Here is a 53,104-nt window from a genome sequence, read left to right as displayed (position 1 = left end):
CCGCTCGCCCTGCCTGGCGACCAGCAGGACCCGGCCTCCGGCACGCAGCGGCGGCAACACCTTGTCACGCCAGAAGGCCTCCGCCTCGGCCGGCGGGAAGGGCAGGACGAAGCCGACGCTCGCGCCGTCATGCACGCAGGCATGCAGCAGCACGGCGAGCGCGGGCAGATGGCGGGCCGCCTCGTCGGCGGAAAGTGAGACGATCCTCACCGGCTCATGGGTCATGATCCCTCGCAGATGTTCCCTACAGGATGAACAGAAGATAGCGCGCGGCGACCGTCTCCGGCGTCGCGAAGACGCTCGGGCCACGCAGCTGGTAGCGCAGGCAATCGCCCGGCGCGAGAATGTGCTCCCGCCCGTCGACCGTCACGGCGAGACCGCCCTCGACAAGGACGAGATGATGCTCGAGGCCGCTGCGCGGCGGCGCGTCATAGGCGATCCGCGTGCCGGGGCCGAGTCGGCATTCCAGCACCTCCCCGCCCAGCGCCCGCGCCGGCGGCGAGACGAGCCGGCGGTGAAAATCGTGCCGCGGATCCACCCAGACCGCCTGAGCGCCGCGCTGCACGAGCGGCGAGAAATCCTCCTCGACCAGATACATCAGCCGTGAGACGGTGATGTCGTAGGCCGCGCAGAGCCGGCCCAAGACGCTGGCCGTCGGGCTGACCTCCGCGTTCTCCAGGCGCGACAGGGTGGCGCGGCTGACCTTGCTGCGCGCGGCAAGCGCGTCGAGCGACCAGCCCCGCTCGCCACGCAGGGCGCGCAGCCGCCGGGCGATGCGGTCGTCGAAGGCGGCGTCGTCGGAGGGAGCATCTTCCATAAACGGGAAATTATTCCGAATATGGATGACCCGCAAGCCCCTGTTCCTGGCCCGCGTCGCATCGCGATCGCGCCTCCGCAGGCCGCGACGAACGGTCCGGCCTGCAGGACATGCAGCGGGACATGCCGGGGAAAGCCGCGCGCCGCCGCGCGAAACCGGGGCGGAAGCGCGGGCGCGGACAAGCGCCGGGGCGCCCGGCCGACCGTCGAAACGGCCCCGCGACGCGCGCCCGGTATCTTGTGTCGCACCCCCTTTCATGTCATAAATGCCGCGCGCTCGGGTGATTGCAGACCCGGAGACTGGACGCGTTTTGAAGGACGACCCCTTTCCCCGACCTTGTTAAACTCTCGACGACCGTGAACCTGCGCACGTTGCACAGACGCGACTTCTCAAAGGGAATAGGAGTTTCCCATGGCCCAGACCGGCACCGTTAAATTCTTCAATGAAACCAAAGGCTTCGGCTTTATCACGCCGGATGATGGCGCGAAGGACGTGTTCGTCCACATCTCCGCGCTCGAAGCTTCGGGGATCCGCACTCTCGCCGACGGCCAGAAGGTCAACTTCGAAACCGAGCCGGACCGCATGGGCAAGGGCCCGAAGGCAGTTAATCTGTCGCTGGCCTGATCCGACAAGCGGATACAGAGTTCTGTTATGAGCGCGGCGGGTTTCCGCCGCGCTTTTTCTTTGCCTGCGGCAATGGAGAGGCGCGATCACCTTGGCGCCCGCTGCGATTCACAAAAGTTTCGCTTGCCCGTACCAGAAAAATCGGGGAAGCTCCCGTCCGTTCGGGCATTTGCCGGCCCGGAGACTGGAATGGCATGCCCTGATGAGGGACTTTTGGCCCTCCGGGAAGTTGTGCTGATGCTTATGGAGAAAACATGCCTGCCGGGGACTTCCCCCGCACCCCATGTCCGAGCAAGCGAGGCACGAAGCTGACTGTTTCTTCTCCCCCAGTAAACGACCGATGACGCCATGGGCGAAACCCAGCAAGAGGTTGGCCTCCAGAGACCAGCATGAAGGGAGAAAGGACTCCTTCCGATGTCGCAGAGTGGTACCGTTAAGTTCTTCAACAACTCCAAGGGGTTCGGGTTCATCACCCCGGATGCCGGCGGAGCCGATGTGTTCGTTCATATCTCCGCCGTCCAGGCATCGGGCCTGCCCGGCCTCGAAGACGGACAGAAGGTGAGCTTCGAGACCGAGCCGGACAAGCGCGGCAAGGGACCGAAAGCCGTCAACCTGACGATTTCGCAATAGCCTGCCCGCCGGGCGCCCGGTGAACGGCACGCCCCGGCGGAAGGCGAGAAGAGTACAGCGAGGGGAACCGGCCCTGCTTCTGGGGCCGGAGCCTGAACTTTAGCGCCCAGAGGGTGCCAAGCGGCCACGGCCGCCGCGTATACCGCGCAACTGCCGACGCCCTCCCGCGCATGCCGGAGCGCCGTGTGGCAGACGGGGTGCTCCCCCCAGGGAACGGGCGCGCAAGCGTCGCGACACCGCCCGGACAGACAGCCAGATATCGAGGAACGCGCTGACGAGCCTGCCGCCGCTTCGCCCTATCCACCGGGACGCCGGGTCGCGAGGGGTTGCGGGGAACCGCCTGCCCTGCCCGCGCGTTGAAGGATGTCGCCCGGAAGCGGGAACGAATTCCAGGACAACGACATGCGATGAAACAGGGACTTGAAGCGTGTCCAGCGCATCCGGAAGATTGCGACACGCCCTGGAAGCGCCCGACGACCGGCCTGCCGATGGAGCGGGTTGACGTTCGATATCGGCGCGACTCCATCCGTGAACGCCATATGGGCCCGTGAACGCCATATGGGCGCCTCGTTCAGCTGGCATTCAGGCAGGAAGGCCTATTTGCTGCAGGAAGCTGCTGCCCTTGCCCCCCCGACCGGCAGCGCATGACCAAGAGGTAGAGTGATGAAGAGCATCCTGAAGACGAGCATACTCTCGATGGCCGTGGCCGCGATGACGCTCGGCGCGATCTCGACCGCCGACGCCGGCCACCGGCACCGGCACCACAGAGGCAACAGCGACGCCGTCGCCGCCGGCGTGATCGGCCTGGCGGCTGGCGCGATCGTCGGCGGACTGCTGTCGGAATCGCGCAGTGGCGGCCGCGTCTACATCGATCCGCCGTACCGTGCCTACCCGGACCACTACCGGGTCCAGCGCGACTACTATGAAGAACCCCGCTACTACAGGCCCCGCGTGCGGCCGACCTATTATCGCGACGCGATGGAGCCGTGGTCGCGCGAATGGTACCGCTACTGCTCGAACCGCTACCGCAGCTTCGACGCCCGCAGCGGCACCTTCATGGGCTATGACGGCCGCCGGCACTTCTGCCAGCCGAACTGAGCCGCTACCGGCTTCAGCGCCTGAATCCCATCCGGAGGCCGGGTCTCGCGACCCGGCCTTTTTCCGTCCGCGACCACCGCGCGCCGCCGCCGGCTTGACTAATCGATAACCCGTCGGCTATGGAAAATCGATAACCAACCAGCTATCAATCACCATGTCCGAAGCGCATCATCTCCTGTTCAAGACGCTCGCCGACCCGACGCGACGGGGACTGTTCGAGCGCCTGTGCCGCGACGGCGACCAGACGGTGGCCGCCCTGACGGCCATGGCCGGCGTCTCGCAGCCCGCCGTGTCGAAACATTTGGGCGTGCTCAAGCGGGCGGGCCTCGTGCGCGACCGGCAGGACGGGCGCCAGACCCACTACAGCGCCGAACTCTCCGCCCTCGCCCCGCTGGCCGACTGGACCGCGCGGATGCAGGGCTTCTGGGAGGCGCGGTTCGACGACCTCGAAGACGTTCTGAGAAGGATGGATCAATGAACGACACCTCTACCGACACGCTTTCCGTCATCGTCGAGCGGGAAATGCCCCATCCGCCGGAGAAGGTCTGGCGCGCGCTGACGCAGCCGCATCTGATCGAGGCCTGGCTGATGAAGAACACGTTCAAGCCGGCGGTGAACCACCGCTTCAATCTCGACGCGGACTGGGGAACGGTCGACTGCGAAGTGCGGACGTCCGAGCCGACGCGGATGCTGTCCTACAGCTGGGACACCAAGGATCTCAGGAGCACGGTCACCTGGACGCTGACGCCGACCGCCGGCGGAACGCTCCTGCGCATGGAGCAGGAAGGCTTCCGCGCCCACCAGCAGCCCTATTATCAGGGTGCGCAGGCCGCATGGCCGCGCTTCCTCGCCGGGCTTGAGAACGTCCTCGCCGGACTGGACTGAAGACGGCAGGCGCTGCGCGCCGATCACCGACATCGACACCACGGAAGGAGAATCCCTTGAACTGGAGCAAATGGGTGCGGCAGGTCCACCGCTGGCTTTCCATCATCTTCACATTGATCGTCGCCTTCATCTTCCTGCTCCTGGGCATGGGAAGGGAACCGGCCGAATGGGTGTATTTCCTGCCCCTCGCGCCGCTCGCCCTGCTGCTCTTCACGGGGCTCTACATGTTCGCCCTGCCCTATGCCGAAGGCTGGCGACGCGAGCGGACCACCGGATAGGAGGCCGGGATGGCCGGGAAGAACGACACCGGAACCCCCGGGAAGCCGGTGCTGCTGTCGGGCGGCAATCCGCAGATCGCCAAGGGCTATGGCGACGCGCCGGTCGAGGCCTATCTCGCCGCCATGCCGGGCTGGAAGCAGGTTGTGGGCCGCCGCCTCGACGCGCTCATCGAGGAGGCGGTGCCCGGCGTGTTCAAGGCGATCAAGTGGAACACGCCCTTCTATGGTCTCGAGGGCGAAGGCTGGTTCCTCGGCTTTCACTGCTTCGACCGCTATGTGAAGGTCACCTTCTTCCGCGGAACGTCGCTCGATCCCGTCCCGCCCGTCGCCTCGAAAACGCCCGAGACCCGCTATTTTCATGTCCATGAAGGTGAAGAGATCGACGAGGCGCTTTTCACCGGCTGGGTGAAGCAGGCAAGCCGGCTACCCGGTGAACGCCTGTAGGGCGTTTTGAGGTCGGGGGGTTCACCCGACGCCCGCATAAACGCGGAGAAACAAGGAGTTGGAACGGGTCAGCGTTTCTGTGAAACGATGAACGGGTCCAGGGCAGCGGCGGCACGAAGGAGACGACAAAGCGATGAACGAAGCACAAGACGGCGCGAACGGAACAGCGCCCTCCCCGACGGAGCTGATCGACGCCCGGATCACCGAGCTGGGCGACTGGCGGGGCGCGCTGCTCGCCAAGCTGCGGGCGCTGATCAGGGAGGCCGATCCCGAGGTGACGGAGGAGTGGAAATGGCGCGGCGTGCCGGTCTGGTCGCATGCCGGCATCATCTGCACCGGCGAGACCTACAAGAAGGCGGTGAAGATGACGTTCGCCAAGGGCGCGGCGCTGGACGATCCGACCGGCCTGTTCAACGCCAGCCTCGAGGGCAATGTCCGGCGCGCGATCGACTTCCACGAGGACGACGCGGTGGACGAGGCCGCGCTGAAGGCGCTCATCCGCGCCGCGGTGCGGCTGAACCTGGCGCAGAAGGCCGGGAAGAAGCGGAGATAGCGGGAAGAGTGGCGAGGATTGCGCGGTAGCGCCCGCCCCTCATCCCCCTGCGTGCTGCGCACCCTTCTCCCCGCAAGCGGGGAGAAGGAGGATGGCCGCAACGTGGACGCCCCCTCTCCCCGTTCACGGGGGTCCGAAGGACGGGACGAGACCCGTGGCTCGACCCCGGTCAGGTAAGGGTGAGGGGCGAGCGTTGACCGCCCCTCGATCCCTAAACAAGAAACGGATTGCCGCGTCGTTCCTCGCCGAAACGGCCGCCGGGGCCGTGGCCGCAGAGGAAGCCGACTTCGTCGCCAAGCGGCAGCAGTTTTTCCTTGATCGAACGGATCAGCGTGTCGTGATCGCCGCCGGGCAGGTCCGTGCGCCCGATGGAGCCGCTGAACAGCACGTCGCCCACATGGGCGAAGCGGGCGTCCCGATTGAAGAAGACCACATGGCCCGGCGCATGACCGGGGCAGTGCAAGACCTCGAAACGGTGATCGCCGAAGGACAGGATCTCGCCCTCGGTCAGGAAACGGTCGGGCACCGCATTGCGCACCGCCCCCTCGAGGCCGAACATGCGCGCCTGGCTCTCGAGATTGCCGAGCAGGTCGCGATCCGCCTCGTGCGGGCCGATCAGGTCGACGCCGAGCACCTCCTTCAGGTCCATCGCGCCGCCGGCGTGGTCGATATGCCCGTGGGTGAGCCAGATCGCCTCGATGGCGATGCCGTTGTCCTCGATGGCCGAGAGAATGCGCTCCACCTCGCCGCCCGGATCGACGACGACGCCGCGCTTGTCCGTCTCGTCGAACAGGATGGCGCAATTCTGCTGGAACGGCGTGACCGGAATGATCCCGGCGCGCAACGCGCCCATAAGCAACTCCCTGACTGGAACCTGAAACCCCGGTCGCCGGCGCTACGGAACAGCCGCACCGCATGACCGCACAACAAGAAGCGGGCGGTTTTGCGCCGCCCGCTTCTTCAACTCTCTACAAAGCGTCTCAGCCTTTTTTACCCATGGCTCCCATGACGGCACCCACAAGCCCCGTCAAAACGGCGCCACCGGCACCGCCGCCAATGACGTCGCCAAGTATGCCGCTCATCGCACCGGCATCACCACCCATGCCGGAAAGAAGAGCACCACCGCCGACACCGCCGACGGCGCCCGCCACGATCTTGGCAACCTGCCCCATAGCGGCATTTTTCAGGACGGCGCCGATAGCCTGGCCACCGACAACACCGCTGATCACCTGAATGACAATCGGGAGAAGCGCTTCCATGTCTGGTCCCTCGTTTGACGCCGGCCTTCGGGGGCCGGCGCGCACATGAAAGCGCGAATTGACGCAAAGTCAAATACGAGGCTGTGAAAAGTCCGGCGCTGCGTGAAGCCGGCGAAACACTATTGCGCCGCGGCGCGCAGCCCCGGACGGACCTCGTTTGCATAGTCGTTCATCAGCAAACGCGTGATTTCTCCCACTTCGAAGCGGTATGGGCCGATTTCCGAAACCGGCGTGACCTCGGCCGCGGTGCCGCAGAGGAAGCACTGTTCGAAGCCGGTCAGTTCGTCCGGCATGATCGCCCGTTCGACCACTTCGATGCCGCGCCGACGCGCCAGATCGATCACCGTGCGCCGGGTGATTCCATCCAGGAAGCAGTCCGGCGTCGGCGTGTGGATGACGCCGTCCTTGACGAAAAAGATGTTCGCACCGGTCGCCTCGGCCACCTGGCCGCGCCAGTCGAGCATCATCGCATCGGCATAGCCCTTCGCCTCCGCCGCGTGCTTCGACAGGGTGCAGATCATGTAGAGACCGGCTGCCTTCGACTTCGACGGTGCGGTGCGCGGGTCGGGCCGGCAATATTCGGCGATGTCGAGACGGATGCCCTTCAGCCGCTGCTCCGGATCGAAATAGCTCGGCCACTGCCAGATGGCGATGGCGAGGTTGATGCGGTTGTTCTGCGCCGAAACGCCCATCATCTCGCTGCCGCGCCAGGCGATCGGCCGCACATAGGCATCGACGAAGCCCTGCTTGGCGAGCAGTGCGGTGCAGGCCTCGTTGATCTCCTCGACCGACCACGGGATGCGGAAACCGAGGATGCGCGCCGATTCATGCAGGCGCTCCGTGTGCTCGTTGAGCTTGAAGATCTCACCGTCATAGGCGCGCTCGCCCTCGAATACGGCGCTCGCATAGTGCAGGCCGTGGGTCAGGACGTGAATCTTGGCGTCCGCCCATTTGACGAATTCGCCGTTGAGCCAGATAAAGCCTTCGAGCTGATCGAAAGGAACCGCTGCCATGTAACCTCTCCTGCCGGCGCCTGCCGTCCAGGCCCGGACAAAACCGAAACGCCGCCCGCCGCGGACAACGCCTTCAACGGATTCAGCCTCTGCGCAACGGGACGATCTTGAAGGATGTTCCCAAAAACGGCTTCAAGGAAACCTTTTTGTTCGCGTCAGGCCGAAAACATTGTCAAAAATTATCAATGCGCCGAAATTATGTCAATAAGGCTGACATAATTTCTTCGCCATGTGAGACCAAAGCGATTACAAGCGCCCCATGAGCCATCAAGACGCCCCGCCCATCAAAGCCCCGCTGACGCTGAAAGACGGCGTCGACTTCGCGATCATAGAGCATCTGTTCTTCGCCTATCGCGACTTCACCTCGGACCCCGACGCCATCCTGGCGCAGTATGGCTTCGGCCGCGCGCATCACCGGGTGCTGCATTTCGTCAACCGTCGCCCGGGCCTGACGGTCGCCGAGCTGCTCGACGTGCTGCGGATCACCAAGCAGAGCCTGGCGCGCGTCCTGAAGCAGCTGATCGACGACCAGTACATCGTGCAGGTGCAGGGGCCGCGCGACCGACGCCAGCGCGAGCTCTACCCGACCCAGAAGGGGCGCGACCTGGCGCTGGCGCTCGCCCTGCCACAGTCCCGCCGCATCCGTGCGGCACTTGAGGAAGCGCAGCTCGACGACAGCGCCGTCGTGGAACGGTTCCTGCGCGCCATGGTCGATCCGGAGCTGCGCGCCCAGATGGACAAACTGCCGAATGGACGCTCGCGATAACTAGGCACTATGATGAGGGGAGCATGGCAGCCGTGGAGACCGTGACCATGAGCGACACCGGCAATGAGGCCAAGGAAGCCGCGATCCTCAGCGACGACGCCCCGCATCTGCTCGTCGTCGACGACGACACGCGCATCCGCGGCCTGCTGAACCGCTTCCTGCGCGAGAACGGCTTTCGCGTGACCATCGCCGGCAATGCCGCCGAGGCGCGGCGCAAGCTCAACGGCCTCGACTTCGACCTGGCGATTCTCGACGTGATGATGCCCGGCGAGGACGGCGTCTCCCTGACGCGCGCCCTGCGCGCCGACAAGGACATGCCGATCCTGATGCTGACGGCGCTATCGGAGACGGAGAGCCGCGTCGTCGGCCTGGAAGCCGGCGCCGACGACTACCTGCCGAAGCCCTTCGACCCGCGCGAGCTGGTGCTGCGCATCAACAACATCCTGCGCCGCAGCGGCCCGCAGACCACGCTGAAGGTGGAGCAGGTGGTGTTCGGCCCCTATACGTTCCAGATCGCGCGGCGCGAGCTAAAACATTCCGGCAAGCTGGTGAAGCTGACCGACCGCGAGCGCGAGATCATGGTGATCTTCGCCGAGCGCGCCGGCGAGACCGTGCCGCGCCACGAGCTGGTGGGCGAGGATTCCGAGGTCGGCGAGCGCACCATCGACGTGCAGATCAACCGCCTGCGCCGCAAGATCGAGCGCGACCCATCGAACCCCGTCTACCTGCAGACCGTGCGCGGCATCGGCTACCGGCTGAGCGTCGAATAGACCCCGGCACGCCCCGTCAGATCAACAGCTTGTGGGCTGACTTGTCGAAACAGATGGGGACCATCTGTTTCGGTCAGACCACGAGCGCCCGGTAATTGGCGATGTCCGGGCGGATGCCGAGCCGAGTGATCATCTCGTGGCGGTCGAAGCCGGTCTGCGCATGCATTGCCAGCACCGCCTCGGAGGCCTGCACCACATCCGCCTCGCTTTCCCATTCGACCATCGTCACGAAGTTGAAGCTGCCGGGTCCGGACACCTGTTCGAGGATCACGTCCCTGAGGAAACCCGGCTGCGTCCTCAGCGTCGCATGGGTGGCGACGACCCGACCGAGGAACTCGTCGCGCGCGGCTGCGGGGACGACGAACTTGTCGACGCGGTAATGGGGCGAAGAAGGGTTCTGGCTTGCGGCTGAAGGCATCTGTATGGCTCCGGAGGTTGCGCATGCGCGGGGGTGCATGACGGTTTGGAGCGGCACCATCGAACTTCAAGCATGGTTGAAGTCAAGGGTGAAAAACGGTCTTTGGAATGTCGACGGAGCATCGGGATAACCGAAAACCGGAGTCCACTTTTCGGTTCGATGCTCTAGGATCGCAGCGACAGGCTGCCACGGAAATCAGGCGCCGCAACACGGGCGAGATGGCGAATTTGCAAGTGACCTCGCAGGACAGGCAGACGTCGGCGATGCGCATCCGGCGGACGGCGGCCGCCATGCGCCGGCCATGGCGGCGCTTCTGGCGCGTCGTTTCGCGCTACATGCCGAAGCGGCTCTACGCGCGCTCGCTGATCATCGTCATCGCGCCGATGCTGCTCCTGCAGTCGGTGATCGCCTTCGTCTTCATGGAGCGCCACTGGCAGACGGTGACCCAGCGCCTCAGCCAGGCCGTGACGCGCGACATCGCCGCGATCATCGACATGATCGAGACCTATCCGGACGACAACGACTACGCGCAGGTGGTGCGCATCGCCCAGGAGCGGCTGGCGCTGAAGATCGACCTCCTGCCGCCCGACCCCCTGCCCGCGCCGGGGCCAAAACCGTTCTTCTCGATCCTCGACCAGACGCTGAGCGAGGAGATCACCAAGCAGATCAACCGGCCCTTCTGGCTCGACACGGTCGGCAATTCCAACATCGTGGAGATCCGCGTCCAGATGGACGGCCGGGTGCTGCGCGTCTTCGCCCGGCGCAGCCAGGCCTATGCCTCCAACACCCATATCTTCCTGTTGTGGATGGTCGGCACCTCGCTGGTGCTGATCGCCATCTCGGTCGCCTTCCTGCGCAACCAGATCCGGCCGATCCTGCAGCTGGCCGAAGCCGCCGACAGTTTTGGCAAGGGACGTCCGACGCCGAGCGACTTCCGCCCGCGCGGCGCCGAGGAGGTGCGGCGCGCCGGCAGCGCCTTCCTCGTCATGCGCGAGCGCATCGAGCGGCAGATCGAACAGCGCACGGCCATGCTGACGGGCGTCAGCCACGATTTGCGGACCATCCTGACCCGCTTCAAGCTGCAGCTGGCGCTCGCCCATTCGAAGGACGACATCGAGGCGCTCGACCAGGACATCGAGGACATGCGCTCGATGCTGGAGGGCTATCTGGCCTTCGCCCGCGGCGACGCCGCCGAGGATCCCGGTGCCTTCAACCTCGCCTCCTTCTTCGACCGCGCCGCGGAAGAAGCAGCCCTACGCGACTCGAAGCTGAAGACCTCGATTGCCGGCGAGGCGATCCTGCATGTGCGGCCCAACGCCTTCGGCCGCCTCCTGAGCAATGTCATCGGCAACGCCTTCCGCTATGCCCGGCATGTGGAGGTCGCGGCCCGCAACGCGGACGGCACGCTGACCATCACTGTCGACGACGACGGCCCCGGCATCCCGCCCGACATGCGCGAGGATGTGTTCAAGCCCTTCTTCCGCCTCGACGAGGCGCGCAACCAGGACGAAAGCGGCACCGGCCTCGGCCTTTCCATCGCCCGCGACATCGCCCGCGGGCATGGCGGCGACGTGATGCTGGAGGAAAGCCCGCTCGGCGGCCTGCGCGCCATCATCCGTGTGCCGTCCTGAACGGGATATGACTGCAGAACGCGGCAGGCGGGACCATGATTGCCCGTTTCGGCATGGTTCCTCGGGTCGAGCCCGAGGATGACGATTGGCAGGAGCGGTCCTGTCAGTTGCGAACGCCGGCGACCCGCATCGCGCGTCCCGACAATTCGTCATGCCCGGCCCCCGAGCCGGGCATCCATGCCTGAACAGGCGATCCCCGCGCACCGGCATGCCTTTGCCTTGCACGCGCCCTCAGCGCACCGCGGGGCGCGGCGGGTGGTCGAGTTCGAAGACGAGCGTCTGGCCGCCATCGGCCGCCACGCGGATGCGCCGGGCGCGGATGAGGAAGGTCACGGCCTCCCGTTCCCCCGCAAGCTCGACGAAATCGCCCTTGCGTGCCCATTCGCCGATGGCGAGACCGGCGAGCAGGCCGGCGACGCTCGCCGTCTCCGCCTTGCGCCGGGCACTGGCTGTCAGTTCGATCGAGGTTTTCATCGTGGCCATCGCAGCCCTCCGCGGTGATCTCAGGAAAATAATCCCGGCATAACGGGAAACGCACCGTCGGAACCGTTTCAACCGGGACCGGTTCCGGATTAGCCTTTCGTCGTAGACGCTGAGTCGCGGTCCGGCAATGTTCGCTACATTCGCCCGCTCGCAAAGAGGAAGGAAGAGGCAATGACCTCCCGCTATGCAAAAATCGTCATGACGCTGGCGCTCGCCGCCTTCGCGTTCATGGTCACGTTCAACAACATCACCGACTACGGCTCGAACTTCGCCTTCGTGCAGCATGTCCTGAGCATGGACACGACGTTCCCCGGCAACAGCGCCATGTACCGCGCGATCACCACCCCGACGCTGTGGCACGCAGGCTACTGGCTGATCATCGCCGGCGAGGGCCTGACGTTCCTGCTCCTGCTCGTCGGCGGCCTCAGGATGCTCGGCGCGCGCCGGGCCAGTGCTTCGCAGTTCCAGGCCGCGAAGGGCATGATGATCGCCGGCGCCGCCACCGGCTTCCTGGTCTGGTTCTTCGGCTTCATGGTCGTCGGCGGCGAATGGTTCCTGATGTGGCAGTCCGACACCTGGAACGGCCAGGACGCGGCGTTCAAGTTCTACGTGGCGATCCTCGGCGTGCTGATCTTCGTCAACCAGCGCGACGAGGACGTCGCCTGACGGCGATGCTCGAAGCCTCCTGCCATTGCGGGGCCGTGCGGCTGGAAATCGCCGCGCGGCCCCTTTGGCTTACGGAGTGCAACTGCTCGCTCTGCCGCCGGCGCGGCGCGCTGTGGCTGCACTGCCACCCGGCGGAGGTGACCTTCACCGCCGGAGCCGGAAGCACGGCGGAATATCTGCAGGGCGACCGGACGCTCGCAATGCATCATTGCCCGACCTGCGGCTGCACCACCCACTGGAGCCCGGCGGACCCCGCCGGCCAGCGGATGGCCGTCAACGCCCGGCTGATCGATCCGCAAGCCATCGCCGGCCTGCGCATCCGCCGCTTCGACGGCGCCGACAGTTTCGACTTTCTCGACTGAGGGCGACCCGGCCCCTTCACTCCCCGATGGCGGCGAACAGGGCCGGCGCGATGGCGGCGATGGCGGCGTTGCGCTGCGCCATCGAGCAGGCACATTCGGCCATGTAGATGGCTGCGACGACCGGCTGGCGCTCCGGCGGCCAGATCACCGCGACGATGCCCCGCGAGCCGCGCCGGCCCGCCCCGCTCTTGTCGGCGATGCGCCAGCCCTCCGGCAGCCCCGAGCGCAGCAGCGGGCCGGTGACCTTGCCTTCCACCATCCAGCGCTCCAGCCGGCCGCGTGATGCGGACGACAGGGCGTCGCCGAGAAGGAGCGCCTGCAGGGTGGCAACGATGGCGTTCGGCGTCGTCGTGTCGCGCGGATCGCCGGGCGTGTTCTGTGTCAGCTCCGGCTCCCTCCGGTCGATGCGCGTCCGCGTGTCGCCCAGCGACCGCATGAAGGCGGTGAAGCCCGGCGGCCCGCCAATCGCGTCGAGCACGAGATTGCCGGCGGTGTTGTCGCTCCAGCCGATGGTCGCCTCGCAGAGTTCCGCGAGTGTCAGGCCCCGCGTGCCGGCCCGCTTCTCCGTCACCGGCGAGTGGTGGATCAGGTCACGCATGCCGAAGGCGATCCTCCGGCCGAGATCTTCCTCTCCGGCATCGACCCGGGCGAGAACGCCGGCGCAGGCGAAGGCCTTGAAGGTGCTGTTCATCGGAAAACGCTCGTCGGCGCGGCGGCTCCAGCGGCGGCCGGTCTCGAGGTCGACGATCACAGCGCCGAGACGCCCGCCAACGCGTTTCTCGACCTCATCCATGCGCTTCAGCAGGGCGTCCCCGGCGCCCGTCCGCGCAGGTTCGGCGAGCGACGGGGTGAGAAAAAGGCCCGTGAGCAGCATGAACACAGCGCCAAGCGCATGGCGCGGCCTGATCAGGTTCTGGAACAAGCGGCAATTCCTTCCGGACCGTTGGCGGGGATAGGGCAATCCGCATCGTGCAATGCGGCTGCGGGCTTTTTGTGAAGGTGCGAGGCGATCCACAAGTTTCAGAGCGACGGCCGCGCCAGCATCAGCCAGACGATGGCGAGAACGGCCAAGAAAGCAGGGAAGCCGCAGGCGAACCAGATGCGATAGAGCCGGAAATACCGGTCTGGCATCGGGGTCCGCCGCTCGGCGGCCTGCCGCGCCATGGCGCGCAGCTGCAACTGGATCCACACCACGGGCAGCCAGAAGAGGCCCACGAAGACATAGAGCGCAATGGACAGGACAAGCCATGGCTCGCCAAGGTCCCAGCCGAGGCGGAAGGCCAGCCAGACGCCGGTGACGGGCTGAACCACGACGGCAGTGGCGGTGAACAGGACGTCCGCGATGACGACGGTCCCCGCCACATGCGCGATCAACGCCGGATCGCGCGTTCGATGCGCCATCACCATGAAGAAGGCGATGCCGGCGCCGGTGCCCAGAAGCACGCAGGCGCCGATCACGTGCAGCCAGCGCAGCGCGATGTCGAGCAGCATCAGCGTTCCTCCAGCATCAGGGACAGCACCCAGGCCAGGACCAGGCCAGGCAGCACCTTGAGGAAAGGACCGAGTGGATCGAGCCACAGGTGCGGCAGGAACAGCGTGCCGGCGAGCAGGTAGAACAGGGATACGCCGACCATGCCCCAGCAGGCGCGCCGCGCCAGCGGACGGAAAAGAACCGCCGCCCCCAGCGCCAGATCGGCGAGCGAGCCGCCGACAACGGCGATCATCGCGACGAGCGGCGTGAAACCGGCATCGGCCAGCAAGGCGCTGGCCGCCCCCGACCGCGCCATGCCGATTGCCCCGGACAGCAGCCAGAACAGGGCGAGCACGGCGACCATCAGCGGCAGCGCCAGGAACAGCCTTGCGAACCAGCGCTCCTGAACCGTTGCCGGCAGGCCAGCCAGCGTTTCGCCGAGGGCGCGCGGCGGAGCACCACCATTGAGCGCCGCGAAGGCCTGCGGATCGCCGCCGACGCCCTCCTCCGCTATGATGCGCAGCGCCGTCGAGCGCAGCGGCGAGCGCCAGCCGAACCAGGCCAGCAGGTCGGCGATGCGCCCGACCGCGGAACCCGCCCAGCCCGGCAGTGAGAGGACGGCGCGCGGCGGCGGGTAGCCCAGCCATAGCCGGACGGAGAGCACGACCTCGCGCAGCGTGCCGGGTTCGGCTTCAACCAGGTCGATCTCCTGCCGGGCGGGGAATGCAGGCAGGACGGCGCGGGCCACCAGCCCGGTCAGGTCGTCCATCGAGACCGTGCCGACCCGCGCGCCGGCATGGACCAGCGGCAGGACAAGCGGAAACGCCGCCAGCATGCGCAGCAACGCCGTGCCGCCATAGGCATTGCCATCGATGACCAGCGCCGGCTTCAGAACGATCCAGTCGAGACTGCTTGCCCGCAGGGCGGCGTCCGCCATTCCCTTGGTGGCGAGGAACTCGGTGGCCGCGGACGGCGCCGCGCCGGGCGCGGAAATCTGCACGAAACGGCGGACGCCCGCCTCCCCGCACGCCTGAAACAACGCCACCATCGCGTCGTGCTGCAGGGGTTTCAGCCGGTCGCGCCCGCCCGACTGCAAAGCGCCCGAGCAATTGACCACGGCATCGACGCCGGAGAGATGGGGAAGCCAGTCGGCGGGCGACAGCAGCCCGGCGATGTCGGCGCCGATCCAGTCGAACTGCGGGGCGCGGTGGCGGCCGGCTGCGGCGCTGCGTCCCAGCCCGACGGGCGCATGGCCGTCGGCAGCCAACCGGCGCATGACGGCGCGGCCGATGAAACCGTAACCCCCGAGAACCAGTATGCGCATGATCGCCTCGTCGCCCGTGCTGGAATGATCCGGCCTGGTCGGCTCTTCCCCATCAGCCTGCGCCCCTCACTCCATACGAAGGGATGGGAGAGAGCGCCATGCGAAACCCGAACGGGTCTATCTTCTTGTTTTTCCGCATTTATGCGGACGTCAGGTGATTCCACCTGACTGCAAAATGCTCTAATGCAGGCGGCTGCCGTTCGGGACGGGCTTGTCCGTGGCGGCGAGCACGATGGCGCCGGCCGCGTCGGAGAAGCCGAGCACCAGCACCTCCGACATGAACTTGCCGATCTGGCGCGGCGGGAAATTGACGACGGCGGCCACCTGGCGGCCGACGATCTCGTCCGGCGTGTAGTGCACCGTGACCTGCGCCGAGGATTTCCTGACGCCGATCCCGGGGCCGAAATCGATCTTCATCTTGATCGCCGGCTTGCGCGCTTCCGGAAAGGGCTCCGCCTCGATCACGGTGCCGACGCGGATGTCCACCTTGAGGAAATCGTCATAGCCGATCTCCGCGCTCTTTTCCGAAGACATGGCGGCCTCAGGCGTTGCCGTAGGTCTCGAACAGGACGCTGTTCAGCGCATCCTGCGCGGTGCTGCCCGACCAGATGACGTACTGGAAGGCCTGGTAATAGCATTCGCAGGCTTCCAGCGCGCTGTTCAGCATGGTTTCCACCTGCAGGCCCGTCGGCTCGACGCCGCCGGCGAGCACCAGCGCCTGGCGGAACATCACCACGTTCTCGCGCTCCCACAGGTCGAAATGGCCGAACAGCATCTGCTCGTTGATGAGCGACAGGAGCCGCATCACTTCAAGGGTGCGCTTCTCGGGGACTTTCAGATCAAAGGCGCACGCCACATGCAGCGCCTCGAACTCTTCCATCCAAGAAAAGGAGACGTTGTAGTCGGTCCATGTGCCGGCCACGGCAATGGCGATCTCGTCATCGCTATTGCGCTCGAAGCTCCAGTCATTGGTGTTCGCGACATGCTCGATGACATCGACTGGATGCGCATCGCGTGTCATGTCGAATTCAAGAAGGCTCATCTATCTGCTTTCCCGTATCACGGAGCGCCGCACGCTCCTCGAATATCCACAGCAGGGAGGATCCCCGCGAGACGTTTCAGATCAGAAACACTGTGTGGAGCGATAACGAAACGCATGGAACTCAATGGGCCCGCCCCTGCCCGACCGCATGACCAGTTTCGAATCACGCTGTAAATTCAGTGTATTGATGCAGAGTCGCGTGACCAGAGCTTTTTTGAACCGCTCCAATTTGCGTGTGGATAGATCGACGGCGCGGCGCGGAGGGACGCTGCCTAAGGGATTCACGGACAAGGCTTTTTCGACGCCATGCACAGGCACCGGTAACGGAAAATTATTTTTTCGTCCGGGCCGTCGAAGCCGGCTTCGAATCGCCCGCGGCACGCTTCTGCGGCGTCCGCGCGGAAAGCTCCGCCTCGAGCGCCTCGACGCGGGCGGTGAGCGCGGCGTTTTCCTCGCGTGCCTTCAGCGCGATCTCGCGCAGGGCCTCGAAGTCCTCGCGCTGCACCAGGTCCATGGAATGGATCAGCCGCTCGGCCTGCGCCTGGAACGCCGTCTCCACTTCGCGGCGCACGCCCTGCGCGGCGCCGGCCGCGTCGGTCATGAGTTTGGCGAATTCGTCGAGGATTCGGTTGCTTCCGTTGGTCATGGCTCGTCTCTCGCGTTGCAGAACCTGACGTAGTGGCCAAGAACGGCGAATGCAAGGCTGAACCGCAGGGCCGGCACCGTGAACACCCGCCTTGACCTCGCCCGATTGCTCAGCCTATCTCGAAGCGATTCCATGCCTCGGGAGGCCGTCTTGTCCGACCTGTTGACCGTATCGTTTGGTGCCCTCTCCTTCCCGGAGATCGATCCGGTGGCCGTGCAACTCGGCCCGCTCGCCATCCACTGGTACGGGCTGGGCTACGTGGTCGGCATCCTTCTCGGCTGGTGGTATGCGCGCCGGCTGGTCGGCAACGAACGGCTGTGGGCCGGCGGCAAGCCGCCCATGACGGTGGCCGATCTCGACGATTTCGTGCTCTGGGCCGCGGTCGGCATCGTCGCCGGCGGACGCATCGGCTACATCCTGTTCTACGACCTGCCGCGCTACCTGGCCAACCCGCTCGACATCCTGGCCGTCTGGCAGGGCGGCATGTCGTTCCATGGCGGGCTGCTCGGCGTGACGCTGGCGATGATCCTGTTCGCCATCCGGCGCGGCATCAACCCATGGAGCCTGTTCGACACGATCGCGATCGTGGCGCCGATCGGCATCGGCCTGGTGCGCGTGGCCAATTTCATCAATGCGGAGCTGTGGGGCCGCGTCACAGACGTGCCCTGGGCCTTCGTCTTCCCCAATGGCGGGCCGGAGCCGCGCCACCCGAGCCAGCTCTACGAGGCAGCGCTGGAGGGGCTGGTCCTCTTCGCCGTGCTGCGCCTTCTCACCCACCGGGCGCTGCGCCTCACGACGCCGGGCTTCGTCGCCGGCGCCTTCATCTGCGGCTACGGCCTGTCGCGCATCTTCGCCGAATTCTTCCGCGAACCGGACGCTCATATCGGCTATCTGGCCGGCGGCTGGCTGACCATGGGCATGATCCTGTCCACCCCGATGGTGCTGATCGGCGTCTGGGCGATGCTGCGCGCCACCCGCAAGGCGGCGCCGGCCAAGGCCGGTTAGCAGTGTTCCGATGACGCGGCTCGGCGCGCGCATCGCCGCGCAGATCACCACGGCGGGGCCGATCAGCATCGCCGACTACATGGCGCAGTGCCTGTTCGACCCTGCGGACGGCTATTACACGACCCGCGAGCCCTTCGGCGCGGCAGGCGACTTCACCACGGCGCCGGAGATCAGCCAGATGTTCGGCGAACTGTGCGCCGTCTGGCTCTATGCCGCTTGGCAGGCCGTCGGCGCGCCGGAGCGGCCGGTGATCGCCGAGATCGGACCGGGGCGCGGCACGCTGATGAAGGACATGCTGCGCACGCTGGCACGGCTCGACGCCCGTTTCGGCGCGCAGGCGCGCATCTTCATGATCGAGGCGAGCCCGCGGCTGACCGGGGTGCAGAAGGCGACGCTGGCCGGCGCAGCGCCGGCGCCCGAATGGGTCCGGACGGTGGACGCCCTGCCGGCCGGCCCGCAGTTCATCCTCGGCAACGAGCTGTTCGACGCGCTGCCGGTGCGCCAGTATGTGAAGACCGCCGCCGGCTGGCGCGAGCGCGTCGTCGGCCTCGACGAGGGCGGACAGCTCGCCTTTCGCGCCGGGCCGGGAAGTCCCGACCCGACGCTTCTGCCGCCGGATGCCGCGACGGCCCCGGAAGGCGCCATCGCCGAGCTCGCTCCGGCGCGCATAGCGCTGATGCAGGCGATCGCCGCGCGCATCGCCGAAGGCGGCGGCGCCGGCCTGTTCATCGATTACGGCCATGCGAAGCCGTCGGTCGGCGACACGCTGCAGGCGATGCGCGGCCATGCCTATGCCGAGGTGCTGGCCGAACCGGGCGCCGCCGACCTCACCACCCATGTGGATTTCGCCGCGCTGGCCGGCGCGGCCGAAAGCCAGGGGCTTGCCGCACATCTGGCGACGCAGGGCGAGTTCCTGCTGGGCCTCGGCCTTCTGGAACGGGCCGGCAGGCTCGGCGCCGGTGCGTCCCCCGCGGAGCAGGAAGCCATCCGCGCCGCGGTGGAGCGGCTGGCCGGTCCGCAGGCGATGGGAACGCTGTTCAAGGTTCTGGCGGTGCTCCCTTCCACAGCAACGGTTCCGCCATTCGCCGCGTCGGATTGACTTGGTCCCGCCCCTGCCCCACCATCCGCGCCGCGTGAGGACAGCGAAAAAGGCGGCGCATGCTTGACAGAACGAGGCCGGAACCCCTGCGGTCGCCGCTCCTGGACCCCGCGCGGGAACGCGGGGTGCGGCACGGCTTCTTCACGCGCGAGGGCGGCGTTTCGCGCGGCCTCTACAGGGGCCTGAACGTCGGACTGGGATCCGACGACGACCGCCGCGATGTCATAGAGAATCGCGGCCGCGTCGCCGCGTGGCTGGGCGTCGCGCCGGACCATCTTCTCACCGTGCACCAGGTGCATTCGCCCGACGCCGTCATCGTCGACGCCCCGCTGCCGGAGGACCGCCCGCGCGCCGACGCGCTGGTGACGAACCGGCCCGGACTGGCGCTCGGTGCGCTCGCCGCCGATTGCGGCCCGGTGCTGTTCGCCGACGCTGAGGCGCGCGTCATCGCCGCCGCCCATGCCGGCTGGAAGGGCGCGCTGACCGGCGTCCTCGAGAACACGATCGCAACGATGGAAAGCCTTGGCGCGGAGCGGCAGCGCATCGTCGCCGTCCTCGGGCCGTCGATCAGCCAGGAGAACTACGAGGTCGGCCCGGAATTCGTCGAGCGCTTCGCCGCCGCCGACCCGGACAACCGGCGCTGGTTCCGCCCCTCGGGCGAGCCGGGCCATGCACTGTTCGACCTGAACGGCTATACCGTCGCGCGGCTGACAGCGGCCGGCGTGACGGCGCAGGCGCTCGGCCAGTGCACCTATGCGCGCGAAGACCTCTTCTTTTCCTACCGCCGCACCACCCATCGCGGCGAGGCCGACTACGGGCGGCAGATTTCAGCGATTGTCCTGGAGAACATTTGATGGCCCTGCATTTCGACCGTTCGGAGTTCGATTCCAGGCGCGACCGTCTCGTGATCGAGATGGCCGACCGCAAGCTCGACGCGATGCTGCTCTTCGCGCAGGAGAGCATGTACTGGCTGACCGGCTACGACACGTTCGGCTACTGCTTCTTCCAGTGCCTCGTGGTGAAGGCCGACGGCTCGATGGTGCTCCTGACCCGCTCCGCCGACCTGCGACAGGCGCGCCACACCTCGACCATCGAGAACATCGTGCTGTGGACGGACCGCCACGACGCCAACCCGGCGGTCGACCTGCGCAACCTTCTGAACGACCTCGACCTGCTCGGCGCGCGCATCGGCGTCGAATACGACACGCACGGGCTGACCGGCCGCAACACGCGCCTCCTGGATGAGCAGTTGCAGACCTTCGGCAAGATCGAGGACGCCTCAAACCTCGTCAGCCGGTTGCGCCTGTTCAAGAGCGAGGCCGAGATCGACAAGGCGCGGCGCGCCGCCAAGCTCGGCGACGCAGCACTGGACGCGGCCCTGCCGCTGATCAAGCAGGGCGGCGACGAGGCGAAGATCCTGGCCGCCATGCAGGGCGCGGTGTTCGCGGGCGGCGGCGACTACCCGGCCAACGAGTTCATCATCGGCTCCGGCGAGGACGCGCTCCTGTGCCGCTACAAGGCGGGCCGCCGCAAGCTCAACAAGAACGACCAGATCACGCTCGAATGGGCCGGCGTCTACCATCACTACCATGCGGCCATGATGCAGACCGTGCTGACCGGCAAGGTCTCGAAGCGGCACCAGGAACTGTTCGAGGCCGCCCGCGACGCGCTGGGTGCGGTGCAGAAGGTGATGGTCTCGGGCAACACGTTCGGCGACGTCTTCGACGCGCATGCCAGGGTGATGGAGGCGCACGGCCTGACCAAGCACCGGCTGAACGCCTGCGGCTATTCGCTGGGCGCGCGGTTCTCACCCTCGTGGATGGACCCGCAGATGTTCTATGCCGGCAACGAGGAGCCGATCGCGCCCGGCATGACGCTGTTCGCGCACATGATCATCATGGATTCGGATTCCGGCAGCGCCATGTGCCTCGGCCGCACCTATCTGACGACGGAAGGCGAGCCGGAGGCGCTATCGCGCTACGGGCTGGACCTGATAACCCGCTGAAAACGGGAGGACGGCAGGAGCATGAGAACGATGGAGGAGAAGCCAATCACGGGCGGGCGTGCGAGGATCGGCCTGGTGCTGGCCGCCGCCCTTCTGGCCGGCTGCAACACGGGCTCGGTACTCGACATGAGCGAAGGGCCGACGCCCGCGACGGGCTTGTCGGGGGGGGCGACCGGGCAACCGGCCGGCGTGGCGATCGCGGCGGCGACGGAGACACCGGCGACGGCGCTCGCAGCCAGCAGCGGAGAGCCGGCGGACGCGTCTCCCCTCGCCGCCGCCATCGCCGGCAGCCAGCGGATCCAGTTCGCGCCGGTGATCGGCGCCACCGCCGAGGCGGTTCCGGCCCTGTCGCGCCGGCTGGAAACGAGCGCCCGGCAGAGAGGCCTCGCCATCGTCACCCAGGAAAGCACCGCCACGCTGGTGATGAAGGGCTATTTCTCTGCCATTGCCGACGGCGGCAAGACGACGGTCATCTATGTCTGGGACGTGCTCGACCCCTCCGGCAACCGCCTGCACCGCATCCAGGGCCAGCAGGCGACCCCCGGCGGCAGCGGCGACGGCTGGTCGTCGGTCACGCCGGCGACCATGGAGGCGGTGGCCGACGCCACCATTAGCCAGCTTTCCACATGGCTGGCGGGGCGCCGGGGCTGAATTTTTGAGATTTCGCCGGGAATCTCGCCTCCGGCGCTTGCAATCAGGCCTCACGCCGTTAAAAGCGCGGTCAAGCGTCAAGGCCGTCTCCGAGGACATTCCATGAAGCTCTTTGCGGGCAATTCGAACCGGGTTCTGGCGGAAGCCGTCGCCCGCTACCTCAACATCTCTCTTGGGAAAGCCACAGTCCGGCGTTTCGCCGACCAGGAGATCTTCGTCGAGATCCAGGAAAACGTGCGCGGCGAGGACGTCTTCGTCCTGCAGTCGACCGCCTATCCGGCGAACGATCACCTGATGGAACTGCTCATCATGATCGACGCCTTCCGCCGTTCCTCGGCGCGGCGCATCACGGCGGTGCTTCCCTATTTCGGCTATGCACGACAGGACCGTCGTACGTCCGGCCGCACGCCCATCTCGGCCAAGCTGGTCGCCAACCTGATCACCCAGGCCGGCGCCGACCGCGTGCTGACGCTCGACCTGCATGCCGGCCAGATCCAGGGCTTCTTCGACATCCCGACCGACAATCTGTTTGCGGTTCCGGTGATGGCGCGCGACGTGAAGGCGCACTACAACCTGTCCAACGTGATGGTGGTGTCGCCGGACGTGGGCGGCGTGGTGCGCGCCCGCTCGCTGGCAAAGCGCATCGACGCGCCGCTCGCCATCGTCGACAAGCGCCGCGACCGGCCGGGCGAATCCGAGGTGATGAACGTCATCGGCGACGTGCACGGCAAGGACTGCCTGCTGATCGACGACATCGTCGATTCGGGCGGCACGCTGTGCAACGCGGCCGATGCGCTTTTGAACAATGGCGCGACGAGCGTGACCGCCTACATCACCCACGGGGTGCTTTCAGGCGGCGCGGCGGCGCGCATCGCCGGCTCCAAGCTGAAGGAGCTGGTGATCACCGATTCCATCCAGCCGAGCTCGGCCGTCGAGGCGGCGCAGAACATCCGCAGCATCACCATCACCGACCTGATCGGCGAGGCGATCTCGCGCACGGCCACCGAGGAATCCGTCTCCAGCCTCTTCGACTGAACGGAAAACGATCAAGAAAAAGCCGGCTAAAGCATTTTGCAGTCAGGTGGAATCACGTGACGTCCGCATAAACGCGGAAAAACAATGAGATAGACGTGTTCAGCGTTTCTGTGAAACGCTGAACACATCTAGAGCATCGCACCAAAGAAACCTCAGGCGGCCACCCGCTCCTGTGCCACGTCGACCCAGCCCACGAACCGGTCGATAAAGCCGTTTAGGAACATCTCCGTGCCCTCGTCGGTCACGGCATTCTCGTTGTCGAACAGGCCTTCCTTGTACTGCAGGAACACCTCGGGCTGCCCCATCAGCGTCCCGCCGAGACTGATCATGATCGTGCGCAGATGCATCTGCGCCGTGGCGGTGCCGATCACGCCCGGGCTGGTGCCGACGATCGCAGCCGCCTTGCCGGCCCAGTCGTTGTCGCCATAGGGCCGCGAAACCCAGTCGATCGCGTTTTTCAGAAGGGCGGGGATCAAACGCGGAAAAACAATGAGATAGACGTGTTCAGCGTTTCTGTGAAACGCTGAACACATCTAGAGCATCGCACCAAAGAAACCTCAGGCGGCCACCCGCTCCTGTGCCACGTCGACCCAGCCCACGAACCGGTCGATAAAGCCGTTTAGGAACATCTCCGTGCCCTCGTCGGTCACGGCATTCTCGTTGTCGAACAGGCCTTCCTTGTACTGCAGGAACACCTCGGGCTGCCCCATCAGCGTCCCGCCGAGACTGATCATGATCGTGCGCAGATGCATCTGCGCCGTGGCGGTGCCGATCACGCCCGGGCTGGTGCCGACGATCGCAGCCGCCTTGCCGGCCCAGTCGTTGTCGCCATAGGGCCGCGAAACCCAGTCGATCGCGTTTTTCAGAAGGGCGGGGATCGAGCGGTTGTATTCCGGCGTGACGAACAGCACGCCATCGGCAGCCGCCACCTTCTCCTTCAGCGCCCGCACGGCGGCCGGCGGCTGCGCCAGGTCGTCGTCATTGTACATGGGCAGCGCCGACAGATCGGCGAAGTCGAACTCCAGCCTACCCGAAGCGAGCCTGCCGAGCGCCCGGGCGAATTTCAGATTGATGGACTCCCTGCGATTGGAGCCAACCAGAACGACGATCTTCTTCATATCAGGTCCTCTTGCCAGCGGGTTCAAATTCCCGGTGGTATCCGTTGGTAACCAGGCCTATATCGAAGAGGTGAACGCACAGCACAAGAAGGCACCTTTATGAAACCGCGTAACGGCCACATCTCGGACAGCTGCCGGCCGATCAGCGAAGTCCTCTCGCTGATCGGCAACAAATGGACATCGCTGATCATCACCCGGCTGACCGAAGGGCCGATGCGCTTCAACGTGCTGAAGCGCAACGTGCACGGCATCTCGCAGAAGGTGCTGACGGCATCGCTGCGCGCGCTGGAGCGCGACGGCTTCGTCGAGCGGATCGAGCACCCGACCGTGCCACCGAGCGTCGAATACCGCCTGACGCCCTTCGGCCGCGAGCTTGGGGAGCCGCTGCTGGCGCTGACCCGCTTCGCGCTGGTCAATGGCGCGCGGATGGAAGCCGCCCGCGCCGCCTATGACGAGACGCACGACATCCCTGCACCAGGCGCGGAACCGCGGCGCAAGCCGATCCCGCTCCGCCTGAACTGAGGCGCCCGCCGTCGCGTCTTGCACAGCCGCGCACCATCGGCTATAGACCCGCCGTCCGCGTAGACACCCTTGGAGGCACCGCGGACGGAAGTCTGCCGACATGGCGGTGACGCTGGGCGGTGCTGCGGCATCGGAACCCGGCGTTTTTCCATGCGGCGGCTTTCCCGTTTCCGGGTTCGCCCGGAAGCGCTCCAAAACATGAAAGGACAGGCCATGAGCCATCAGACTTACGAGCTGAAGGCCGAGGCGCGCGAACGGGTCGGTAAGGGGTCCGCCCGGGCTATTCGGCGCAACGGCAAGATTCCCGCCGTCATCTACGGCGACAACGAGGCACCGCTCTCGATCACGCTCCCCTACAAGGAAGTGTTCCTGAAGATCCACGCGGGCGGCTTCAAGACCACCATCGCGACGATCGAGGTCGACGGCAAGAAGATCAAGGTCCTGCCGAAGGACTACCAGCTTGATCCCGTGCGCGACTTCCTGATGCATGTGGACTTCCTGCGCATCGGCAAGGGCACGGTCGTGACCGTGAACGTTCCGGTCCACTTCATCAACGATGAGGCCTCCCCCGGCATCAAGCGCGGCGGCGTGCTGAACATCGTCCGCCACGACGTGGAGTTCACCTGCCCGGCAACGGCGATCCCCGAGTTCATCGAGGTCGACCTGACCGGCATGGACATCGGCGATTCGGCACACATCTCCGCCGTCAAGCTGCCGGCCGGCGTGACGCCGACCATCACCGACCGCGACTTCACCATCGCCACGGTCGCAGCCCCCGCCGGCCTGAAGTCGGAAGAGTCCGGCGCGGCCGAGGACGAGGCGGAAGACGAGGCGGAAGAGAAGGAGGGCGAGGGCGAGGAGTAATCCTCCCCTTCCCCGCGGATCCTCATGCTGCTCATTGCAGGGCTCGGCAATCCCGGCCAGCAATATGCGGGACACCGGCACAATGTCGGTTTCATGGCGGCGGATGCCATATCCCGCCGCCATTCCTTTTCGCCATGGACGAAGAAGTTCTCCGCCCTGATCGCCGAGGGGCGCATCGGCGGCGAGAAGGTTCTGCTGGTCAAGCCGCAGACCTTCATGAACCTGTCGGGCCAGGCGATCGGCGAAGCCATGCGCTTCTACAAGATCGAGCCCGCCGACCTGATCGTCTTCTATGACGAGCTGGATCTGGCGCCGGGCAGGCTGCGCATCAAGACGGGCGGCGGCTCGGGCGGCCATAACGGCATCAAGTCGATCGACGCCCATTGCGGCAAGGATTACCGGCGCGTACGCATCGGCATCGGCCATCCGGGCGACAAGGCCCGGGTGAACGCCCATGTGCTGGGCGACTTCGCCAAGGCGGACCAGGAATGGCTCGAGCCGATGCTCGACGCCGTCGCCGACCACATCTCGATGCTGGCGGAAGGCGACGAGGCGGGCTTCATGAACCGCGTCAGTCTTGCGGTGAAGGGCACGGGCGCGGCAGCCGCGCCGGCAGCCCCGAAGCCCGCGAAAAAGCAGAGCCATGTGCGCCAGGCACGCCAGACGGGGCCCCAGGCGCCCCTCCCCGAAAGCGGCCCGATGGCCGCCATGCTGAAAAAACTCTTCGGTCAGAAGGAATAGGAAATGGGTTTCAAATGCGGCATCGTCGGTCTGCCCAATGTCGGCAAATCGACGCTCTTCAACGCGCTCACCAAGACGGCCGCCGCCCAGGCCGCGAACTATCCCTTCTGCACCATCGAGCCGAACACCGGCGAAGTGGCCGTGCCCGACCCGCGCCTGAAGAAGATCTCCGCGATCACCAAGTCGAAGGAGATCATCCCGACGCGCATCTCCTTCGTCGACATCGCCGGCCTTGTGCGCGGCGCCTCGAAGGGCGAAGGGCTGGGCAACCAGTTCCTCGCGAACATCCGCGAGGTGGACGCGATCGTCCACGTGCTGCGCTGCTTTGAGGATGACGACATCACCCATGTGGAAGGCCGCATCGACCCGGTCGCCGACGCCGAGACGGTCGAGACCGAGCTTATGCTCGCCGACCTCGAAAGCCTCGAGCGGCGCACGACACAGATGCAGAAGCGCGCCTCCGGCAAGGACAAGGAAGCGATGACGCTCCTGCCGATGATGGAGCAGGCGCTGGCGCTCCTGCAGGACGGCAAGCCCGTCCGCCTGCTGCTCGACGGCATCGCGGCGGAGGACCTGAAAATCCTGCGCGGCCTGAACCTGCTCACCTCGAAGCCCGTGCTCTATGTCTGCAACGTCGCCGAGGCGGACGCGGCGGAAGGCAACGCCCACAGCCAGGCGGTGGCGACGATGGCCGACGGCCAGGGCGCGCTGAGCGTCGTCATCTCGGCGGCCATCGAGGCCGAGGTGGCGCAGCTTTCCGATGCCGAGGCCGCCGAATATCTCGAGGCGATGGGGCTGGAGGAGCCCGGCCTCGACCGGTTGATCCGCGCCGGCTACGAACTGCTCGACTTGATCACCTTCTTCACCTCCGGGCCGAAGGAAACGCGCGCCTGGACCGTCCACAAGGGCGCCAAGGCGCCGCAGGCGGCCGGCGTCATCCACACGGATTTCGAGCGCGGCTTCATCCGCGCCCAGACCATCGGCTATCAGGATTTCGTCGCTCTCGGGGGCGAGACGGCCGCCCGCGAGGCCGGCAAGGCGCGCGACGAGGGCAAGGAATATGTGGTGACGGACGGCGACGTGATGCTGTTCAAGTTCAACACGTAGACCCGTTCAAGGTTTCACGGAAGCGCCGAAAAGGTCTATCTCCTTGCTTTCCGCGTTTACGCGGACGTCAGGAGATTCCACCTGACTGCAAAAGGCTGTAGCTTTCCGCCTGCTTCATCGCGCGCACGGGCTGCCGCAGGATGATCTTGCGCCGGTTTTCCGAAACGCGGTTCCAGTCATCGAGATATATCTCATGATAGGGCCCGTCCGGCTCCAGCCCCTCTTTCGGCAGGTGTTCGCCGTAGAGGCGCTCGATGATCCGGGGCAGCGCGCTCGTTTGGCCGATATGCAGATACTGGACGCATCTGCCTTCGACGGAGATCTCCCATCGGACGGCACCGGAAGCACCGAGCTCACCGCGCATTTCGGCAACCGATTCCCGCAGGCTGTGCGCGGTGCTCCAGACCGGCAGGGTAATCTGCACACGCCAGTGCCAGTTCTCACGGTTGCCGGCTGCAAGATCGCGCATATCCTCGGCCCAGTAGAGCACCTCCACCGGCGCCTCGACAAAGGACTTGCCCATGCGTTCACGCGCCTGTCGGCGAATGACGTAGATGGCCGTGTAGAGGTTTCTGACGGCTGCGCCGATGGCGGACTGCGAGGGAGGCCCCTCGCCATCCAGCATGGCGAACGGGAGCCCGGGCACGTCGACCATTGCGAACGCGCCTGCCGATGGCGCGTAGAGCGTGCGCAGGACGGTCCTGTCCTGCGTCAAGTCGACCAATGCTTCGTCTACCATGGCTTGTTCCTCATGTAATCGAGTGTGGTGTCGATCCAGTTGCTCTCGGCGGTCAGCTGGCCCGCCAGATAGTCGAAGAGGACTTCGACATGATCGGGCATGGGCTGCCTTTGCCTACGCACGCTTTCGAGCCTCTCCAGTTCTGCGGCCAGCGAGGCATGGCGCGTCCCGAGGGCATTCAGTGCCGCATCGCGCGACAATGCCGGCCAGTGCAGCATTCCCAGCAGGAGCGACGAATAGGTGGGACGATATGCGCCGAGGGCCGCAACGGTCTGTTCGAGCAGGACTTCACTGCCCGCCGCGGTGATCGCGTAGGACTTGCGGGCTTTGGCACCGGCCGGCCGCTCGGCCGCCACAAGTCCCGACTTCTCGAGCTTGCCGAGCACGAAATAGATCGAAGAGAAGCCGACCTGCGTCCACTCGCGCATGCCACGCGCTTCGATGACTTGTTCAAGCTCATACCCGTGACGGGACATCTCGGCGACCAGCCCGAGCAGAAGGAGTTCAGCGTCCGTCAGGTTCATACGCATATTCTAGCGCTAGAATATACTATCCCGGATGTCAAACATCGGATCCCTTGAAGCGACCTCCGATGCGCCATGGAAAGCGTCTGCTCCCGGGCTTGACGCAACCCGCATCAGGCCCGAATGGTGAACGGCTTCGAAGCCGGGGCTGGAACCCCCTGCGCCCTTTCGGATGCTCTTTTCTTGTTTTCCGCGTTCTAGCGGGCGCCGGGTGAGCCACCAGACGACCAGATGCTCGGGAGGGAATGCCATGATCAAGGCCTACATCGTCGAGAACGAGCGCCTGCGTCCCGTGGACGACGTCGCCGCCCATGCCGGGGCGATCGTCTGGGCCGATCTCCTGTCTCCGACGCCGGAGGAAAAGCAGGCGATCGGGGACTGGCTCGGCGTCGCTGTTCCGACGCGCGAGGAGATGGAGGAGATCGAGATCTCCAGCCGGCTCTATTCGGAGAACGACGCCCATTTCATGACCGCCACCCTGCCGGCCCAGGCAGACGGCGACCGGCCCGTCATGTCGCCCGTCGCCTTCGTCCTGGCACATGGCCGGCTGGTGACCGTGCGCTTTCACGAGCCGCGCGCCTTCCAGACCTTTCCGCAGCGCGCAGAGAAGGCGGCGCTCGGCTGCACCAGCGGCGAGACCGTGCTGATCAACCTGCTCGAGGTGATCGTCGACCGGCTGGCCGACATACTGGAGCGCGCCGGGCGCGAGATCGGCGAGATTGCTCAGGGCATCTTCCACCCCGCCGAGACCAAGGCCTCGAAGCGCGACCGCGGCTTCCAGATCATCCTGCGCAAGATCGGTCGCAAGGAGCATCTCCTCTCGAACCTGCAGGACAGCCTTCTGACGCTGCAGCGCCTGACGGGCTTCCTCGGCGCCGTTCCCATGAACAGCGGCAGGGAGACCCGCACCCGGCTGAAGACGCTGGCCCGCGACGTGGCCTCGCTCGCCGACCATGCCGACGGCCTGTCGCAGAAGATCAACTTCCTGCTCGACGCGACGCTCGGCATGATCAACATCGAGCAGAGCGCCATCATCAAGATCTTCTCGGTGGTCGCCGTGGTGTTCCTGCCGCCGACGCTCGTCGCCTCCATCTACGGCATGAACTTCGACCTGATGCCGGAGCTGAAATGGAGCTTCGGCTACCCGCTGGCGATCATCGTCATGGTGCTGTCGGCTATCCTGCCCTTCCTTTACTTCAAGCGGCGCGGCTGGCTCTAAAGCATCGGACCGATCCTGTCCTTGCGGAACGCCCGCCTTCCGGCCATAAGGTTCAAGCCTGAACAGGATTCAATCATGACCGACACCATGCCGGCCACCCGCAAGAAATGGGCCTTCGAGGAACTGACGGAAGGAACGACCATCGCCCTGGGGCGAAAGACCGTCGGTGCCGACGAGATCATCGCCTTCGCCAGAGAATTCGACCCGCAGCCCATGCATCTGGACGAGGCGGTGGGCAGGGAGAGCCTGCTCGGCGGGCTGGCCGCCTCCGGCTGGCACAGCTGCGCCATCTTCATGCGCATGCTCTACGACGCCCTTCTCGCCGATTCCACTTCGCAGGGTTCGCCCGGCATCGACGACGCGCGCTGGAAGCGGCCGGTGATCGCTGGCGACACGCTGACGGGCACCACGACCGTGATCGCCCGACGGGCGCTGCGGTCGCGGCCGGGCATCGGCATGGTCACATTCCGCCACCTGGTGGTGAACCAGCGCGGCGAGACGGTGATGGAAATGGAGAACCCGATCATGTTCCGCATGCGCGCCGCGCCGGAGACAGCCGGAGGCGCGGCCGAGACCGCCGGAGGCGCGGCATGAGCCTCGATGCCTTCCTGCGCCTCGGCGAGACCATCACGCTCGGCACGCACCGCTTCACCGCCGACGAGATCAAGACCTTCGCCCGCGCCTTCGACCCGCAGCCCTTTCATGTCGACGAGGAAGAGGCGCGCAGGAGCGTGTTCGGCGCGCTCTGCGCTTCGGGCTGGCACACCTGCGCCATGTGGATGAGGTACAACCTCAAGGGCCTTGCCCGCTTGGGCCCCGGCCCATGGGACGGGCCGGGAGAAGCGCCGGAATTCGGCCCCTCGCCCGGCTTCTCGGACCTGAAATGGCCAAAGCCCGTCTATGCCGGCGACGCCATCACCTTTTACCGCGCGGTGGTCTCGCACCGCCCGCTCGCCTCGCGGCCGGGCTGGCACCTGGTGACGCTGCACGCGGCGGCGGAGAACCAGGACGGCCAGCCGGTGCTCTCCATGGTGAACGGCGTGCTGCTCAGGACCTGATCAGCACGCCAGGGACAGGCCGAGCTGGAGGCGGTGCTTCTGGCGAAAACAGCTCAGGCCCGCACTCGACATGGCAACCAGCCTGGCGAAGAAGAGTTCCGGCAACAGAAGTGCCAGCAAGATCAGCGGAATGATTTTTACTGTCATATCCGCTCCATGTTATCAACAATACGATCATGAAGCACAAAAAGGGCGCCGAAATTCAGCACCCCACCAGTCGTTTGACAATTCGGTAAAGAAAAACCGTCAGTCGCCCTCGAAGGCGATCAGCGTGTGGACATCGACGCCCAACGCCTCGAGCCTGGCGCGGCCGCCGAGATCCGGCAGGTCGATGACGAAGCAGGCGGCGACGATCTCCGTGCCCATCTGCCCAAGCAGCTTGACCGCCCCTTCGGCGGTGCCGCCGGTGGCGATCAGATCGTCGACCAGGATGACCTTCTCGCCCGGCTGTACCGCGTCGCGATGCATCTCCATCTCGTCGATGCCGTATTCGAGGCTGTAGGCGACGCGCACCGTGTCGTGCGGCAGCTTGCCCTTCTTGCGGATCGGGATGAAGCCGGAGGAGAGCTGGTGGGCGATGGCCCCGCCGAGGATGAAGCCGCGCGCCTCGATGCCGGCGATCTTGTCGATCTTGGCCCCGGCATAGGGCTGCACCAGCTCGTCCACGGCGCGGCGGAAGGCGCGGGCATCGCCGAGCAGCGTGGTGATGTCGCGGAACAGGATGCCCGGCTTGGGATAGTCGGGAATGGTGCGGATCGCCGAAAGAAGCGTGTCCTGAAGCGTCTGTGAAGCTGCCATGTGCCTGTCGCCTGTCCCTGCCCCGGTTGCCCCCGTTGTGCCGTGTCGCGGCGCAAAAGAAAAGGGCGCTTTGCGGCGCCCTTTCGGGATTTCATCTGGTGGCCGCAGCGCTCAGTGCACCGCCGACCAGACCTTGCGCTTGGTGAGATAGACCAGCCCGGCGAACAGGACGAGGAAGATCATCACCGTGAAGCCGGTCGACTTACGCGCTTCCAGATGCGGCTCGGCGGCCCACATCAGGAAGGCGGAGATGTCGCGGGCATACTGGTCGACCGTCTCCGGCGAACCGTCGTCATAGGTGACCTGGCCGTCGCTGATCGGCTCGGCCATGGCGAGCGAGGCGGAGCCGAGGAAATAGGGGTTGTAATAGGTCCCTTCCGGAACCGCATGCTCGCCCGGATCCTGGCCGTAGCCGGTCAGCAGCGCGTAGATATAGTCCGGGCCGGCTTCCGCATACTGCGTGAACACGTCGAACACGAAGGTCGGGAAGCCGCGCTCGACGGCGCGCGCCTTGGCGATCAGCGAGAAGTCCGGCGGGGCGGCGCCATTGTTGGAAGCAGCCGCCTGCTGCGGATTGGCGAAGGGCGACGGGAAATGGTCCGACGGCGTGGCGGCGCGCATGAACATGTCGCCCGCATCGTCCGGACCGTCCTCGACCTCGTACTCGGCCGCGATCGCCCGTACCTGGGCGTCCAAGTAGCCGAGATCCTCGAAGTTGCGGAAGGCGACCAGGTCGAGCGAATGGCAGGCGGCGCAGACCTCGCGGTAGACCTTGAAGCCGCGCTGCAGCTGGCCCTTGTCGTAGGTGCCGAACGGGCCGGCGAACGACCAGTCCTGCTCGACCGGCTTCTTGATCGGAAACTCCGCCGCATTGGCCGCCGTGGCGACGGTCAGGCCGAGGCCGAGCGCGGCCAATCCGTGGAGGACGTTCTTCATGGCGAAAATCCCTTTACGCATTCTCTCGCTCAGCCCTTTGCCTGTTCGGTGGCCGGCGCACCGGCGGACTTCTTCTCCAGCACCGCTTCCGTGATGGAATTGGGAAGCTTGCGCGGGGTCTCGATCAGGCCGAGGACCGGCATGATGACGAGGAAGAAGGCGAAGTAGTACAGCGTCGCCGCCTGGGCCATGGCCACGTAGACGCCTTCCGCCGGGCGCGAGCCGAGCCAGCCGAGGAAGATGGCGTTGACCACGAACAGCCAGAAGAACAGCTTGAACCACGGGCGGTAGACCGCCGAGCGGACCTTCGACGTGTCGAGCCAGGGAACCACGAACAGGACCGCGATGGCGCCGAACATGGCCAGCACGCCGCCGAGCTTCGAGTCGATCGGGCCGATGTTGAAGGTGATGGCGCGCAGCACCGCGTAGAACGGCAGGAAGTACCATTCGGGCACGATGTGGGCCGGCGTCTTCAGCGCGTCCGCCTCGATGTAGTTGTCGGGGTGGCCGAGGAAGTTCGGGATGTAGAAGACGAAATAGGCGAACACGGCCAGGAACACGATCATGGCGAACGCATCCTTGATGGTCGCATAGGGCGTGAAGGCCACGGTGTCGGTCTTCTGCTTCACCTCGATGCCGGTCGGGTTGGTCTGGCCGGTGACGTGCAGCGCCCAGACGTGCAGGACGACGACGCCGGCGATCATGAACGGCAGCAGGTAGTGCAGCGAGAAGAAGCGGTTCAGCGTCGGGTTGTCGACGGCGAAGCCGCCGAGCAGGAGCTGCTGGATCCACTCGCCGACCAGCGGGATGGCGGTGAAGAAGCCGGTGATGACGGTGGCGCCCCAGAAGCTCATCTGGCCCCAGGGAAGGACATAGCCCATAAAGGCCGTCGCCATCATCAGGAGATAGATGATGCAGCCGAGGATCCACAGCATCTCGCGCGGCGCCTTGTAGGAACCGTAGTAGAGACCGCGGAAGATGTGGACATAGACGGCGATGAAGAACATCGACGCGCCGTTCGAGTGCAGATAGCGGATCAGCCAACCGGAGTTGACGTCGCGCATGATCTTCTCGACGGAATTGAAGGCCACCTCGGTGCTTGCCGCATAATGCATGGCGAGCACGATGCCGGTCACGATCTGCGCCACGAGCATCAGCGACAGGATTCCGCCGAAGGTGTAGGCATAGTTCAGATTGCGCGGCACCGGATAGGCCACGAAAGAATCATAGACCAGACGCGGAAGCGGCAAACGCGCATCCATCCAGCGGCCGAGGCCGGTCTTGGGCGTATAGGTCGAATGTCCAGCGCTCATAGAAAATCCCCTCTCGCCGAGCCTTAGCCGACCTGAATGACGGTGTCGGACACGAATTCAAACGTCGGAACCTCGAGGTTCGTCGGTGCCGGGCCTTTGCGGATGCGGCCGGCGGTGTCGTAGTGCGAACCATGGCACGGGCAGAACCAGCCGCCGAAATCGCCGGCCTGGCCGAGCGGAACACAGCCGAGATGCGTGCAAACGCCGACCATCACCAGCCAGTTCTCCTTGCCCTCGCCGGCGGAGCGGTCGAGGTCGGTGGCCGGCGCATCGGCAGCGATGTTGGCGTTGCGGGCGACCGGATCCTTGAGATCCTCGAGCGCCACGGCCTTCGCCTCCTCGATCTCCGCATCCGTGCGGTTGCGGATGAAGACCGGACGGCCGCGCCACTTGACGGTCAGCGACATGCCCGGCTCGACACCGGAGACATCCACCTGGATCGAAGCAAGAGCGCGGGTGGAAGCATCCGGCCGCATCTGGTCGATGAACGGCCAGGCCACGCCGGCCGCGCCAATGGCCCCGGCAACGCCTGTCGCGACGTAGAGAAAATCACGCCTAGTATGTTCGGTCGAATCGGTAGCGCTCACGGGACTGCGATCCTTTCACCTCAGTTCGGCCGGTCAGGAAGCCCTATTGCACGTCAAACCCGGGAATCCGCTGCCCATGGCAACAAATGCCCGGCCCTGCCCCCGGCATTTTTCGAAGGTTTCTATGCGCCATGCCGACACTTGTCCAGACGCCCGAACCGGGACAGGGCAGATTGTCGCGGGGAAAACGCGACGAACAAAGATGAGTGATAAACTCCTATTATTGGCCGGCTTGTCGCCGTGAATTGTCGCCCGGCCGGCCGGGCCGCACAAGCCCCGGCGCCGACGGTCATTCCGACCCGGCGGCAACCGCCTCGAACGTGAAGGTCGCGGCGTCCTCTTCGGGCGGCGTGCCGGGGCGGTAGTCGCCGCAGACCACGATGTCCGTGAAGCCTGCCTCCCGCAACGCCAGCCGGAACTCGAGAAGCCCCCAGAAACGCAGATGGAAGAGATCGAGCTCGGTGGCGACAAGCGCTCCGTCGCGCCAGTGCTCGTAGCGCAGCTGCGACAGGACGGTCTGCCGGGAGAAGCTGCGCGCGACGGGATCCTCCCGCAGGGTCAGGAGATCGTCGCCATCGCGCCACTGCCGCGCCGCGCCGGGTGCTGCGGCCAGGGAAGACAGGGGATCGAGATCGACGATCAGCCGCCCTCCCGGCCGGAGCGCCTCGTGGAACCGCCGCAGCACGGCGCATGCAGTCTCCGGATCGGTCACAAGCTGGAACGAGCCCGCCGGGACGATCACCGCCGCGAAGCGCTCGGCATAGGAGAAGGTCTCGAACCGCTGGAGATCGACGGGTGCGGGCAGCCCGCGAAGGGCGCATTCCTTCCGGCAATGGGCGATCATCTCCGGCGAGGCGTCGAAGCCGCGCATGTCGATGCCCGCTTCCAGCAGCGGGATGAAGATGCGGCCATTGCCGACCGCCGGCTCGAGCACGGGGCCATCGCAGCCCGACAGCCTTTCCGTGTAGAAGGCGATGTCGCCGAAGGAGCGGCCGATCGGCTTGTCCAGATGATAGACCCAGGCGGCAAGCGAGCCGTAGCGGTTTTCCATGATGCAACCTTTCGCGCGGATGGGAGCGCCCAAGCGCATGCGGACGCAAGTGCCAGCGCACGGGCGGAACGGCAAGGCCTTCAAGCCGCACAATTCGTTGATCCAGGCGCGGACTGCCTCAGCGCGCGCCGAGGCGCGCCAGCACGCGGGCCGGGATGGCGAGATCGCGGATCACAGCCTCATGGCCGCGAAAGCCGCACAGCTCGCGCTGGATGAAATAGGAATGCACCGCATCCGCCGCCGCCTGGAGCAGGCGCCGCGCGCGCTCCGCATCCGTTCCGTCGTCGCCGGCCAACCGTTCGAGCGCCAGTGCCGCGCGGCGCCCGGCATGGCCGAGCGAAGACGCCTGCTCGGCGACGATCTCCTGCTGCAGCACCGCATCGCCGCTCAGCGGATGCGCGACGAGGCCGGTGATCGTGTTCGGCAGTTTCAGCATGGTGTGTCGTCCAGATCCCACATCTCGACAAGAGGGTCGAGCAGGCATAGCTTGCCGCTTCGGACACGCTTCTTCAACCCGCCGGGCGCCGCTGCCATGACCCTCGTGGAACTTGCAACCTTCACCCTCGTCGCCGCGCTGCTCGTTATGTCGCCCGGCCCCAACGGCGTCCTGATCGCCAAGACCGTGCCGACCTCCGGCAAGGCGGCCGGCTTCGCCAACATCGCCGGCTTCTTCGCCGCCTTCTACCTGCACGGGGCGCTGTCGATCCTCGGCATCTCGATCATCCTGGTGCAGTCGGCCACCGCCTTCTTCATCGTGAAGATGCTGGGTGCCGCCTATCTCTGCTATGTGGGGGTCAAGGCGCTGTGGCAGGCCTGGAAGGGCGTCTCCATCGCCCCGCCGGTGGCGCCGGCCAAGCGCCGCCGCACGCTGGCGAAGGCGGCCGCCGAGGGTTTTCTGACCAACGCGCTGAACCCAAAAGTCTCGATGTTCTACCTGGCGGCGTTTCCGCAGTTCATCCCGGTCAACGCCGACGCGACCCTGTGGGCGTTCCTGCTGGTCGTGATCCACTCCCTGCTGAACATCGTCTGGTTCTCGGCCCTCGTGCTCCTGTTCTCGACGCTGAAGAATTTCGGCACCCGCGCCACCGCGCAGCGCTGGCTGAAGGCGACGACCGGCGCCGTGTTCATCGGCTTCGGGCTGAAACTGGCGACGATGCGGCCCTGAGACGCGCGACACGCAGGCGGGATCAGACGCCGCCCGGCGCCGCCTCGATGGCGGCCGGCGCTCTCTTCCTGATCACGGTGAGCATGAGCCCGAACAGGACGAGGCAGGCGGCCGCGATGCGCATCGGGCCGAACGCCTCGCCGAGCACCAGCGCGGAAGAACTCATGCCGAAGATCGGCACCAGCAGCGAGAACGGCGCCACCTGCCCCGCCCCATAGGTGCGGATCAGCTTGCCCCAGACGGCGAAGCCGAAGATCGTCGCGCCGAAGGCGATGTAGAGCAGCGCGCCGACGCCGAGCCAGTCGAGATTGACGAAGGCCGCATACTGCCTGTCCCAGCCCTCGACGGCGAACGAAAGGGCAAGCAACGGCAGCGGCGGGATGAGGCTGGCATGCACCATCAGGTGCAGCATGTCGACCTTCCCCGCCCTGCGGATGATCAGGTTCGAGACGGACCAGGACAGCGCGGCGCCGATGGCCAGGGCCAGACCGAGCGCAGTGAAACGTCCATCGACCGTCAGGGCGATCAGGCCGATGCCGCAGAAGGCCACCGCCGTGCCGAGAAGCTGGAGCATGCCGGGCCGCTCGCCGAGAAGGGCGGCGGCGAGCAGGATCGTGAAGAACGCCTGCACCTGGAGGACCAGCGAGGCAAGCCCCGCCGGCAGCCCGACATCCATCGCCATGAACAGCAGCGTGAACTGGATGGTGCCGAGGAAGATGCCGACCCCGAAGACGTAGCGCCAGGCCACTTTCGGCCGCGGCAGGAGAAAGGCGAGCGGCAGCGCAGCGACAACGAAGCGCAGCGCCGAGAACAGGATCGGCGGGAAGCTCCCGAGGCCGACCTCGATGACCACGAAATTGAAACCCCAGACCACCGCCACCAGCAGCGCCAGGAGAAAATGCGGCAACCGCATCGGCATTTCCCCGCTCCACCGCCCTTCGCAACGGCAGCGCCATGGAACCCCGAAAGCCCGGGATTCTCAAATCAAAAGCGCAGGCCCCAGAGATCAGCGAAACTGAAGCATGCAGCCGCGCCCCGCCGCACCTTGAAGGACCGTGTGCCGGATTACGGCCACTTCACCTCGGGCGGCAGGCTGGACAGGATGGAATCGACATTGCCGCCCGTCTTCAGCCCGAAGATCGTGCCGCGGTCGTAGAGCAGGTTGAACTCCACGTAGCGGCCGCGGCGCACGAGCTGTTCCTCGCGGTCAGCTTCCGTCCAGTTGGTGTTGAAGTTCTTGCGCACCAGATGCGGATAGACGATGGCGAAGGCGCGGCCCACGTCGCGGGTGAACTCGAAATCGGCCTGCCAGCCGCCGTTCTCCTCCGGCGTCTTCAGCCAGTCGTAGAAGATGCCGCCGATGCCGCGCGCCTCGTTGCGGTGCGGCAGGAAGAAATACTCGTCGCACCAGGCCTTGTACTTCTCGTAATCGACGATTGCCGCGTGCCGGTCGCAGACGAACTTCATCGCCTGGTGGAAGGCCTGCGCGTCGGCATCCTCCTGGCTGCGCCGCCGGTCGAGCACCGGCGTCAGGTCGGCCCCGCCGCCGAACCACTGCCGTGTGGTCACGACCATGCGCGTGTTCATGTGAACGGCCGGCACATGCGGGTTCTGCGGATGGGCGATCAGCGAGATGCCGGACGCCCAGAAGCGCGGGTCTTCGTCGGCGCCGGGAATCTGCTGGCGGAACTCGGGCGAGAATTCGCCATGCACGGTGGAGACGTGGATGCCGACCTTCTCGAACACGCGGCCATGCATGATCGACATGACGCCGCCGCCGCCCGCCCCTTCCTCGCGCTGCCAGGGCGTCTGCTCGAAGCGACCGGGCGTGCGCGTCGAGAGCGGGCCGGTGAGTTCGTCCTCGATCGCCTCGAAGGCGGCGCACAGGCGGTCGCGCAATTCCTCGAACCATGCCCTCGCGGCGGTCTTCTTGTCTTCCAGGCCTTCAGGCAGGCCGACCGGGATGTCCGGTTTCTGCATCTCGTTTCCTTCCGGACCCGGCGGACGCCGCCAAAGCGCCCCGACGCGGTCCTACAAATGACTCGCTATTTCCAAACGTGTTGCCTAAGCTTCCTGGCAGACGGGTCAAGGAGTTCTTTCGTGCGTGTGCCCGCAAAACCGCCGCTGGAAGGGCTGAAGCGCAGTATCGACAAGCACCGCGCCAAGGCAAGCCGCATGCCGCGCGACGGTTTCTTGCGGGAGACCTTCGCGCTGCCCCGCCCCCAGGCCCGCGCCAAGGCCCGCGAATGGCTGGAGCGCTGGCCCAAGCAGGCCTACTGGACCGAGATCGAGAGCTGGTGCGAGCGCCCCGGCGACATGATCGAGTTCACCATGCGCCGCCTGCCGAGCGCCGACTGATCCCCCTTGACCTCAAGCTAGCTTGAAGCCGTATGCATCCTTCCTTTCCGCAACGGAGGAAGGAAACGCTTGGCCCCTGCCCGCTCATCGCGTCTGCCGCAGCGCCTCGCCGGCGGCCATCGCCGCGCTCATCGCCAGATTGAGGCTGCGCGCGCCTTCCTGCATGGCGATCAGCAGCCGCGCGTCGGCCGCCTCGTGGACGGCCTCCGGCACCCCGGACGATTCCCGACCGAACAGCAGAACATCGTCGGGCCTGAAGACGAAATCCGTGTAGGCCGTCGCGGCGCGCGTCGAAAACAGGAGCAGGCGCCGACGCTCGCCCCGCCGCCACGCCTCGAACGCGTCCCAGGACGCGTGACGCACCAGCGTCGCCCGCTCGATATAGTCCATGCCGGCGCGCTTCAGATTGCGGTCGGACAGGTCGAAGCCGGCCGGCTCGATGATGTCGACGGTGAGGCCGAGACACGCGGCAAGGCGCAGGATCGCGCCGGTGTTTCCGGGAATGTCGGGCTGGTAAAGGGCGATATGCATCTGGCTGTGTCTTTCGACATGGCTGGCGACGTGGCTGGGTGTGGCTGCCGGGACACACTCGCCTGCGGGATGCACGGAAAGCGTGAACCGCTCTGGCCACTGGCCGCAACTGCCGGTATAAGCGCCCCACTGTCAACGCGAACCGAAGGAGAAAGGCATGAACATGATGACGCATATGACCTGGCTCCACGCCAACGGGCATTCCGCCTAGCGGCGGTCTCGGTTCGAACAGCACAGTTTCCCACACACGCTGAAGCATCGTCTCGAGTTCCGCCGGAAGCCGCCTTCCGTTTCCCGAGGACTGTTTCGATGCACAACCGTTTTCCCCAGCGGCCGAAAGGCCGACCGCCGAGTCCGGACGTTCCAGCCTTCGACCCGACCCGGCAGACACTGCACGACCGGAAGCTCGCCGCCTGGGCCCTGACCCTCGGCGCGCGCCTGCCGCTTGACGGCGTCGCGCGCAGGCGTCCCCATCGCGGGCAGCTGCCCGACGTCGATCTCACGCGCGCAGAACCGGCCGTCCGTCCATCATGGCGCGACCGGCTGGCGGGATGGTTTCGATGATCGCGCCGCAACCGGCCCCCGTTTCGCACCGTCCGTCCGGCCTGCCATGGTCGGGCGGTGCGTTCGCGCCACTGTCCAAAAATCCCCGCGGCGGCTATAAGAGCCGCCCCATCAACCAACACCGCTGGAGGCGGCAATGGATCATTCAATGCACACCTCCCTCGTCGGCCTGCGTCCCTGGACGGCAGTGCGCCACGAGGCCTGACGGCGGTTTTCGTTCTCCCGTTCTTCACCGCCTGCTGAAGCAGGACGCGAGCGAATCCGCCGGACACATCCTTCCGGAACACTTTTTGGATTCGCATCATGACTGCTCGCAATCGCAACGGACGCGCGGCGTCCGAAAACCCGCACAACGACGCAACCCCGACGGCGACGACGCCAGCATCCGGGCGGCACCAGGAACCCGCTCCCGCCAGCACCCTGTCAGGAGCCTTCAGGACCGCCCTCGGCAAGCCCGTACAGACGCCCGCCGCCGCTCCTATATGGAAGGGCGACAAGGGACTCAAATCCGCCGCCAACCCCGGACCAGTCCACGGCCAGGGACGGCAGGCTTCGCACAGCCCGACCCCGGCCGGGCCGCGCAAGGGACACCGCTAGACCGCGCTGCATCCATTCGGACGCAGGCCCGGCGATCCCGCTCCTGACGCTGCCCGGGGGCAGCGCTGAAACAACCTTTGCGGGCCGCAATGCGCCCGCAAAGGCCCTCTAGAAACAGGCCTCCGGCCGATGGTCGCGCGGAAACGCGACGGGCGGCGGAGGCGGACGAAGGACGCACGCGACAATGTTCCAATGGTTTGAACGAAGGCTCGACCCTTTCCCGAGCGAGGAACCGCAGGAGCCGCCGCGGACGCTGGTGGCCTTCTGCCTGCATTATACGAAGGGCGCGTGGCCCTATCTGGTCCCGGCGGCGATCCTGATGGCGTGCATCGCCATCGCCGAGGTGTGGATGTTCTCCTTCCTCGGCAACATCGTAGACTGGCTGTCGCAGAGCGACCGCGCGACCTTCCTGGAGACGGAGGGCTGGAAGCTGGCGGCCATGTCGTTCCTGGTGATGATCGGCCTGCCGCTGATGGTGTGGTTCCACTCGTTGCTCTCGCAGCAGACGCTGATGGGCAACTACCCGATGCGCATCCGCTGGCAGGTACACCGCTACCTGCTGAAGCAGTCGATGAGCTTCTACCAGGACGAGTTCGCCGGCCGCATCGCCACCAAGCTGATGCAGACGGCGCTCGCGGTGCGCGAATGCGTGATCAAGCTGTTCGACGTGCTGAACTACGTGATCGTCTATTTCACCGGCATGCTGTTCATCGTCGCCGCCGCCGACTGGCGGCTCGCGCTGCCGCTCGTCGGCTGGCTGGTCTGCTACGTGCTCCTGATGCGCTATTTCGTGCCGAGGCTGGGCAAGGTCGCCGAGCGCCAGGCCGATGCGCGATCGATCATGACCGGCCGCGTCGTCGACAGCTACACCAACATCCAGACGGTCAAGCTGTTCTCGCATGCGCGCCGCGAGGCCTCCTTCGCCAAGGAGGGCATGAGCGGCTTTCTCGGCACCGTCCACCAGCAGATGCGGCTCGTCACCAGCCTCTACGGCTTCCTCTACGTGCTGAACTCGACCTGCCTGTTCCTGGTGGGCGTGCTCGGCATCCGGCTTTGGCTCGCCGACGCGGTGTCGGTCGGGGCCGTGGCGGTGGCGCTGGGCCTGGTGCTGCGCCTGTGGGGCATGTCGCAATGGATCATGTGGGAGCTTTCCGCGCTGTTCGAGAACATCGGCACGGTGCAGGACGGCATCAGCTCGATCTCCCTGCCGCGCGTCGTCGACGACCGGCCGGACGCGACGCCGCTGACCGTGCCCGAGGGCAACATCGCCTTCGAGGCGGTGGGCTTCCACTACGGCAAGAAGGGTGGCGTGATCGAGAACCTGTCGCTGACGATCAGACCCGGCGAGAAGGTCGGTCTGGTCGGCCGCTCGGGCGCCGGCAAGTCGACGCTGGTCAACCTGCTGCTCCGCTTCTACGACCTGGAGCGCGGCCGCATCACCATCGACGGGCAGGACATCGCCGCCGTGACTCAGGACAGCCTGCGCGAACAGATCGGCATGGTGACGCAGGACACCTCGCTCCTGCACCGCTCCGTGCGCGACAACATCCTCTACGGCCGCCCCGACGCGACGGAGGAGATGATGATCGAGGCGGCGCGGCGCGCCGAGGCGCTGTCCTTCATCGGCGGCCTGACCGACCCGAAGGAAAGGAAGGGCTTCGACGCCCATGTGGGCGAGCGCGGCGTAAAATTGTCCGGCGGCCAGCGCCAGCGCATTGCCATCGCCCGCGTGATGCTGAAGGATGCGCCGATCCTCATTCTCGACGAGGCCACGTCGGCGCTCGATTCGGAGGTGGAGGCGGCGATCCAGGAAAACCTCTATCGCCTGATGGAGGGCAAGACCGTGATCGCCATCGCCCACCGGCTTTCGACCATCGCCGCCATGGACCGGCTGGTGGTGATGGACGGGGGCCGCGTGGTCGAGGAAGGCACCCATGACGAACTGGTGGCCAGGGGCGGTCTCTACGCCAGCCTCTGGCAGCGCCAGTCGGGCGGGTTCCTGGATCTGGAGGTCGGCGAGGCTGCGGAATGAGCGACAGGGCGAAGCAACAGGACAATTCGCGCGCCGAACCGCTGTGGCGCAGCTTCGAGGGGGTGATCGACCCCTTCGGCGACACGCGGCGCGACGTGCTGCCGGTCAAGGCGCACGAGTTCATCCTGTTCTTCGCCCGCCAGGCCAAATGGCCCTTCGCCCTGCTCCTGATCGCCGGCGGCCTGATGGGCGCCGTCGACGCCGGGCTCTACTGGGCGCTCGGCTACCTGATCGACGTGCTCGATCAGGAATCTGCGACGACCCTGATCGCCAATCACTGGATGACGCTCGCCGGCTTCCTGGCACTCTTACTGGTCATCCGCGCCGTCGTGATCATCGGCAACACGGTGCTCGAGGAGCAGGTCATCGTTCCCGCCTTCTACCAGCGGGTGCGCTGGCAGGCGTTCCGCCGCGTCATCGAGCAGCCCTACGAATTCTACCAGAACGACTTCGCCGGCCGCATCGTCACCAAGATCCTACAGGGCGGCGAGGCGACGGGCGACTTCATCATCAACGTGCTCCAGACCATGTGGAGCTTCCTGACCTTCGTCGTCCTGGCGGTCTCGATCCTGACCGTCCTCGACCCGCTGATGGGCCTGGTGGTGGTACTGTGGGTCGGCATCTACGTCGCCATCGCCCGCTACCTGCTGCCGCCGCTGCGCAAGGCGGGCCGCCGCACCGCCGACCAGCGCTCGATCCTCAACGGCCGCATGGTCGATGCCTTCACCAACATCCTGGCGGTAAAGCTGTTCGACAGCGGCCAGCGCGAGCACTCCTACGTGCGCGAGGGCATGGCGCATTTCCTGAGCGCCGTGACCGTCCTGACGCGTGCCATCACCCGCGTGCGGGTGACGGTTGCCATCGTCAACGGCTTCATGATGGCGGCGGTGTTCATCCTCGCCATCATGCGCTGGATGGACAGCGCCATCACGACCGGCGAGATCGCCGCGGCGATGGGCCTGGTCTTCCGCCTCAACCAGATGTCGGGCTGGATGATGTTCAACATCAACGGGCTGATCCGCAACTACGCCACGGTGCAGGATTCGACCACCGTCGTTTCCGTCGAGCCGACGATCCGCGACGCAACGGGTGCTGCGGAGATGCCGCGCGCCAGGGGCGACATCCGCTTCGAGGACGTCACCTTCAACTACGGCAAGGACACGGGCATCATCGAGGGGCTCAACCTGCACATCAGGCCGGGCGAGCGCGTCGCGCTGGTCGGCCCCTCGGGCGCCGGCAAGACGACCATCGCCAACCTGATGCTGCGCCTGTTCGAGGCCGAGAGCGGCCGCATCCTGCTCGACGGCCGCGACATCACCGGGGTGACGCAGGCCTCGCTCCGGGCGCAGTTCGGCGTCGTCAGCCAGGACCCGATGCTGATGCACCGCTCGATCCGCGACAACATCGCCTATGGCCGCGCCGGCGCCAGCGACGCCGAGATCGTCGCCGCCGCAAAACGCGCCTCGGCGCACGACTTCATCCTCAACGTCTCGGACCCGAAGGGCCGGACGGGCTACGACGCCGTGGTCGGCGAGCGCGGGGTAAAACTCTCTGGCGGCCAGCGCCAGCGCATCGCCATCGCCCGCATGATGCTGAAGGACGCGCCGATCCTGATCCTCGACGAGGCCACCTCGGCGCTGGATTCGGAGATCGAGGCAGCCATCCAAGAGAATCTCGGACGGATGATGGAGGGCAAGACGGTGATCGCCGTGGCGCACCGCCTGTCCACCATCGCCGCCCTCGACCGGGTCATCGTGCTGGACCGGGGCCGCATCGTGGAGGAAGGCTCGCATGCAGCGCTGGTGGAGGGAGGCGGCCTGTACGCGCGGCTATGGAAACGGCAATCGGGCGGCTTCCTGGGCGGAAGGCTGGCCGCGGAGTAGCCAGCCGCTTGACGGGCACGCGCGCCGTTTCATGTGTTTCGGTTTCGGCCGGATGGCGCATCGGCAGGTCCGCGAGTTCGCGCAGCGACATGGCCGCAAGGGCCGGATGCGACAGCGGATCCTGCCGCCAGCGCTCCTCGTCATTCTGCGCGACCGCCTGCCGATAGCTGTCCCTGAAGGATCGAACCATCTTCCAGAAAATCTGCAACATGATCTCTGCTCCTTTCATGCGACAGTGGAATGAGCGGCACAATCTTCCTAACTAGAGCGATTTTCAATGGAGATTGCCTGAGATTTTCTATAGAAAAACTATATGAAAAACCTGCAGCGCGTCCATCTGAACGGCCTGCGCGCCCTGGAAACCGTGGGGCGGCTCGGCTCGCTGCGCGCCGCCGCCGAGGAACTGGGTGTCTCGATCGGAGCGGTCAGCCAGCAGGTGATCAAGAGCGAGTCGCAGCTCGGCGCCGCGATCTTCGAGCGCACCGGACGCGGCATCCGTCCCACGCCGCTCGGGCGGCAATTCCTCGACCGGCTGACCACCGGCTTCCAGACGCTCGACACCGCCATCGCCATGACGCGGCACGACAGCGATGCGGTGCTGACGATCTCCGTCGCGCCGGTCTTCGCCTCGAAATGGCTGGTGCCGCGGCTCGCCCGCTACGCCCGCGCGCATCCGGACACGAAGCTGCGCCTCGACGCCTCCATCGGCCTCGTCAATCCCGACAGCTCCGACATCGATCTGGCGATCCGTGTCGGCGAGGGAAACTGGCCGGAGGTGAAGGCCGAGCATCTTCTGGCGCAGGAAGTGTTCCCGGTCTGCGCGCCCGCGCTGGCGGAAACGCTGGCATCGCCGGCGGACATCATGGCCGCGCCGATCATCCGCGACGCCAACTCCAACATCGAGTGGAACATATGGCTGAAGCAGTTCGGCCTCGATCAGGCGCATCTCGCCGAAGGCGACACCTTCACCGACGCGGCGCTGTGCCTCGACGCGGCGATCGCCGGACAGGGGGTGATGCTCGCCTGGCACACGCTCGCCCATGACGCGCTGGCGGCCGGTCGGCTGGTCGCCCCCTTCAGGGAGCGCGCTACGACGCGCTACAGCTACTGGCTGATCACCTCGGCGACGCGCCCCGAACCCACCAAGGTGCGGGCCTTCAAGGCGTGGCTGCGCAGCGAGATCGAGGCGACCGTCAGGGGCTGAGGATCGTCCGGCGCGATCACATTTCCCCGCACGGGCAACCTCTCGCCCCGTTTCGTGTTATAGTGCGGATCGTAGGGAGCATCGGAAGAGCCAAAAATCGGATTCCACTTTCCGGCCGGATGCTCTAAGCCCGTTTCAACTGCGAACAGGAGGACAGTCCCATGAAGGAGTTTCATTGCGGTTCGCTCGTTCCCGGCTGCAATTGGCACACCCGCCATGACGAAGAGGCGGAGGTAATCCGCCGCGCCGCCGAGCACATGCGCGAAACCCATGGCGAGAGCGTCATCCGGGAAAGCATGGTCGAAGCCATCCGCTCGCGCGTCACCCAGGCCAAGAACGCCGCATAGGAGCGGTTGCAGCGCCTTTGCAGCTTTTTGGGTGCTTGGTGCGTGGTGCGTGGTTCGACAAGCTTCTGTAATCGCGCAAAAGCTTGGAACATTTCCAAGAAGCGGAAGCGCCCGCCCCTCATCCCCCTGCGTGCTGCGCACCCTTCTCCCCGCTCGCGGGGAGAAGGCGGATGATCGCAACACCCTCTGCAGATTGACGCAACGCCTATGTCCCCCCTCTCCCTGCTTGCGGGGAGAGGGTAAGGGTGAGGGGCAAGCACCACCCGGAATGATCTAACGCCCGCTCTCGAGCCTTGCTCGCGCGCGCTGCAAAAGCGCGTCGTGGTTCAGTGTAAAACCAGATTCGATCCAAGCGTCCTCGAGCGTCGCCAGCAGCGCGCCAAGGTCCTTGCCCGGTTTCAGGCCAAGGCCAGCCAGATCGTTGCCGTTGAGCGGAAAGGAGGGGCGCTTCCACCCGTCGAGCAGCTTGAGGAGACGGGCAAATCCCGCCGCCTCGGCGAGCGCCTTGTCGTCCTCGACCGCCCGCCCCCGGGCGCCAGCGAGCGCCAGCTTCAGCCGGAGCGAAAGGCCTTTCGTGTCAGCACGATAGGCGAGTTTCCTGAATCGCGCCTCGTCGAGCGACGCGGGCGGAAGATTCGCCTCCGCCCAGCCCTCCAGCGAGGCCCGCTCGGCACGCGAAAGCTTCAGCCGTTCCGCCAGCGTGTCGATCCGCTCCTGCTGCGGCGGGATCATCGCCGCCAGCCGCACGAGCGGATCGGGCGTCCAGCCGAGCGCCCGTTCGGTTTCCATCAGCGGGCCGATCAGGTCGATGCCCCATTTCTCCGATTCCGGAACGATCCTTGTCAGGACGCCCGTCTGGCGCATCCACAGGAGCGCGCGCGAGGGATCGGTGGCGGCGAGCAGCTTCTTCAATTCCGCCCAGACGCGTTCGGCGGACAATTGCCCGAGCCCGTCCTTCAGTCGCGCGCAGGCCTTCAGGCCCTCGGCGTCGGGTCGGCCGGCGCCGTACCAGGCGAAGAAGCGGAAGAAGCGCAAGATGCGCAGATAATCCTCGCGGATGCGCAGGTCCGGATCGCCGATGAACCGCAGCGTGCGGCTCTCCAGGTCGGCGATGCCGCCGACCAGATCGACCACCGCGCCATCCGCCTCCGCATAGAGCGCGTTGATGGTGAAGTCGCGCCGCTCGGCATCGCGCTGCCAGTCGCGGCCGAAGGTGACGCTGGCGCGGCGGCCATCGGTCTCGATGTCAGAGCGCAGCGTCGTCACCTCATAGGCGCGGTCGTCGGCGATGACCGTGACCGTGCCGTGGTCGATGCCGGTGGGCGCGGTGCGGAAGCCCGCCCGGCGGGCGCGCCGCACGGTCTCCTGCGGCAGGGTGGTGGTGGCGATGTCGATGTCGCTGACGGCCTGGCCGAGCAGCGTGTTGCGCACGGCGCCGCCGACGACGCGCGCCTGCTCGCCATCCGCCGACAGGACCGCCAGCAGTTTCTGCAGGCTCTCGTTCGACAGCCATTGTGAATCCGAAATCAAGCGCTTGTCCATCAAGCATAAAGTCTTTCGTAAAGCGTGCGGATGATGCCCGCCGTGACGCCCCAGATGAAGCGATCGCCGAACGGCATGGTGTAGTAATAGCGCTCGCGGTCGTTCCAGATGCGGCTCTCGCGCCGGTGATTGGCGGGATCCATGAGGAAGGAAAGCGGCACCTCGAAGGCGGCGTCCACCTCGTCGGGATTGATCGTCAGGGCGAAGCCGGGGCGGACGATCGCCAGCACCGGCGCGATGCGGTAGCCGCTGCCGGTGGAATAGTCGGGCATGCGGCCGACCACGTCGACGATGCCCGGCGCAAGGCCGATCTCCTCGTCCGCCTCGCGCAGCGCCGCCGCCTCGGGCGAGGCGTCCTCCGGGTCGATGCGGCCGCCCGGAAAGGCGACCTGCCCCGAATGGTTGCGCAGCGCGGCGGCCCGCTGGGTGAGGATCACCGAAGCGCCATCGGCGTGATCGACCACCGGGATCAGCACGGCGGCATCGCGCAGGCCGGGCCGCATGATCAGGCTCTTCATGTCCGGGTTCAGCCCGTGATCGCCATAGTCCTCCGGCCCGTGCGGCCCGCTCTGGCGGGCGGCGCGGCGGCGGAATTCCTCCGCCGAAAACAGCTTGGGCGCTGCGGTGCCGACGATCATTGCGACAGCCTTTGCAGCTCGTCGGCCGGCATGACCGGGAACACCGCGCCGCGCGAGCGCAGGACGAACATGGTGCGGCCGTCGATCTCCGCCTCCTCGCCCGCCTCGACCAGATCGTACATGACCGGGCGCGCCACCAGCGCTTCCAGCCGGCCGCGCACGTGGAGATAGGGTTTCAGGCCGCCGGTCCGTGCATCGACCACGAAGCGCAGGGGATGGTCCGGCCCGGCCTCCACCACGTCGCCGACATTGGTGCGGAAAGTCAGCGCCCGCTCAGTGCCCGAACCCGTCAGCGCCATCTCGACGGCGAGGAAAGGCGCGTCCTCCACGCGGATGCCCACTTTCTCCACCGGCGTGACCAGATAGGTCTTTCCGTCCTCGTCTTTCCGTAGAACGGAGGAGAACAGCCGCACCAGCGCCGGCCGGCCGATCGGCGTGCCGAGATAGAACCAGGTGCCGTCCGCCCTGATCTCCATGTCCAGATCGCCGCAAAAGGGCGGGTTCCAGCGCTCGACCGGCGGTGCGCCCTTGCCAGAGCGCGCGGCCCTTGCGATCAACGCCTCGAGGCCCGCCGCGTCGCCGGCCCCGGAGAGCGTTTCGGCCCGTGAAGTGTTTTCCTGGCTCATGGTCACGAAATAGTCACTGTTGTTTCGCTTGTCAGCCTTGTTCAGTGTTTTAAATTCGATCAGGGACGTGACGGTGCGATTCGTTTCATACACGTGCCGCCAGGGTCCGTCCCGACCGCAAGCGAGGATCGAGACGGCATGAGCATCGTTTCCAAGGACAGACTGCCCGGCCAGAAGGCCATGAGCGACAAGGAGATGATCGCCGAGGCCGAACGCGCGCTCTCCGACATCGCCAGCGTGCGCGAGGGCGTCGGGCGCGTCATCTTCGGCCAGGAAGCCGTGGTCGAGCGCGCGCTGATCGCCATCCTGGCCGGCGGCCACGCGCTCTTGGTCGGCGTTCCGGGCCTCGCCAAGACCAAGCTGGTGGAGACGCTGGGCGTGGTGCTCGGCCTCGACGCCCGCCGCATCCAGTTCACCCCCGACCTCATGCCGTCCGACATCCTCGGCTCCGAGGTGATGGAGCAGGACGCGAAGGGCAAGCGCTCGTTCCGCTTCCTGCCCGGCCCGGTCTTCTCGCAGCTCCTGATGGCCGACGAGATCAACCGCGCCAGCCCGCGCACCCAGTCGGCGCTGCTCCAGTCGATGCAGGAATACCACGTCACGGTGGCCGGCCACCGCCACGACCTGCCCTCGCCCTTCCATGTGCTGGCGACGCAGAACCCGCTGGAGCAGGAAGGCACCTACCCCCTGCCCGAGGCGCAGCTCGACCGCTTTCTGATGCAGGTCGACATCCTCTATCCCGAGCTCGAGGCGGAGCGCCGCATCCTGCTGGAGACGACAGGCATCGACGAGGCCGAGGCGCGCGACGTGCTGACGGCGGAGCGGCTGAAGGAAATCCAGATGCTGATCCGCCGCATGCCGGTGCCCGAAAGCGTCGTCGAGGCGATCCTGCAGCTCGTGCGCATGGCGCGGCCCGGCGTCGGCAACCCGGACACCGACCGGCATGTCGCCTGGGGTCCCGGGCCCCGCGCCAGCCAGGCGCTGACGCTCTGCGCCCGCGCCCGCGCCCTCTACGACGGCAGGCTCGCCCCGTCGGTCGACGACATCCGCGCGCTGGCCGAACCGGTCCTGCAGCACCGCATGGCGCTGACCTTCGCCGCGCGCGCCGAAGGCATGAGCGTGCGCGACGTCATCCGCCGCCTGGTCAAGGCGCTCGACTGATGGACGGGCGCGGCCGGACGGATTGCTGATGGCCAGGATCGGCGAGGTCCCCGCCCCTGCCGCCTCGGGCGACGTGCTGGTCCGCGCGCGGGCGCGTGCGGCCCTCCTGCCCGACCTTCTGGTCGAGGCAAGCCGCGTGGCCAACAACGTCATCGCCGGCTGGCACGGCCGCCGCAAGCGCGGCATCGGCGAGAATTTCTGGCAGTTCCGGCCCTATGTGGACGGCGAGGCCGTTTCGCGGATCGACTGGCGGCGTTCGGCGCGCGACGAGCATCTCTATGTCCGCGACCGCGAATGGGAGGCCGCCCACACCGTCTGGCTGTGGTCCGATCCCTCGCCCTCCATGCTCTACAAGTCGCAACTCGCCCCAACCTCGAAGGAGGCCCGTGCGCTGGTGCTGACGCTGGCGCTGGCCGAGCTTCTGTCGCGCAGCGGCGAGCGCATCGCCTGGCCCGGCGTAACCGACCCCTTCTCCGCCCGCAACGGCGCCGAGCGGCTGGCAGCACAGCTTCTGCATGCGCCCGCCCTGCCCGCCAGGCCCGACCTGATGCCGATCCGGCGCTTCTCCGACGTGGTGCTGGCGAGTGACTTCCTCGACCCTGTGGAGGAGACCATCGCCTGGCTCGACCAGCTGGCGCGGCATGGCGCACGCGCGCATCTGATCGAGATCGCCGACCCGGCGGAGGAGGCCTTCCCCTATACCGGCCGCACCGAGTTCTCCGACCCGGAGACGGGCGACAAGCTGACCGCCGGCCGCGCCGAGACGCTGGCTGACGATTACCGGCGGCTCTACATCGCCCGCCGCGAGGAACTTTCCGCCTGGTGCAAGAGGCTGGGCTGGAGCTACACGGTGCACCACACCGACCGGCCGGCCGCGCAGGCGCTGGTCGCCGTGCATCTGGCGATGAGCGCCGAAGCCGGCTACGCCATGGAGGGCAGCCTGTGAACTGGCTCTCCCTCTCCTTTGCCCAACCGTTCCTGCTCTGGGGCCTGATCGCCCTGCCGGTGATCTGGTGGCTGCTGCGGCTGACCCCGCCGCGCCCGCAGACGGAGACCTTTCCGCCGCTGAAGATCCTCGCCCGGGTCGTGAAGCGCGAGGAGACGCCGCACAAGAGCCCCTGGTGGCTGACGCTGCTGCGCCTCCTGCTGGCGGCGCTGGTGATCCTGGCGCTCGCCGAGCCGGTGCTGAACCCGCGCGAGAAGGCCGCCGGCGGCAATGCCGCGCTGGCCGTCGTGATGGACAATGGTTGGGCGGGCGCGCCCGACTGGGACGAGCGCGTCGCCACCGCCGCGCGGCTGATCGGCGACGCGCGCTCCGAAGGCCAGCCGGTGGTGCTGGCGCTGACGGCGGAGGAGCAGAACCAGGAAATCGGCCCGTTCGACGCTGACACGGCGCTGGAGCGCCTGAACGCCGCGCGCCCGCGCCCCGTGCCGGTCAACCGCCCGGCGATCTACGGCCGCGTCGCGGCGGCGCTGGAGGATATGCCCGGCGCGGCGGTCGCCGTCCTTTCGGACGGGCTGGCCGCGACCGGCGACGAGGCCGCCTTCCGCCAGCTCTTCGCCGGCGGTCCGGGCCAGATCCTGTGGGCGGCGCCCGAGCGCCTGACGCTGACGGCCGCAACCGACGCGCAGAACACGGCGGAAGCCTTCGAGGTGACCGCGACGCGGGCCGGCGGCGACGCCGCGCCGCGCCAGGTGGTGGCCTATGCGAGCGACGACAAGGGCCGGCGGCTGGCCGAGGCGGTGCTCACCTTCACGGCGGGTGCCACCAAGACGACCGGCCGGATGCCGGTGCCGTTCGAACTGCGCAACGATTTCGTTTCGGTCGGCATCGAGGGCGAGAACCAGGCCGCCGGCCTGCGCGTGCTCGACGAGAACACCAGGCGCCGGCGCATCGGCCTCCTGTCGCAGAGCGAGGCCGACCAGGCGCAGCCGCTGCTCTCGCCGCTCTACTACATCGAGCGGGCGCTTTCGCCCTTCGCCGACCTGGTGGAGCCGTCGAGCGCGGAACTGACCGAGGCGATCCCCGAACTGCTCGAACAGAAGCCCGCCGTCATCGTCATGGCCGATGTCGGCACCCTGCCCGAGGCGGCGCGCCGCGCGGTGATCGACTGGGTCGACGGCGGCGGCACGCTGCTGCGCTTTGCCGGCCCGCGCCTGGCGGCGGCGGACAATGACGAGGATCTCCTGCCGGTGCGGCTGAGGCTCGGCGAGCGCTCGCTAGGCGGCGCGCTGTCCTGGACGGAGCCGCAGCCGGTGGCCGAGTTCCCCGCCAGCGGCCCCTTCTCAGACCTCGCGCCGCCGCGCGACGTGGTGGTGAACCGGCAGGTGCTGGCCGAACCCTCGCCCGACATCGTCGAGCGGAGCTGGGCGAACCTGGCCGACGGCACGCCGCTGGTCACCGGCGTCAAGCGCGGCGAGGGCCAGATCGTCCTGTTCCATGTCACGCCAGAAGCAACCTGGTCGAACCTGCCGATCTCCGGCAGCTTCGTCGAGATGCTGCGCCGGGTCGTGCAGCTCTCGCGCAATCAGGGCGCGCTGGGCGAGGCGAACGCGGAGGGCGGCAAGGCGCTGGCGCCCTACCGCATGGTCTCGGCGGACGGCCTGCTGGTGCCCCCCTCCCCCGAGGCTGAGCCGCTGGCCGGCGGCGGCGCGGTGACGCTGAAGAACCCGCCCGGCCTCTATGGCAGCGAGGAAGGCGTGGTGGCGCATAATCTCTTGCCGCCCGATGCCGAACTCACCCCGCTCGCCCGCCCCGAAGCCCCTGCCCCGCTGACCGCGCTGCGCTACGGCTTTGACGAGCAACAGCCGCTGAAGGGACCGCTCTTCGCCGCCGCACTTGCCCTGCTCGCGCTCGACACGCTGGCGGTGCTGTGGCTCGGCGGACGCCTGCGCCGCCGCCCG

General features: G+C 66.6%; 67 protein-coding genes (1 of these 67 cut by a window edge). 37 read left to right on the top strand and 30 right to left on the bottom strand.

Going from position 1 to position 53,104, the window contains the following annotated elements; all coding sequences use genetic code 11:
* Positions 1-225: the beginning of a GNAT family N-acetyltransferase gene (locus NA2_RS19250; RefSeq protein ID WP_008598881.1), read on the bottom strand. 363 nt of this gene lie to the left of the window's left edge; 225 of the gene's 588 nt are visible here — the first part of the coding sequence; the start codon lies at positions 223-225; the stop codon falls past the left edge of the window.
* 19 nt (positions 226-244) lie between these two features.
* Complete coding sequence (locus NA2_RS19245) at positions 245-817, bottom strand: helix-turn-helix domain-containing protein (RefSeq protein ID WP_008598880.1); 573 nt, start codon at positions 815-817, stop codon at positions 245-247.
* A 411-nt stretch (positions 818-1,228) separates the two neighbouring features.
* Between NA2_RS19245 and NA2_RS19240 the strand changes: the two genes are divergently transcribed.
* The 8 genes from NA2_RS19240 (at position 1,229) to NA2_RS19205 (ending at position 5,329) form a co-directional block, all read left to right on the top strand.
* Positions 1,229-1,441 carry a cold-shock protein gene (locus tag NA2_RS19240; protein WP_008598879.1) on the top strand — a complete coding sequence of 71 codons (213 nt, stop codon included), beginning with the start codon at positions 1,229-1,231 and terminating at the stop codon, positions 1,439-1,441.
* Between the two features lie 414 nt (positions 1,442-1,855).
* Positions 1,856-2,071 (top strand): cold-shock protein, encoded by a 216-nt coding sequence (locus tag NA2_RS19235; protein WP_008598878.1) that lies wholly within the window; start codon positions 1,856-1,858, stop codon positions 2,069-2,071.
* A gap of 663 nt (positions 2,072-2,734) precedes the next feature.
* On the top strand, positions 2,735-3,169 hold the full coding sequence (locus NA2_RS19230; RefSeq protein ID WP_008598877.1) for a BA14K family protein: 435 nt from the start codon (positions 2,735-2,737) through the stop codon (positions 3,167-3,169).
* 154 nt (positions 3,170-3,323) lie between these two features.
* Positions 3,324-3,647 carry an ArsR/SmtB family transcription factor gene (locus NA2_RS19225; RefSeq protein ID WP_008598876.1) on the top strand — a complete coding sequence of 108 codons (324 nt, stop codon included), beginning with the start codon at positions 3,324-3,326 and terminating at the stop codon, positions 3,645-3,647.
* Positions 3,644-4,054: an SRPBCC family protein gene (locus NA2_RS19220; RefSeq protein ID WP_008598875.1), complete on the top strand. Its 411-nt coding sequence runs from the start codon at positions 3,644-3,646 to the stop codon at positions 4,052-4,054. Before NA2_RS19225 ends, NA2_RS19220 begins: the two co-directional genes overlap by 4 nt.
* A gap of 56 nt (positions 4,055-4,110) precedes the next feature.
* Entirely contained in the window at positions 4,111-4,332 is a 222-nt protein-coding gene (locus tag NA2_RS19215; protein ID WP_008598874.1) for a hypothetical protein, read from the top strand.
* Between the two features lie 9 nt (positions 4,333-4,341).
* Entirely contained in the window at positions 4,342-4,776 is a 435-nt protein-coding gene (locus tag NA2_RS19210) for a DUF1801 domain-containing protein (protein ID WP_008598873.1), read from the top strand.
* A gap of 133 nt (positions 4,777-4,909) precedes the next feature.
* Complete coding sequence (locus NA2_RS19205; protein ID WP_008598872.1) at positions 4,910-5,329, top strand: DUF1801 domain-containing protein; 420 nt, start codon at positions 4,910-4,912, stop codon at positions 5,327-5,329.
* Between the two features lie 211 nt (positions 5,330-5,540).
* Here NA2_RS19205 and NA2_RS19200 read toward each other — a convergent pair whose 3' ends face one another.
* The 3 genes from NA2_RS19200 to NA2_RS19190 all read right to left on the bottom strand — a co-directional run bounded on the left by NA2_RS19200 (position 5,541) and on the right by NA2_RS19190 (position 7,601).
* Positions 5,541-6,182 (bottom strand): MBL fold metallo-hydrolase, encoded by a 642-nt coding sequence (locus NA2_RS19200; protein WP_008598871.1) that lies wholly within the window; start codon positions 6,180-6,182, stop codon positions 5,541-5,543.
* Between the two features lie 127 nt (positions 6,183-6,309).
* Positions 6,310-6,588 carry a hypothetical protein gene (locus NA2_RS19195; protein ID WP_008598869.1) on the bottom strand — a complete coding sequence of 93 codons (279 nt, stop codon included), beginning with the start codon at positions 6,586-6,588 and terminating at the stop codon, positions 6,310-6,312.
* Between the two features lie 119 nt (positions 6,589-6,707).
* Positions 6,708-7,601: a branched-chain amino acid aminotransferase gene (locus NA2_RS19190; RefSeq protein WP_008598868.1), complete on the bottom strand. Its 894-nt coding sequence runs from the start codon at positions 7,599-7,601 to the stop codon at positions 6,708-6,710.
* 259 nt (positions 7,602-7,860) lie between these two features.
* Here NA2_RS19190 and NA2_RS19185 point away from each other — a divergent pair, with 259 nt between their 5' ends.
* Both NA2_RS19185 and NA2_RS19180 read left to right on the top strand, forming a co-directional pair.
* Complete coding sequence (locus NA2_RS19185; RefSeq protein ID WP_008598867.1) at positions 7,861-8,367, top strand: MarR family winged helix-turn-helix transcriptional regulator; 507 nt, start codon at positions 7,861-7,863, stop codon at positions 8,365-8,367.
* Between the two features lie 47 nt (positions 8,368-8,414).
* A complete protein-coding gene (locus tag NA2_RS19180) occupies positions 8,415-9,137 on the top strand; it encodes a response regulator (protein ID WP_051011695.1) in 723 nt (240 codons plus the stop codon).
* Between the two features lie 73 nt (positions 9,138-9,210).
* Here the strand turns inward: NA2_RS19180 and NA2_RS19175 are convergent, their stop codons facing one another.
* On the bottom strand, positions 9,211-9,555 hold the full coding sequence (locus NA2_RS19175; RefSeq protein ID WP_008598863.1) for an antibiotic biosynthesis monooxygenase family protein: 345 nt from the start codon (positions 9,553-9,555) through the stop codon (positions 9,211-9,213).
* Between the two features lie 290 nt (positions 9,556-9,845).
* Here NA2_RS19175 and NA2_RS19170 point away from each other — a divergent pair, with 290 nt between their 5' ends.
* Complete coding sequence (locus tag NA2_RS19170) at positions 9,846-11,186, top strand: sensor histidine kinase (protein WP_008598862.1); 1,341 nt, start codon at positions 9,846-9,848, stop codon at positions 11,184-11,186.
* A gap of 231 nt (positions 11,187-11,417) precedes the next feature.
* On the opposite strand, the gene NA2_RS19165 is transcribed toward NA2_RS19170, so the two are convergent.
* Positions 11,418-11,669 (bottom strand): hypothetical protein, encoded by a 252-nt coding sequence (locus tag NA2_RS19165; RefSeq protein ID WP_008598861.1) that lies wholly within the window; start codon positions 11,667-11,669, stop codon positions 11,418-11,420.
* A 171-nt stretch (positions 11,670-11,840) separates the two neighbouring features.
* On the opposite strand from NA2_RS19165, the gene NA2_RS19160 reads away from it, so the two are divergent.
* On the top strand, positions 11,841-12,335 hold the full coding sequence (locus NA2_RS19160) for a DUF2165 family protein (RefSeq protein ID WP_008598860.1): 495 nt from the start codon (positions 11,841-11,843) through the stop codon (positions 12,333-12,335).
* Between the two features lie 5 nt (positions 12,336-12,340).
* Entirely contained in the window at positions 12,341-12,697 is a 357-nt protein-coding gene (locus tag NA2_RS22345) for a GFA family protein (protein ID WP_008598859.1), read from the top strand.
* A 16-nt stretch (positions 12,698-12,713) separates the two neighbouring features.
* Here NA2_RS22345 and bla read toward each other — a convergent pair whose 3' ends face one another.
* The 6 genes from bla to NA2_RS19125 form a co-directional block, all read right to left on the bottom strand.
* Positions 12,714-13,571: a class A beta-lactamase gene (bla, locus tag NA2_RS19150; RefSeq protein ID WP_040678659.1), complete on the bottom strand. Its 858-nt coding sequence runs from the start codon at positions 13,569-13,571 to the stop codon at positions 12,714-12,716.
* A 146-nt stretch (positions 13,572-13,717) separates the two neighbouring features.
* Positions 13,718-14,188, bottom strand: a complete 471-nt coding sequence (locus NA2_RS19145) for a DUF2269 family protein (protein ID WP_008598856.1) — start codon at positions 14,186-14,188, stop codon at positions 13,718-13,720.
* Positions 14,188-15,492 carry an SDR family oxidoreductase gene (locus tag NA2_RS19140; protein ID WP_008598855.1) on the bottom strand — a complete coding sequence of 435 codons (1,305 nt, stop codon included), beginning with the start codon at positions 15,490-15,492 and terminating at the stop codon, positions 14,188-14,190. The genes NA2_RS19145 and NA2_RS19140 overlap by 1 nt, the downstream gene beginning before the upstream one ends.
* Before the next feature lie 180 nt (positions 15,493-15,672).
* Positions 15,673-16,026, bottom strand: a complete 354-nt coding sequence (locus NA2_RS19135; RefSeq protein ID WP_008598854.1) for a tRNA-binding protein — start codon at positions 16,024-16,026, stop codon at positions 15,673-15,675.
* A gap of 7 nt (positions 16,027-16,033) precedes the next feature.
* Entirely contained in the window at positions 16,034-16,534 is a 501-nt protein-coding gene (locus NA2_RS19130) for a type III secretion system chaperone family protein (RefSeq protein WP_008598853.1), read from the bottom strand.
* Positions 16,535-16,865: 331 nt separating this feature from the next.
* Positions 16,866-17,180, bottom strand: a complete 315-nt coding sequence (locus NA2_RS19125; protein WP_008598852.1) for an accessory factor UbiK family protein — start codon at positions 17,178-17,180, stop codon at positions 16,866-16,868.
* 132 nt (positions 17,181-17,312) lie between these two features.
* Between NA2_RS19125 and lgt the strand changes: the two genes are divergently transcribed.
* From lgt to NA2_RS19095, 6 genes are all read left to right on the top strand, one after another.
* A complete protein-coding gene (lgt, locus tag NA2_RS19120; RefSeq protein WP_051011693.1) occupies positions 17,313-18,185 on the top strand; it encodes a prolipoprotein diacylglyceryl transferase in 873 nt (290 codons plus the stop codon).
* A 10-nt stretch (positions 18,186-18,195) separates the two neighbouring features.
* The gene (locus tag NA2_RS19115; protein WP_008598848.1) at positions 18,196-19,284 is read left to right on the top strand and encodes a class I SAM-dependent methyltransferase; all 1,089 of its coding nucleotides are present in this window, start codon (positions 18,196-18,198) and stop codon (positions 19,282-19,284) included.
* A 59-nt stretch (positions 19,285-19,343) separates the two neighbouring features.
* Complete coding sequence (pgeF, locus tag NA2_RS19110) at positions 19,344-20,138, top strand: peptidoglycan editing factor PgeF (protein WP_008598847.1); 795 nt, start codon at positions 19,344-19,346, stop codon at positions 20,136-20,138.
* Positions 20,138-21,289: a M24 family metallopeptidase gene (locus NA2_RS19105; protein WP_008598845.1), complete on the top strand. Its 1,152-nt coding sequence runs from the start codon at positions 20,138-20,140 to the stop codon at positions 21,287-21,289. Before pgeF ends, NA2_RS19105 begins: the two co-directional genes overlap by 1 nt.
* Before the next feature lie 30 nt (positions 21,290-21,319).
* Positions 21,320-21,940: a hypothetical protein gene (locus tag NA2_RS19100; protein WP_008598844.1), complete on the top strand. Its 621-nt coding sequence runs from the start codon at positions 21,320-21,322 to the stop codon at positions 21,938-21,940.
* Between the two features lie 102 nt (positions 21,941-22,042).
* Entirely contained in the window at positions 22,043-22,975 is a 933-nt protein-coding gene (locus NA2_RS19095; RefSeq protein ID WP_008598843.1) for a ribose-phosphate pyrophosphokinase, read from the top strand.
* Between the two features lie 152 nt (positions 22,976-23,127).
* On the opposite strand, the gene NA2_RS19090 is transcribed toward NA2_RS19095, so the two are convergent.
* Both NA2_RS19090 and NA2_RS19085 read right to left on the bottom strand, forming a co-directional pair.
* Complete coding sequence (locus NA2_RS19090; protein WP_244423683.1) at positions 23,128-23,451, bottom strand: NADPH-dependent FMN reductase; 324 nt, start codon at positions 23,449-23,451, stop codon at positions 23,128-23,130.
* An 81-nt stretch (positions 23,452-23,532) separates the two neighbouring features.
* Positions 23,533-24,093: an NADPH-dependent FMN reductase gene (locus tag NA2_RS19085; protein WP_008598840.1), complete on the bottom strand. Its 561-nt coding sequence runs from the start codon at positions 24,091-24,093 to the stop codon at positions 23,533-23,535.
* A 99-nt stretch (positions 24,094-24,192) separates the two neighbouring features.
* On the opposite strand from NA2_RS19085, the gene NA2_RS19080 reads away from it, so the two are divergent.
* The 4 genes from NA2_RS19080 to ychF all read left to right on the top strand — a co-directional run bounded on the left by NA2_RS19080 (position 24,193) and on the right by ychF (position 27,327).
* The gene (locus NA2_RS19080) at positions 24,193-24,615 is read left to right on the top strand and encodes a winged helix-turn-helix transcriptional regulator (RefSeq protein WP_008598838.1); all 423 of its coding nucleotides are present in this window, start codon (positions 24,193-24,195) and stop codon (positions 24,613-24,615) included.
* Positions 24,616-24,828: 213 nt separating this feature from the next.
* The gene (locus tag NA2_RS19075) at positions 24,829-25,479 is read left to right on the top strand and encodes a 50S ribosomal protein L25/general stress protein Ctc (RefSeq protein ID WP_008598837.1); all 651 of its coding nucleotides are present in this window, start codon (positions 24,829-24,831) and stop codon (positions 25,477-25,479) included.
* A 24-nt stretch (positions 25,480-25,503) separates the two neighbouring features.
* Complete coding sequence (gene pth / locus NA2_RS19070) at positions 25,504-26,220, top strand: aminoacyl-tRNA hydrolase (RefSeq protein WP_008598836.1); 717 nt, start codon at positions 25,504-25,506, stop codon at positions 26,218-26,220.
* A gap of 3 nt (positions 26,221-26,223) precedes the next feature.
* Complete coding sequence (ychF, locus tag NA2_RS19065; protein WP_008598834.1) at positions 26,224-27,327, top strand: redox-regulated ATPase YchF; 1,104 nt, start codon at positions 26,224-26,226, stop codon at positions 27,325-27,327.
* Between the two features lie 67 nt (positions 27,328-27,394).
* Here ychF and NA2_RS19060 read toward each other — a convergent pair whose 3' ends face one another.
* Positions 27,395-28,066, bottom strand: coding sequence for a GyrI-like domain-containing protein (locus NA2_RS19060; RefSeq protein ID WP_008598833.1), 672 nt, complete (start codon positions 28,064-28,066; stop codon positions 27,395-27,397).
* A complete protein-coding gene (locus NA2_RS19055) occupies positions 28,060-28,590 on the bottom strand; it encodes a PadR family transcriptional regulator (protein WP_008598831.1) in 531 nt (176 codons plus the stop codon). Before NA2_RS19055 ends, NA2_RS19060 begins: the two co-directional genes overlap by 7 nt.
* Before the next feature lie 250 nt (positions 28,591-28,840).
* On the opposite strand from NA2_RS19055, the gene corA reads away from it, so the two are divergent.
* The 3 genes from corA (at position 28,841) to NA2_RS19040 (ending at position 30,867) form a co-directional block, all read left to right on the top strand.
* Positions 28,841-29,809: a magnesium/cobalt transporter CorA gene (gene corA, locus NA2_RS19050; protein ID WP_008598830.1), complete on the top strand. Its 969-nt coding sequence runs from the start codon at positions 28,841-28,843 to the stop codon at positions 29,807-29,809.
* Between the two features lie 75 nt (positions 29,810-29,884).
* Positions 29,885-30,403 carry a MaoC family dehydratase gene (locus NA2_RS19045; protein WP_008598829.1) on the top strand — a complete coding sequence of 173 codons (519 nt, stop codon included), beginning with the start codon at positions 29,885-29,887 and terminating at the stop codon, positions 30,401-30,403.
* Positions 30,400-30,867, top strand: coding sequence for a MaoC family dehydratase (locus NA2_RS19040; RefSeq protein ID WP_008598828.1), 468 nt, complete (start codon positions 30,400-30,402; stop codon positions 30,865-30,867). The genes NA2_RS19045 and NA2_RS19040 overlap by 4 nt, the downstream gene beginning before the upstream one ends.
* Here NA2_RS19040 and NA2_RS22055 read toward each other — a convergent pair whose 3' ends face one another.
* The 7 genes from NA2_RS22055 to NA2_RS19010 all read right to left on the bottom strand — a co-directional run bounded on the left by NA2_RS22055 (position 30,868) and on the right by NA2_RS19010 (position 35,988).
* Positions 30,868-31,014, bottom strand: coding sequence for a hypothetical protein (locus tag NA2_RS22055; protein WP_157188320.1), 147 nt, complete (start codon positions 31,012-31,014; stop codon positions 30,868-30,870). It lies immediately after the preceding gene.
* A 99-nt stretch (positions 31,015-31,113) separates the two neighbouring features.
* Positions 31,114-31,665, bottom strand: coding sequence for an adenine phosphoribosyltransferase (locus NA2_RS19035; protein ID WP_008598827.1), 552 nt, complete (start codon positions 31,663-31,665; stop codon positions 31,114-31,116).
* A gap of 111 nt (positions 31,666-31,776) precedes the next feature.
* Positions 31,777-32,601, bottom strand: coding sequence for a cytochrome c1 (locus tag NA2_RS19030; RefSeq protein ID WP_008598826.1), 825 nt, complete (start codon positions 32,599-32,601; stop codon positions 31,777-31,779).
* Between the two features lie 29 nt (positions 32,602-32,630).
* Complete coding sequence (locus NA2_RS19025; protein ID WP_008598825.1) at positions 32,631-33,914, bottom strand: cytochrome b; 1,284 nt, start codon at positions 33,912-33,914, stop codon at positions 32,631-32,633.
* Positions 33,915-33,937: 23 nt separating this feature from the next.
* Complete coding sequence (gene petA / locus NA2_RS19020; RefSeq protein ID WP_008598824.1) at positions 33,938-34,501, bottom strand: ubiquinol-cytochrome c reductase iron-sulfur subunit; 564 nt, start codon at positions 34,499-34,501, stop codon at positions 33,938-33,940.
* Positions 34,502-34,790: 289 nt separating this feature from the next.
* Entirely contained in the window at positions 34,791-35,552 is a 762-nt protein-coding gene (locus NA2_RS19015) for a class I SAM-dependent methyltransferase (RefSeq protein WP_008598822.1), read from the bottom strand.
* Positions 35,553-35,670: 118 nt separating this feature from the next.
* Positions 35,671-35,988 (bottom strand): DUF6665 family protein, encoded by a 318-nt coding sequence (locus tag NA2_RS19010; protein WP_008598820.1) that lies wholly within the window; start codon positions 35,986-35,988, stop codon positions 35,671-35,673.
* A 96-nt stretch (positions 35,989-36,084) separates the two neighbouring features.
* On the opposite strand from NA2_RS19010, the gene NA2_RS19005 reads away from it, so the two are divergent.
* Positions 36,085-36,717 (top strand): LysE family translocator, encoded by a 633-nt coding sequence (locus NA2_RS19005; RefSeq protein WP_040678649.1) that lies wholly within the window; start codon positions 36,085-36,087, stop codon positions 36,715-36,717.
* Between the two features lie 22 nt (positions 36,718-36,739).
* Here the strand turns inward: NA2_RS19005 and NA2_RS19000 are convergent, their stop codons facing one another.
* Both NA2_RS19000 and hemF read right to left on the bottom strand, forming a co-directional pair.
* Positions 36,740-37,636 (bottom strand): EamA family transporter, encoded by an 897-nt coding sequence (locus NA2_RS19000; RefSeq protein ID WP_008598818.1) that lies wholly within the window; start codon positions 37,634-37,636, stop codon positions 36,740-36,742.
* 146 nt (positions 37,637-37,782) lie between these two features.
* A complete protein-coding gene (hemF, locus tag NA2_RS18995) occupies positions 37,783-38,697 on the bottom strand; it encodes an oxygen-dependent coproporphyrinogen oxidase (RefSeq protein ID WP_008598817.1) in 915 nt (304 codons plus the stop codon).
* A 120-nt stretch (positions 38,698-38,817) separates the two neighbouring features.
* Between hemF and NA2_RS18990 the strand changes: the two genes are divergently transcribed.
* Complete coding sequence (locus NA2_RS18990) at positions 38,818-39,075, top strand: hypothetical protein (RefSeq protein WP_040678623.1); 258 nt, start codon at positions 38,818-38,820, stop codon at positions 39,073-39,075.
* An 84-nt stretch (positions 39,076-39,159) separates the two neighbouring features.
* On the opposite strand, the gene NA2_RS18985 is transcribed toward NA2_RS18990, so the two are convergent.
* The gene (locus tag NA2_RS18985; protein WP_008598815.1) at positions 39,160-39,606 is read right to left on the bottom strand and encodes a tRNA (cytidine(34)-2'-O)-methyltransferase; all 447 of its coding nucleotides are present in this window, start codon (positions 39,604-39,606) and stop codon (positions 39,160-39,162) included.
* A 309-nt stretch (positions 39,607-39,915) separates the two neighbouring features.
* Here NA2_RS18985 and NA2_RS22195 point away from each other — a divergent pair, with 309 nt between their 5' ends.
* The 6 genes from NA2_RS22195 (at position 39,916) to NA2_RS18955 (ending at position 46,233) form a co-directional block, all read left to right on the top strand.
* Complete coding sequence (locus NA2_RS22195; RefSeq protein WP_008598814.1) at positions 39,916-40,170, top strand: hypothetical protein; 255 nt, start codon at positions 39,916-39,918, stop codon at positions 40,168-40,170.
* 303 nt (positions 40,171-40,473) lie between these two features.
* Positions 40,474-40,767, top strand: coding sequence for a hypothetical protein (locus NA2_RS22190; protein ID WP_192814193.1), 294 nt, complete (start codon positions 40,474-40,476; stop codon positions 40,765-40,767).
* A gap of 184 nt (positions 40,768-40,951) precedes the next feature.
* The gene (locus NA2_RS18975; RefSeq protein WP_008598812.1) at positions 40,952-42,799 is read left to right on the top strand and encodes an ABC transporter ATP-binding protein; all 1,848 of its coding nucleotides are present in this window, start codon (positions 40,952-40,954) and stop codon (positions 42,797-42,799) included.
* A complete protein-coding gene (locus NA2_RS18970; protein WP_008598811.1) occupies positions 42,796-44,682 on the top strand; it encodes an ABC transporter ATP-binding protein in 1,887 nt (628 codons plus the stop codon). Before NA2_RS18975 ends, NA2_RS18970 begins: the two co-directional genes overlap by 4 nt.
* A 313-nt stretch (positions 44,683-44,995) precedes the next feature.
* The gene (locus tag NA2_RS18960) at positions 44,996-45,886 is read left to right on the top strand and encodes a LysR substrate-binding domain-containing protein (protein ID WP_008598809.1); all 891 of its coding nucleotides are present in this window, start codon (positions 44,996-44,998) and stop codon (positions 45,884-45,886) included.
* 161 nt (positions 45,887-46,047) lie between these two features.
* The gene (locus NA2_RS18955; protein ID WP_008598808.1) at positions 46,048-46,233 is read left to right on the top strand and encodes a DUF1059 domain-containing protein; all 186 of its coding nucleotides are present in this window, start codon (positions 46,048-46,050) and stop codon (positions 46,231-46,233) included.
* 273 nt (positions 46,234-46,506) lie between these two features.
* On the opposite strand, the gene NA2_RS18950 is transcribed toward NA2_RS18955, so the two are convergent.
* The 3 genes from NA2_RS18950 to NA2_RS18940 are packed head-to-tail and all read right to left on the bottom strand — an operon-like array spanning position 46,507 to position 49,039.
* Complete coding sequence (locus NA2_RS18950; protein WP_008598805.1) at positions 46,507-47,775, bottom strand: CCA tRNA nucleotidyltransferase; 1,269 nt, start codon at positions 47,773-47,775, stop codon at positions 46,507-46,509.
* Entirely contained in the window at positions 47,775-48,413 is a 639-nt protein-coding gene (locus tag NA2_RS18945) for a CoA pyrophosphatase (protein ID WP_008598803.1), read from the bottom strand. The genes NA2_RS18950 and NA2_RS18945 overlap by 1 nt, the downstream gene beginning before the upstream one ends.
* Positions 48,410-49,039 (bottom strand): DUF1285 domain-containing protein, encoded by a 630-nt coding sequence (locus NA2_RS18940; protein ID WP_040678639.1) that lies wholly within the window; start codon positions 49,037-49,039, stop codon positions 48,410-48,412. Before NA2_RS18940 ends, NA2_RS18945 begins: the two co-directional genes overlap by 4 nt.
* Positions 49,040-49,177: 138 nt before the next feature.
* On the opposite strand from NA2_RS18940, the gene NA2_RS18935 reads away from it, so the two are divergent.
* The 3 genes from NA2_RS18935 to NA2_RS18925 all read left to right on the top strand — a co-directional run.
* The gene (locus NA2_RS18935) at positions 49,178-50,200 is read left to right on the top strand and encodes an AAA family ATPase (protein ID WP_008598801.1); all 1,023 of its coding nucleotides are present in this window, start codon (positions 49,178-49,180) and stop codon (positions 50,198-50,200) included.
* A gap of 28 nt (positions 50,201-50,228) precedes the next feature.
* Positions 50,229-51,146 (top strand): DUF58 domain-containing protein, encoded by a 918-nt coding sequence (locus NA2_RS18930; protein ID WP_008598800.1) that lies wholly within the window; start codon positions 50,229-50,231, stop codon positions 51,144-51,146.
* On the top strand, positions 51,143-53,104 hold a 1,962-nt coding region (locus NA2_RS18925; RefSeq protein WP_008598799.1), incomplete at its 3' end, for a BatA domain-containing protein. The genes NA2_RS18930 and NA2_RS18925, both read left to right, overlap by 4 nt.

It is taken from the genome of Nitratireductor pacificus pht-3B (genome assembly GCF_000300335.1).
In the GTDB taxonomy this organism is placed as follows: domain Bacteria; phylum Pseudomonadota; class Alphaproteobacteria; order Rhizobiales; family Rhizobiaceae; genus Nitratireductor; species Nitratireductor pacificus.
Note: the sequence above shows the minus strand (reverse complement) of the source record. Positions and strands in the feature narration are given on the sequence as shown.

Bases quoted from the DNA above. Each gene is read 5' to 3' on its own strand.
- NA2_RS19035 (WP_008598827.1), bottom strand. From the start codon at position 31,665: ATGGCAGCTTCACAGACGCTTCAGGACACGCTTCTTTCGGCGATCCGC.
- NA2_RS19235 (WP_008598878.1), top strand. From the start codon at position 1,856: ATGTCGCAGAGTGGTACCGTTAAGTTCTTCAACAACTCCAAGGGGTTC.
- NA2_RS19190 (WP_008598868.1), bottom strand. From the start codon at position 7,601: ATGGCAGCGGTTCCTTTCGATCAGCTCGAAGGCTTTATCTGGCTCAAC.
- hemF (WP_008598817.1), bottom strand. From the start codon at position 38,697: ATGCAGAAACCGGACATCCCGGTCGGCCTGCCTGAAGGCCTGGAAGAC.
- NA2_RS19015 (WP_008598822.1), bottom strand. From the start codon at position 35,552: ATGGAAAACCGCTACGGCTCGCTTGCCGCCTGGGTCTATCATCTGGAC.
- NA2_RS19210 (WP_008598873.1), top strand. From the start codon at position 4,342: ATGGCCGGGAAGAACGACACCGGAACCCCCGGGAAGCCGGTGCTGCTG.
- NA2_RS19115 (WP_008598848.1), top strand. From the start codon at position 18,196: ATGACGCGGCTCGGCGCGCGCATCGCCGCGCAGATCACCACGGCGGGG.
- NA2_RS19165 (WP_008598861.1), bottom strand. From the start codon at position 11,669: ATGGCCACGATGAAAACCTCGATCGAACTGACAGCCAGTGCCCGGCGC.
- corA (WP_008598830.1), top strand. From the start codon at position 28,841: ATGATCAAGGCCTACATCGTCGAGAACGAGCGCCTGCGTCCCGTGGAC.
- NA2_RS18945 (WP_008598803.1), bottom strand. From the start codon at position 48,413: ATGATCGTCGGCACCGCAGCGCCCAAGCTGTTTTCGGCGGAGGAATTC.
- NA2_RS22190 (WP_192814193.1), top strand. From the start codon at position 40,474: ATGACTGCTCGCAATCGCAACGGACGCGCGGCGTCCGAAAACCCGCAC.
- NA2_RS18975 (WP_008598812.1), top strand. From the start codon at position 40,952: ATGTTCCAATGGTTTGAACGAAGGCTCGACCCTTTCCCGAGCGAGGAA.
- NA2_RS22195 (WP_008598814.1), top strand. From the start codon at position 39,916: ATGCACAACCGTTTTCCCCAGCGGCCGAAAGGCCGACCGCCGAGTCCG.
- NA2_RS19085 (WP_008598840.1), bottom strand. From the start codon at position 24,093: ATGAAGAAGATCGTCGTTCTGGTTGGCTCCAATCGCAGGGAGTCCATC.
- NA2_RS22055 (WP_157188320.1), bottom strand. From the start codon at position 31,014: ATGACAGTAAAAATCATTCCGCTGATCTTGCTGGCACTTCTGTTGCCG.
- NA2_RS19130 (WP_008598853.1), bottom strand. From the start codon at position 16,534: ATGAGCCTTCTTGAATTCGACATGACACGCGATGCGCATCCAGTCGAT.
- lgt (WP_051011693.1), top strand. From the start codon at position 17,313: ATGCCTCGGGAGGCCGTCTTGTCCGACCTGTTGACCGTATCGTTTGGT.
- pgeF (WP_008598847.1), top strand. From the start codon at position 19,344: ATGCTTGACAGAACGAGGCCGGAACCCCTGCGGTCGCCGCTCCTGGAC.
- NA2_RS19195 (WP_008598869.1), bottom strand. From the start codon at position 6,588: ATGGAAGCGCTTCTCCCGATTGTCATTCAGGTGATCAGCGGTGTTGTC.
- NA2_RS19125 (WP_008598852.1), bottom strand. From the start codon at position 17,180: ATGACCAACGGAAGCAACCGAATCCTCGACGAATTCGCCAAACTCATG.
- NA2_RS19180 (WP_051011695.1), top strand. From the start codon at position 8,415: ATGAGCGACACCGGCAATGAGGCCAAGGAAGCCGCGATCCTCAGCGAC.
- NA2_RS18930 (WP_008598800.1), top strand. From the start codon at position 50,229: ATGGCCAGGATCGGCGAGGTCCCCGCCCCTGCCGCCTCGGGCGACGTG.
- NA2_RS19025 (WP_008598825.1), bottom strand. From the start codon at position 33,914: ATGAGCGCTGGACATTCGACCTATACGCCCAAGACCGGCCTCGGCCGC.
- NA2_RS19245 (WP_008598880.1), bottom strand. From the start codon at position 817: ATGGAAGATGCTCCCTCCGACGACGCCGCCTTCGACGACCGCATCGCC.
- NA2_RS22345 (WP_008598859.1), top strand. From the start codon at position 12,341: ATGCTCGAAGCCTCCTGCCATTGCGGGGCCGTGCGGCTGGAAATCGCC.
- NA2_RS19160 (WP_008598860.1), top strand. From the start codon at position 11,841: ATGACCTCCCGCTATGCAAAAATCGTCATGACGCTGGCGCTCGCCGCC.
- NA2_RS19200 (WP_008598871.1), bottom strand. From the start codon at position 6,182: ATGGGCGCGTTGCGCGCCGGGATCATTCCGGTCACGCCGTTCCAGCAG.
- NA2_RS19230 (WP_008598877.1), top strand. From the start codon at position 2,735: ATGAAGAGCATCCTGAAGACGAGCATACTCTCGATGGCCGTGGCCGCG.
- NA2_RS19010 (WP_008598820.1), bottom strand. From the start codon at position 35,988: ATGCTGAAACTGCCGAACACGATCACCGGCCTCGTCGCGCATCCGCTG.
- NA2_RS19040 (WP_008598828.1), top strand. From the start codon at position 30,400: ATGAGCCTCGATGCCTTCCTGCGCCTCGGCGAGACCATCACGCTCGGC.
- NA2_RS19185 (WP_008598867.1), top strand. From the start codon at position 7,861: ATGAGCCATCAAGACGCCCCGCCCATCAAAGCCCCGCTGACGCTGAAA.
- NA2_RS18960 (WP_008598809.1), top strand. From the start codon at position 44,996: ATGAAAAACCTGCAGCGCGTCCATCTGAACGGCCTGCGCGCCCTGGAA.
- NA2_RS19060 (WP_008598833.1), bottom strand. From the start codon at position 28,066: ATGGTAGACGAAGCATTGGTCGACTTGACGCAGGACAGGACCGTCCTG.
- NA2_RS18935 (WP_008598801.1), top strand. From the start codon at position 49,178: ATGAGCATCGTTTCCAAGGACAGACTGCCCGGCCAGAAGGCCATGAGC.
- NA2_RS19140 (WP_008598855.1), bottom strand. From the start codon at position 15,492: ATGCGCATACTGGTTCTCGGGGGTTACGGTTTCATCGGCCGCGCCGTC.
- NA2_RS18940 (WP_040678639.1), bottom strand. From the start codon at position 49,039: ATGAGCCAGGAAAACACTTCACGGGCCGAAACGCTCTCCGGGGCCGGC.
- NA2_RS19080 (WP_008598838.1), top strand. From the start codon at position 24,193: ATGAAACCGCGTAACGGCCACATCTCGGACAGCTGCCGGCCGATCAGC.
- NA2_RS19030 (WP_008598826.1), bottom strand. From the start codon at position 32,601: ATGAAGAACGTCCTCCACGGATTGGCCGCGCTCGGCCTCGGCCTGACC.
- NA2_RS18970 (WP_008598811.1), top strand. From the start codon at position 42,796: ATGAGCGACAGGGCGAAGCAACAGGACAATTCGCGCGCCGAACCGCTG.
- NA2_RS19145 (WP_008598856.1), bottom strand. From the start codon at position 14,188: ATGCTGCTCGACATCGCGCTGCGCTGGCTGCACGTGATCGGCGCCTGC.
- ychF (WP_008598834.1), top strand. From the start codon at position 26,224: ATGGGTTTCAAATGCGGCATCGTCGGTCTGCCCAATGTCGGCAAATCG.
- NA2_RS18985 (WP_008598815.1), bottom strand. From the start codon at position 39,606: ATGCATATCGCCCTTTACCAGCCCGACATTCCCGGAAACACCGGCGCG.
- NA2_RS19045 (WP_008598829.1), top strand. From the start codon at position 29,885: ATGACCGACACCATGCCGGCCACCCGCAAGAAATGGGCCTTCGAGGAA.
- NA2_RS19105 (WP_008598845.1), top strand. From the start codon at position 20,138: ATGGCCCTGCATTTCGACCGTTCGGAGTTCGATTCCAGGCGCGACCGT.
- NA2_RS19135 (WP_008598854.1), bottom strand. From the start codon at position 16,026: ATGTCTTCGGAAAAGAGCGCGGAGATCGGCTATGACGATTTCCTCAAG.
- NA2_RS19095 (WP_008598843.1), top strand. From the start codon at position 22,043: ATGAAGCTCTTTGCGGGCAATTCGAACCGGGTTCTGGCGGAAGCCGTC.
- bla (WP_040678659.1), bottom strand. From the start codon at position 13,571: ATGCTGCTCACGGGCCTTTTTCTCACCCCGTCGCTCGCCGAACCTGCG.
- NA2_RS19075 (WP_008598837.1), top strand. From the start codon at position 24,829: ATGAGCCATCAGACTTACGAGCTGAAGGCCGAGGCGCGCGAACGGGTC.
- NA2_RS19240 (WP_008598879.1), top strand. From the start codon at position 1,229: ATGGCCCAGACCGGCACCGTTAAATTCTTCAATGAAACCAAAGGCTTC.
- NA2_RS18955 (WP_008598808.1), top strand. From the start codon at position 46,048: ATGAAGGAGTTTCATTGCGGTTCGCTCGTTCCCGGCTGCAATTGGCAC.
- NA2_RS19225 (WP_008598876.1), top strand. From the start codon at position 3,324: ATGTCCGAAGCGCATCATCTCCTGTTCAAGACGCTCGCCGACCCGACG.
- NA2_RS19000 (WP_008598818.1), bottom strand. From the start codon at position 37,636: ATGCCGATGCGGTTGCCGCATTTTCTCCTGGCGCTGCTGGTGGCGGTG.
- NA2_RS19100 (WP_008598844.1), top strand. From the start codon at position 21,320: ATGGAGGAGAAGCCAATCACGGGCGGGCGTGCGAGGATCGGCCTGGTG.
- NA2_RS19055 (WP_008598831.1), bottom strand. From the start codon at position 28,590: ATGAACCTGACGGACGCTGAACTCCTTCTGCTCGGGCTGGTCGCCGAG.
- NA2_RS19220 (WP_008598875.1), top strand. From the start codon at position 3,644: ATGAACGACACCTCTACCGACACGCTTTCCGTCATCGTCGAGCGGGAA.
- NA2_RS19175 (WP_008598863.1), bottom strand. From the start codon at position 9,555: ATGCCTTCAGCCGCAAGCCAGAACCCTTCTTCGCCCCATTACCGCGTC.
- NA2_RS19005 (WP_040678649.1), top strand. From the start codon at position 36,085: ATGACCCTCGTGGAACTTGCAACCTTCACCCTCGTCGCCGCGCTGCTC.
- NA2_RS19170 (WP_008598862.1), top strand. From the start codon at position 9,846: ATGCGCCGGCCATGGCGGCGCTTCTGGCGCGTCGTTTCGCGCTACATG.
- pth (WP_008598836.1), top strand. From the start codon at position 25,504: ATGCTGCTCATTGCAGGGCTCGGCAATCCCGGCCAGCAATATGCGGGA.
- NA2_RS19205 (WP_008598872.1), top strand. From the start codon at position 4,910: ATGAACGAAGCACAAGACGGCGCGAACGGAACAGCGCCCTCCCCGACG.
- NA2_RS18950 (WP_008598805.1), bottom strand. From the start codon at position 47,775: ATGGACAAGCGCTTGATTTCGGATTCACAATGGCTGTCGAACGAGAGC.